Raw genomic sequence first — 57,523 nt, 5'->3', positions numbered from 1 at the left:
AATTCCAGACTTCCTCCGGTCGAGTGCTCAGCTACGAGCAAGCGCTGCAGGAAGTAAGGGACGGCATGATTCAAGGCGTCAATGTGTTCAAAGGAAGAGACGGAGAGTATTACATCAGGGGAGACGCGGACGGCGATCCCAGCAATAATCTCGATAATCTTCCTGGTTTCTAATCAGATGCAGAGCCGCCATAAGGGCGGCTCTAAGTTTTTCGCTGTGAAGGATAGTTTAATGTAAGGCTGCGGCTTGTGAGCAGGCAAAAGAGCTCTCTGTAACAAAGTATTCTGCAATAGGCAGGTTAAGTCTTATAAGGCAGGGTAACGATAGGTCCGGTGCTGTTCAATAAAGGACATGCCCCCCGTTTTGCCCTTATATGCTTCCATATCATCCCCGTAATGCATTAACTGGATTTTGTGCTGGACGTCCTCGGGAAGGGAGAGCAGCTGATCCAATGTCGTATGCACAGCAGGTGTCCCGGTCAGCTGGCACTCGTGCAGAATATGGCGGACTCCCTGCTCGTGGAGCCGGATTAATCGTTCCCGGTCAAAGGTACAGTCGGAACTGTAATAGATGCTTTCGTTGATAAGCAGTGCGAAGCTCGGCTTGCCCACGACATGCACAGTAGGAAGGAGGCGTATAGTGAAGCCCGGAGCTAATTCTGCCGGTGTATCTTCCGCGACGGCTGTGACCTCGAAGTAATCGCTCAGCTTGGTCATTCCGGAGTGGGGATTATCCAGACCGCCCTTCAAGGTGTGCTCCCAAAGGGAGTCTTGTAATGCTGCCGGCACAATAAGCCGCGGTTTTTGCTTATAACGCCCATTCATTTGAAATGCGAATTCCTCCAGCCCTCCAACGTGATCGGCATGCTGATGAGTGATGAATACGGCATCAATGCTAGTAAGAGGAACTTCCAGCTGATGAAGCGCTCTGATCGCAGTCACTCCGCAATCGACCAGTAAAGTAAACGAACCATGGGTGAACAGGGCGTTGTTGTTATTGTATTTCACAGAGAATGCCCCGCCTGTTCCCAGCATGAGCAATTTGGTTTCTTGATTGGTTTGCATTCGACCACCCTCTATTCAATGATATGGATCTTCCCGCTATTCCTATTCACAGTTCCCGCTAATTAAAGCATAACCTTTTCTTGGTGCTTCCGAAACGGAAAATGGATGCAGCATATTGCCCAAGTCCCAGCGGGGGTGTTCATCAAAGCTATTGTTTGACAAATTACTCTTCTACTTGCGACTGAACATTTCCTGCCCTAAGACGCAACTCTTCAAGTAAAAAAGAGTATAAACTAGCAATACGACCACGATGGAGGGAATCTGAGCAGATGAGGATGAAACGAATTGCCCTGTTTGCTGTTCTGATTTTTACGCTCGGAACAGTTACAGCATTTGGCGAGTCGCTCTGGGGGAGCTACGAGGGTTACAGCAAGGCCCGGATTATGGTCAACGATAAGCTGCTGGAGGAATCGGACGTCCCCGCGATTATTGTGAACGGCAGAACGATGCTGCCGCTGAGGCAAATAAGCGAATCACTGCAAGCGACCGTCAATTGGGACAACACAACATTAACCGCTAACATCTATAAACCTAACGTACACATGTTTGTTTCCTTGGATGTGGACAAAGACTACTCCATCAAAAAACCGTTTGGCAAAGTAGCTAGAGGGGAAACGCGAAATTTTGTCGTCTCCACCCAAGTGGATCAGCTGAAAGCGGATGCCCAGGGGTTCCAGATTACGGTAGTAGCGCCCAACGGAGAGATGGCGCATGATCCCGTCACGGTTGATTTGGAAAGCAGCACAGACAGCTTCTGGTATACCTGGCCCTTCAAGGTCCATTTCTCGCAACGAGGAGATTATACCGTTCAGTTCTCCGTGCTGGTTGGCGGCGAGTACACAGTCGTTTCGGAAAAGACTATCGTTTCGGAATAGTGATGGCCTGTCTTTCTCATGTTCATTCGTTCACATTGACCTTGCTGGTGCAATAATGTTACGATACAGGAGAAAGTCATTTTTAAAAGAAACGAGGCGATGTCATGACCGACGCAAAGCATGACAATTGTGGTTGCGGGCATGATCACACCCACGACCATGACCATGATCACGAGGAAGATGTATTTCTCGTGACCGATACCGATGGTGTAGAGCATGAAATGGTAATGGTCTATACTTTCGAAGCCGATACGAACACATATGCTGTACTGCTGGACAGGAATAATCCGGACGCGGAAGGCGTTATTTTCCGAATTGAAGAGGAAAATGACGATGCCTATCTGGTTAGCATAGATAACGATGAGGAATGGGATCGGGTAGTATCGATTTATAATCAGCTGGCTGCAGAAGAATCGCAATAACACAGCTTGATTGAATGGACAGAAGACGCCCTCTAACCCGCTTGGAGAACAACGGTATAGAGGGCGTCTTCTGTTATTATTTGCGCGGATAGAAATACATGACTCTGCCATTAAACATGTGCAGCTCGCCTTGCAGCTTGCGTCCCAGATGGCGGCAGAGCTCATTGGCCTTGCCCTTGTCGCCATGAGTAGCATCATCCGGCAGAACTACCTGGACATAATGAACGTCCCCGTCTTCAGCTGCTTCTTTGCCCAATCCCAAAACGATATAACGATAGCTGCTGTCCTGGCCTTTCAAATAGAACCACCGGTCGCCCCCCTCAGCTTTTTTCTCAATGGAATAGGGGAAACCAGCGTTTTCATAGGACCAGCCGAGTTGTTGGCCCGTGCGTGCAAGCTGTTCTTTATAGGAGAGTAAATGCTGCTCTAGATCTTCCAACGTAAGAGAAGAGACAGCCGAGCCTTTGACAAATTTTATGTAAGCGCTTTGAGCCATGTGTATCCACCTGCCCCCGTTAGAATTCTTCACTCATGATAGCATTCCATTTGTCGATTGACAATAAAGCATTTGTATATTTTCTCTCCAGCAAAGATGGGTGCAAGATGTAGACAAGAACCGCCTTTTTTCCTCTATACCTTGGTTGCTTGGAGTGACTGCAAGGAGAAATAGCAGTATGCAGTCCTATAATTCGGTTTGTTATAGATAAAAGAATTGGACGGAGTGCAGAAAAAAATGTTACAAAATTCCTTTTTTGTGGTATAGTTAATTATAATAATTTTCTGAATATTCAATAAAAGGAGGCGGCTGATTATGTTCGATAAATTATATGAAGAGACTGAGAAAGCCAACATTCAGTTCATTGGCTATGCTTCCGAAAGCAGTCGGTATGATTTTGCTATTATATTTACCGAGCACTTTTTCGGCAAGCCGATTGTTTTATGTATGCAAACCGGCAGATCAGCCCTCTTGTGCCAGGACGATTTAAGCAATCTGGAGCATCTGCAGCGGTGCTTCTCGATCAGACCGGCTGAAGCAGAGGAGCTTTCTCATTTTCTCCGTCAGCGGCTGCCTTTTGTTGCACTCCACGATCAGTATTAATTCGCTATTTAATGTACATTCATTTCAAGGGGGCCGCCGCTCGGGAGCCTGCTGCCCGGGGCATACGCCTTACGAAAACTTAAGTCAAGGCCCGGAAACCATCTTCTCGCTTCCGGGCCTTGGCTTTGCTGAAATCGTGAAGCCGCGATGAAGCCTCTAATAATCAGAAAATCGCCTGCGTTTCTACAATCACTTTTACCTTTTCCACATTGCGGTCTTCCGGTCCTTTGACGGGAAGGCCTACCTGTACGTGCTCACGGATATAGTCGATATTTTCTTGAGAAATGACCTCGCCGGGAAGCAGAATAGGAATTCCTGGCGGATAGACATAAATAAATTCGGCAATAATTCGTCCTGCAGATTCTTTGAACGGAATGACCTCGGTATCCCCGTAGAATGCATCGCGCGGAGGCAGGGACAATTGAGGAATTTCCGGAATTTTGACAACGAGGTCGTTGATTTTACCTTTGTCCCGGTGAACATCGGCCATTTCCCGCAATGCAGTGATCAACGCTTCGGTCGTTTGTCCGGTATCCCCTGGTGTAATAAAACAGAGAATGTTGTACATATCACTTAGCTCAACCTCAAGATTGTAATGCTCCCGCAGCCAGTTTTCCGCATCATACCCCGTAATTCCCAATTTGCGCACGTGAATTGTTAGTTTAGTAGGGTCGTAGTCGTATGTGGCCTCTGAGCCAAGAATGTCTTCGCCGAAGCAGTAGAGCCCCGGGATTTCATTAATCCGCTCTCTGGCGAGCTTGGCATAACGCAGGGTCTGTTCCGCAATGGCATGACCGTTCAGCGCCAGATTGCGGCGCGCGGTATCGAGTGAAGCAAGCAAAAGATAAGAGGTCGATGTCGTTGTCAGCATGCTGATAATGGTTTGCGCCCGCTTGGGATTGATGCGGTTATTCTGCACCTTGACATTTAAGATAGAGCTTTGGGTCAATGAGCCGCCCAGCTTGTGGATGCTGGTTGCGGACATATCCGCCCCGGCCTGCATAGCAGAGAGGGGAAGCTCGTCATGAAAATGGATTAAGGCTCCGTGCGCCTCATCTACAAGGACAGGGATATCGTAGCTGTGCACCAGATTCACGATTTCCTTCAGGTTCGTACAAACGCCGTAATAGGTAGGGTTAATCACTAATACCGCCTTGGCGTCAGGGTGGATTTGCAGCGCCCGCTTGACCGAGCCAATGGTGACTCCGTGATCTATGCCGAGATTGGCGTCTCTCTCCGGGGAAAGAAATACCGGCTTGGCTCCCGAGAAGATGATGGCCGACATGACAGATTTGTGAACATTTCGGGGAACAATGATTTTATCGCCGGGTGAACAGACCGTCATGATCATTGTCATAATTGCGCCACTTGTTCCCTGCACGGAAAAAAAGGTATAATCAGCTTGGAACGCTTCCGCTGCCAGCTTTTGCGCGTCCTCAATGACTCCCAGCGGCTGATGCAGGTCATCGAGCGGCGCAATATTGATTAAGTCGATCGACAGAGCGGAATCTCCCATAAAGGCACGGAATTCGGGGTCCATTCCGACTCCTTTTTTATGTCCGGGTATATGAAATTGCAGCGGATTTCGTGCTGCATGGTTGGTCAAGGCGGTAAAGAGCGGGGTTTGATTTTGATCCATGGCTTTATTAATTCCCCCTTCGGGTAATGTTGGTAGTGATGGACAAGCAATATAACAAACAAAATGAGTATAGCAGATTCGAGACAGGATGCAAGTGGTGGAATTCCGGTAAATTGCATGTTCAATTACCAGGCATAAGTACAGGCATCGTGGTTTTCGGATGGAGAAGGGAAGTAACCGATATGAATAAATCCATGGCAGTTATAATGCTGCTGCTGTTAACTGTTTTTATTGGCTTTGGAATCATTATCCCGGTCCTGCCCGTCATAGTCGGCGAGGATCAAGGATTCCATTTGGCGATGCTGCTGTCCGTTTACTCGGCGGTTTCTTTTTTTATGTCCCCCTGGTGGGGAAGAGTATCAGACAAAACCGGCAGAAAGCCAGTGCTGCTGATTGGACTTGGCGGATTCGCTGTCAGCTTTTTGCTGTTTGGCCTTGCCGGAGACCAGCTGTGGCTCATGTACGTCTCCAGGATTATAGGCGGAGCCTTTTCCGGAGCAGTGACAGCCTGTGCAGTAGCCTACGTTGCGGACATTACTACGGATGAGAACCGTACAAAGGGAATGGGTCTTGTAGGCATGTCCATTGGACTGGGCTTTGTGCTAGGTCCAGCGCTTGGTGGTGTTTTTAGCTTGTGGGGATTGTCCGTACCTTTTTTTGTTTCTTCCCTGCTGTCCTTTCTCTGTTTACTGTTTACGGCAAGCTATCTTACGGAGTCTCTGCCGCCGGAAGCCAGGGGTGGTGCTGTACCCGCGCGTCAGCCTTCCAGATGGGCGGCTTTCCAAGGGCCGCTTAAGTATTTATATATTTTATCTTTTTTTGTCACCTTCACCTTGGCGGGACTCGAAACTACGTTCCAACTGTTTCAGATGGCGAAGATTGGTGTGGACTCCTTTGAGGCTGGGATGATGTTCTTTGCCAGCGGGATCGTAGGAGCCCTCATTCAAGGCGGAGTGGTGCGCCGGCATGTCAAGCCCGGTCAGGAAAAGGTAGCGATAAGCATTGGCCTGGTCCTATCGGCGGCGGGCTTCATCCTCATATTGTTTTCCAGCAGTGTCTGGACGGCTGCTCTGTACCTGTCCGTATTTGGAGCGGGCAATGCGTTAATCCGCCCGTGTGTCATTTCTTTAATTACCCAGAAAACCAAAGTCGGTCAAGGGGTAGCTACCGGACTCAATTCCTCTATGGATAGTCTTGGGCGGATCTTCGGTCCGTTAGGCGCGATGGCTTTGTTTGGCTGGCATATGGCTTCCCCTTATATTGTTGGCGCGGTATTATGCATAGCCGCTATGCTGCTGGTAGCCGGGTTTGTACGGGCTGACAGTGAGCTGGGCGCTGCAACTCAAAAAGAGGCTGTATAATAAGTCCCTAAAGGCCGGGCGTGGAAAACGCAAAGTTTTCCGCCCGGCCTTTTTATGGTTTTTGCAGGAAGGCAGCAAAAGCTATAGAACATAATGAATGAATGTCGGGGCAAGATTTCGCTTGGCAGGAACATTATCTCTTCCATATCCCCCAGTGGTAAGTTGTTGGTTGCATGGTATCTGTTCAGTAGTAGTGGTTTAATTACGCAAAAAAATCGCTCTTTCTTGAGTTGGTGGTGTGGTAACTTCCATTCTACAAGATTTAGCGATTTTTTTTGTTTCGGCAATTTTCATTGCTGCAGTTGGAGTTGTGCCTGAAAATCAATGGCATGCGGTTTTCGCATACAATTCGCCTCCGGTCCGCTGCCACGGGTCCACTGCCTCCAGTCCATTGCCATTGCCACGGGTTCGCTGCCACGGGTTAGCTGCTTATTCTAGTTATCGGGCTGAACGGCCACTTTTCGGACAGCTTCTTTTTTAGTGTTTTGCCCTAACAATCAGGGGTTCAGGTAAATTGCTGCTTCAAGCCCTTACGGACTTTTGCTTTTGTCCTGAGGAATCAGCTTTTTATCCAGCATCCGCTCGATGATCGGATCTGCCTCGCCTTTAATGCGGGAGGTTAATTCCTGGCGGCTAATCCCTTGCTCCTCGGCAATTTCACTTAAGGAATGCCCGCTCTTCAGTTTGCCAACGAGCTCTTGTTCGGATATGCCAATCAGCTCAGCCATTTTGGAAGGAGTGAAATGCCGCAAAGTGTTGTGTCTTAACCATTTATGGGTGTCGATATGCTCCAGCACTTTGCTTCCTTTCTGGTTCAGCAAATAGGCCACATGCTCTTTCATTCGGGATTTTATCTTTTCGGCTTTCTCCGCGGGCAGCTTGCCGGCGATAACCGCTTCATTGATTTTTTGGATGCGCAGAACCATTAATTTGCCGGCAAGCTCTTCACCGCTCATGCCGCGGCTCTTGGCGACTTCATTCAAGCTCTTGTCTTTCTTCAACTCGGCTATTAGATCGTCCTTCGTTATGCCCAGCAGGGACGCGGTCTCCTCGACGATGGGAAGAGCGGAGCGATACAGTTTTTTATGTTCAGGCTCCCTCTGACGCCGTTCCCGCAGCTGCTTAATTAGTTGAATTTTATCCTTGATGAGCTGGCGATTATCTGGCCCGTTCGAGGTGCTTGTATCCGGGGTGGCCGCATATACGGTACTGGTGCTGCCAAAAACGAGCATAAACGTCAGCAAAGTATGAAGAATGGTTTTGGATTTCATCGGAACCTTCCTTTCATAATGAAATAAGCCCGGTCTCTCTCCCTGTCTTTCCATAGATTACCCTAAAAAGCTTAAATCAATATGAAAATGAACCCGAAAACAAAAAGTACTATTTTCCAGCCCCATCCTTGCCGGCTAATGACTAAACGGACAAATGATACAGCGGCACCAGCCGGGTAAAGGTTTGCTCAGCAAGCTCTATAAAAGCTTTGCCATCAGTCAGTATAGGATCATCACGCTCTACTCTCAAACCGCATAGCGCTTCTGCCTTTTTGACTGTTTTCAGGCGGTGAATAAGCTGCGCAAAGCGTTCTTCATCCATCTCGGAACCCGGGATTACTTCAGGCTTCGTATGATCCATCGACCAATAGTAGCTGTCAGGAATAAGGGAGCGAATCTGCTTTTTCTGCTTGTGCAGCTGGTTAGCATAATGCACCTTATGGGGGCATTCATAGATGACACCGAATTGGATAAACAAGTGGGTATTCCATAAGCCAAGCTGAAAATGGGGTAAAGATTTGTATCCCTTTTTGCTGCTGGCCCAGGCTACCCAGGTGTCGTCAGGAGGATTCACGGTTCGCCGTGCGTGACGGGCAACATGAGGAAACAGTTCTGCTCCGCACGCGGCAGACAAATAGCTGGATAAATGGTCACCCAGTTCAGTCAGCTTAGGGCGTACGCGTGCAATTAATGCCTCCATGCGCGGTTCCAGTCCTGGAATTGTAAACACATCAAAATCTTCAGCTGAAAATCCTCGAAAGTCCACTTTGTAGTACCATCCTTTCTGCAATGAGCCCGATTTTTGATTATACCACATATCGGTAGTGTGCCTATAGCCTGAATCGGTCTGCTCGTGAAGAAAACTGCACTGAAAAATATCTCGATTTCGGCTTAAGCTAAATTGAATATATTTGGTTAATAAAGGTTTCTATAGACATATTTTTGTCTAAGCTATAGACAAGTAGTCCTGGACCCTTAACCATTTTTGCTTAAACCGCAAGAATTAATCATTAAACCAAGTTGCTAAATCATAGTATTCATAATAAGATAAAGTAAATCAATCAATTGTCTGAACATTCTGTCATAAGTGCAGCTGGGGGAGGGATTGCCGTGAACAATAGTCATGAAGTAGAGTACTGCAACTTAGAGTTGAGGTTTGACCGCCGGCAAATCCGAGATTTTATTAAAGCCTTGATCCAAGAAGGTTTCTCGCTTTATTGGAATGAGAACGAAACCCAATTTGTTATCTCTGTTCGCACAGGCAGAAAGCTCGTCAAACTAAAGTTTCAGCGAATCGGGGAGCGCTTCAAAATGGTCGGCAGTTACTCCATCAAGGACAGCAAGCTGGCGGAGCTGCTGGAGAAAATGATTGGCGATACACGGGGACACGCGGTTGTCAAAAGATTTAAAGAGCAGCAAATTTTGATCGAAAGCATAATGTTCGGGGAAATCATTCGGATGGTTGAAATTTCAGGAGTCGATCATAAAATAATCTATCAGAGGGATCCTATGATAACTTTTGAGGAAATGACAGAGGCACTCAAATCAACTCGTATTGAAGAGCGGATTCCGGTTTTGCGGCTTGAGCTGGATTATGAACTCGCATCCCTTCATGAAGCTATAGAGGACGGCGATTTCAAACGCGTTGCCGAAACGAAAGCCAAACTGGAAGAGCTGCGCAAAGAGATGCTGGCCACCGAAATGTGAACATGTCAGGCTAAGGGGTTATAAAAAATCTGTACTCTTACCGGGTGCAGATTTTTTATGTTGATTGTTTTGATATTCATTGTTAACGTGTGCAAATCATGATATGCTGAAAAAGAGGTGAAGCCTGTGAGTGTGACGATTAAAGATATCGCCAAATTGGCAGGCGTATCGCACACAACTGTTTCTCGTGCCCTTAATGACAGTCCATTAATTAATGTCAAGACGAAAACTAAAATTAAAGAGATCGCCAAAAGTTTGGATTACAGCCCTAACTTTAGTGCGAGAAGCTTGGTGCTGGATCGTTCGTTTAACTTGGGTCTATTCTTTTCTACAATGAACGAAGGGACATCACCAGGTTTTATGTATGAAACGATAAGAGGGGCAAATGATGTTATTCAGGAACAATATAATTTAGTAGTTCGCGGAATCGACGGTTTTGCGGACTATAAAGCTGTGACGAAAAAGAACTATGACGGTGTTCTGGTCATGAGCCAGAGTGATGAGGACGATGGCTTTATCCGCCATCTGGTTGCCCAGGAAATTCCGGTGGTCGTGCTTAACCGGGAAGTTGAGGGAATGGAAGTAGCCAATATGGTGTCGGATGACCGGCAGGGGTCATACCGGATGGTGGAGCATTTAATCGAGTGCGGCCACCAAAAAATCGCGATTATCGAAGGCAGGGCGGACTTCCGCTCCACCTCAGTAAGAAAGCAAGGGTACCTCGATGCTTTGCAGGCCTATGATATTCCTGTTAAAAAGCAATATCAGGTACAGGGAAATTACGACTTGGCCAGCGGCTACTCCTGCATGCTGAAGCTGCTGCGGCTGGAAGAGGCGCCCACCGCTGTGTTCTGCATGAATGACGATATGGCGGTGGGAGCACTCAGAGCTGCTCTGGAAAAAGGCTTTCAGGTACCCGATCAAATTTCTGTAGCCGGGTTTGACGATAATCTGTTTTCCGGCTATTTGACTCCCGCACTGACGACGGTCAAACGGCCGATTGAACAAATCAGCCGCAGGGGGGCCGAATTGCTGCTGGCAATGCTTAATAAACAGCTTGAACCGCAAAAATCTGCAATGTATTTATCAACGACGGTTATGCTTAGAGAATCGGTCGGACCGCCCCGAGCATAGAACGTTTACTGCTCACGGCTTGCAGGATTTCAATCTGCTCTTCCGGCTGCCCGGCAAAGTCGTGTGGACGGTTAATAGTTGAAGGAGGATTCGCAAGATGGATATTTTAAAATCACTGCTCCAAGACATTCCGATACCTAAAATGGTCAAGGTCCGTCAGAAATTTGATGACAAGACGGTAAAAAACCCTGAGGAAACCCTTAAGAAAGAGCTGGCCAAGCCGGGAGCAATCGATACGATTAAGCCTGGTGACCAAGTAGCTGTAGCCGTCGGCAGCCGGGGAGTGGCCAATATCCAGTTGTTTACGAAGACAACTATTGATGCAATCAAGCAGGCTGGCGGCGAGCCTTTTATCGTACCCTGCATGGGCAGCCACGGAGGAGCAACAGCCGAGGGGCAAAAAGAAGTGCTTCACCATCTCGGAATTACAGAGGAGACGGTGGGTGCTCCTATTCGTTCCTCTATGGAGGTCATAAAGCTCGCTCAATTAGAGAATGGGCTGCCGGTCTATGTGGATAAGTATGCTTCGGAAGCTGACGCCATTGTTGTTATTAATCGGGTGAAACCGCACACCGCCTTCCGCGGGCCCATTGAAAGCGGCATAATGAAAATGATCGCAATTGGGCTTGGCAAGCAAAAGGGAGCAGAAGCCTGCCACCAGCTAGGATTTAAGTATATGGCGGAAAATGTGCCAGCAATGGCCGAGATTATGATTGAAAAGCTGCCGATTCGTTTTGGCGTTGCTCTGGTGGAAAATGCGTATGATGAAACTTGTCTTATCGAGGTCCTTCCGGCCGGTCAAATCCGCAGCCGGGAAGAAGTGCTGCTGGAGGAAGCGAAAAGCCGCCTGCCGCAAATATTGTTTAAGCAGGTAGACGTGCTGCTGATTGATTACATCGGCAAAAACATCAGCGGAGACGGAATGGATCCAAATGTAACCGGCCGCTATCCAACTCCCTATGCCGAGGGAGGACCTGAGGTTTCCAAGATGGTTGTGTTTGATTTAACGCCGGAAACAAAAGGGAATGCAAACGGGGTAGGTACAGCCGACTTCACTACCCAGCGTCTGGTGGACAAGATGGATCGTGCAGCCACCTACGCGAACGGGCTAACTTCGACGGTGTGCGCACCGACCAAAATCGCGACGACTCTGGCGAATCATCAGGATGCCATTAAGGCAGCGATCAAGACATGCAATATTCTCGACTATACAACTTGCCGGATGGTGCGCATTCGCGATACGCTGCATTTGGGCGAGATTGAAATCTCTGAGCCGATGCTGGAGGAGGCCAAAGACCATCCGAATATTGAAATCATTTCGGAGCCATATGAGCTGGTCTTTAACGATGAGGGGGATTTATTTGCATGATTGCTTCAAAGCCATATGTGATAGCGGCGGATATAGGAACGACCAGCACGAAAACTTTAGTCATTGACCGCCAGGGAACAGTACTGGCTTCTCATTCTATAGAGTATCCGCTTTACACCCCGAGACAAGATGTCGCGGAGCAGAATCCGCAAGAAATTTTCCAGGCAGTGCTGGACGGGATCAAGCATGTGCTTATCAAAGCGGCGATCGCTCCTGAAGAAGTGCTGTGCGTATCCTTCAGTTCCGCTATGCACAGCCTGATAGCAGTGGATGAACAGCTAGAGCCGCTGACTGCTTGCATTACATGGGCTGACAACCGCAGTGTCAACCATGCGGAGAAGCTGAAGCGGGAGCATAACGGTCACGAGATTTATTTGCGGACGGGAACGCCCATTCATCCTTTTTCGCCTTTAGCAAAGCTAATGTGGCTTTCCGACACGAACCCGGAGCTGGTTGCCCGTACGCACAAATTTATCGGCATCAAGGAATATGTATTTGCCAAGCTGTTTTCCACCTTTGTGATCGATCACTCCCTTGCCAGTGCTACCGGCTTGTTTAATCTTAAAGAGCTGGACTGGGATCAGGAGGCGCTGCGAATTGTCGGGATAAGTGCGGATAAGCTCTCCCGGCCCGTATCGACAACTTATCGTTTGGAGGGCATGCAGCCCTCATATGCGAAGCATATGGGTCTTCCGGCCGATACTCCATTCATCATAGGAGCTTCAGACGGCGTGTTGGCCAATCTGGGGGCAGGAGCTTATGAACAAGGCTCCTATGCGGTAACGATTGGTACCAGCGGCGCTGTGCGCGGAGTCGTCAAAGAGCCGGTTACCGATCCGCAGGGGCGTCTATTCTGCTACGCGTTGAAAGAAGATTTCTGGGTGATAGGCGGCGCGATCAACAATGGCGGAATCATGTTCCGCTGGGTGCGGGATGAATTGGCCACCCTGGAAGCTGCAGAGGGACGAAACCGCAGCCTGGACCCGTATGATTATTTGACGGAGCTTGCCGCTGAGGTGCCGGCTGGCTCAGATGGACTTATTTTTCTTCCGTTTTTACTGGGGGAAAGGGCTCCCTACTGGAATGCCAACGCCAGAGGAGTATTTTTCGGATTGTCGATGGCTCATCACAAGAAGCATATGATCCGCTCGGTGCTTGAAGGGGTCGTATATCGCATTCACTCGGTTGTCGAAGCGTTGGAGGAACTGGCCGGTCCGGCAAAAGAAATTCGCGCCTCGGGAGGATTTGCCCGTTCCGCCTTTTGGCGGCAGATGATGGCTGATGTGCTCGGCACACCGGTATTGGTTCCAGACTCGATTGAAAGCTCCGGCTTAGGCGCCGCTCAGCTAGGATTGTACGCGATGGGAGAAGTTAGTGATTTCTCCGGCATTCACGACTGGGTCGCGGCCACCTGCAGGCATTCGGCACAAGCCGGCAATCACGATGTCTATAAGCAATTACTGCCAATTTACCGTCAGGTTTATTGGAATCTTAAGGATTCTTTTGACGCAATAGCAGCCTTTCAATCAGCTGGTGACCGATTAACACCATAAACTAACTTGACAGACTAATCCAAGGAGGTACACAATGAACTTATTCGATTTATCGGGAAAAACGGCAGTCGTCATTGGCGGAAACAGTACGCTAGGCGGTGCAATGTGCGTCGCACTTGGCGGACATGGGGCTCAGGTAGCCGTTGTCGGGCGTAACAGCGAAAAGTCGGAAAACGTTGTGAAACAAATTGAGGAAGCCGGCGGCGTTGCTCGCAGCTTCTCAGCAGACGCGACCAGCAAGCAGGACGTCAGCCGAGTGCTTGAGGATGTGCTGGCTTGGACTGGCCGTGTCGATGTGCTGATGAACTGCCCGGGCACCAATAGCGCCACACCTTTCTTCGAGATCACAATGGAGGAGTGGGACCGGATCATTGATGTCAATCTGAAAAGTGTGGTTATTGCTTGTCAGGTATTCGGCAAACATATGGTGGAGAAGGGAGAAGGGGGCAGTATCATTAATATTTCCTCGGTTTCCTCGGGACCTCCGTTATCCCGGGTGTTTACTTACTCCGCTTCCAAAGCCGGTGTTAACAGCGTTACTCAATACTTAGCCCGTGAATTCGCACCAAGCCGGGTTCGCGTCAATGCGATTATTCCGGGATTTTTTCCCGCGGAGCAAAACCGCAAAATCCTGTCCGAGGAACGGATAGAATCGATTATGAAGCACACTCCTATGAATCGCTTCGGAGAGGCGGAAGAGCTGCAGGGTGCGGCTGTATTTTTGGCCTCCGAGAAGGCTTCCAGCTTCGTTACGGGAGCTTTGATTCGCGTGGATGGCGGCTTCGGAGCAATGACGATTTAAGTACAGAAGGGAGAACGAGTTCCATGTCTAAACAGCAAATTGGTGTCGTCGGGCTGGCCGTCATGGGCAAGAACCTGGCACTGAATGTAGAGAGCAGAGGCTTTTCCGTATCGGTCTTTAACCGCTCGCCGCAAAAAACGAAAGAATTGCTTGAGGAACATCCTGACAAACAATTAGTGGGTACTTACAGCATGGAGGAATTTGTGCAGTCTTTGGAAGTTCCCCGTAAAATAATCATTATGGTTAAAGCTGGCGACGCTACTGACGATACGATTAATCAGCTGGTGCCGCTGCTTGATGAAGGGGATATTTTAATAGACGGCGGCAATGCTTATTTTCCGGATACACAAAGAAGAAATAAGGAGCTCGAGGAAAAAGGCATCCGCTTTATCGGTACGGGTGTCTCCGGCGGAGAAGAAGGCGCACTCAAAGGGCCCGCGATTATGCCTGGCGGCCAGGAGGATGCCTATCGCCTCGTAGAGCCGATTTTGACGGCGATTTCTGCCAAGGTTGGAGGAGACCCTTGCTGTACCTATATTGGTCCGGACGGGGCAGGACATTATGTGAAAATGGTGCATAACGGCATTGAATACGGAGATATGCAGCTGATTTGCGAAGCGTACCATCTGTTGAAGGATGTTCTGCAGGTAAGTACAGAGGAGCTCCATGCCATTTTCACCGAGTGGAATCAGGGTGAGCTGGACAGCTATCTGATTGAAATTACGGCTGATATCTTCAGTAAAAAAGATCCGGAAACAGGCAAGCCGATGGTAGACGTCATTTTGGATTCGGCAGGACAGAAAGGAACCGGCAAGTGGACGAGCCAAAGCTCGCTTGATCTTGGCGTCCCTCTCTCGATTATTACCGAGTCTGTGTTCTCCCGCTTTATTTCAGCCATGAAGGAAGAGCGTGTGAAGGCAAGTCAAGTACTGAGCGGACCGGCTGCACCGGGATTTGATGGGGATCGTGAAGCATTCATAGAGGATGTTCGCAGAGCTCTTTACGCAAGTAAAATTTGCTCCTACGCGCAAGGCTTTGCCCAGATGAGAGCGGCATCCGACGAATATAACTGGAATCTCCAGTACGGAAATATCGCGATGATCTTCCGCGGAGGATGCATTATTCGCGCTGCCTTCCTGCAAAATATTAAGGATGCTTATGATCGGGATCCGGATTTGAAAAACCTGCTGTTGGATCCTTACTTTACCGAAGTTGTGCAGAACTACCAGGATTCCTGGAGAAGGGTAGTAGCTGCAGCCGTTCAAAGAGGCGTACCGGTTCCGGCGTTTGCTTCGGCGCTTGCTTATTACGATAGCTACCGTACGGAAAGATTGCCGGCTAATCTGCTGCAGGCACAGAGGGATTATTTTGGCGCTCATACTTTCGAGCGCGTTGACCGGGATGGCACGTTCCACTTTCAATGGATGGACTAATGAGCGATCATGACCGACCGGCACAGGCAGTTAGCGGGCAGGCGGATCGACTAGGCCATAGGACGCTTCGGCGAGCCAGCGTCTTATCTGTTCCATTTCATTCTCGCTGCCCGGACGCCGATTGGTCAAGGCCATCGCCGTTTCGGCAAAATAGTGAAAGTTAATCATCAGACGTGGTTGAGGGAGTTCCCGCAAGGCAGGGTCTCCTTCAGCCACTTTTTTCTTGATCCACATCAACATCCAGACCACATCATTGCGGCATAGGGGAATATCGGTATGAAGAATGTCGTGAATCCGTTTATGTACCGGATCCTTAAAAGACGGGTGGGACATCAGGGCACCTTCCTTCTTTCTCATGAAATGCAAGCTTGGACCTGTTACATTGTATTCCCAATTTCCGGTTAAACATGTTTATTTTTTCAAAAAAAGATGAAAATTGAAAAGATCATCCTCTTCCAGATTCGCATGCTCATTTTGGGAAAACAGCAACTTCCAGGCAATTTTTTGCTAGAATAAAGAAAGAAATCTTTAGATAACAACCAACTAAGATTGAAGCAGGGAAAGATGCAAACTTAAACACTTATTGTCTTATAGACTCATAGGGGGATGCGGTTTGAACAAGAACAATATCGTGCTTGTCGGTTTCATGGGAACCGGAAAGAGTACAGTGGGCAAAGCGTTGGCAGAACGGTTAAACTGGACGTTCGTGGATGTGGACCGGGAAATTGAAGCAGTGGAAGGAAAGTCGATCCCGGTCTTGTTCAGAGAGAAGGGAGAGGAGTATTTCCGGCAGTCCGAACAGGAGCAAATCGCCCGTGTTATGCAGGGCAGCCGGCAAATTGTGTCTATGGGGGGAGGGGCAGTTCTGCGTGAAGCCAATCGCCGTGCGATGGCCGCGAGCGGTCTTGTAGTGGCTTTAACAGCTTCCGCCAGCACGATCCTGGAAAGGGTGAAAAACGATCCCGACAGGCCTCTGCTCGCGGGAAATCCGGAACAAAAAATTGCACAATTGCTGAAAGAACGTAAAAATGCGTACCAGTTTGCCGATATACATATTAATACGGACGAATTGCAGGTGACGGAGGTTGTGGAGGCGATTCTCTCGTTTCCAAGCGGGTAGGCGTATGGTAAACTGGCAGTGGGAATAACAAGCCGTCGAATGGCGCTCATCAAACTTATAAGCACCAACTAGACGGAGCTGATTATATAAACGAGGAGAGAACGCACAAGATGAAGGCAATCGTCCAACCTACCTCATCCCTGCAAGGTGAGATCAATGCATTATCGTCTAAAAATTATACTACTCGCTACCTGCTAGCTGCCGCATTGGCGGAAGGGACAAGCACAATCTATTATCCGGCTCATAGTGAAGACAGTGACGCCATGAGACGGTGTATTCAAGATCTGGGAGCCGTAGTTGCGGAAGACGAGGAAAAAATAACCGTAACCGGCTTCGGGCGCCGTCCGCGGGAAGCCGGAGAATTGGATGTAGGCAACGCGGGGGCAGTGCTTCGGTTCCTGATGTCTACCGTTGCCTTTACTTCCAATACTACGTTTATTAACCGTTATCCGCAATCTCTCGGAAAGCGGCCGCATGATGATTTAATTGCAGCCCTTCAGCAAATGGGAGTCGAGGTGCAGCATAACGACGGCAAGCTGCCCATCACGATCAGGGGAGGAAGCCCCCGCGGGGGAAGACTGACTGTGTCCGGCAATGTCAGCTCACAATTTTTAAGTTCATTGTTATTCCTGGCACCTCTGCTTGAGGAGGACAGCGAAATTGAAGTGCTGCATGACCTCAAGTCCAAAATCATTGTCGGACAGACGCTGGAGGTGCTTCGCCAGGCCGGAATTACCGTAGAAGCCTCCGAGGATTTAATGCATTACAAGATTCCTGGAAAGCAGAAATATGAAGCCAAGAAGTATGTAGTGGAAGGAGATTACCCCGGGTCGGCGGCCATATTGGCTGCGGCAGCTGTCACCTCCTCCGATGTTACCGTTCACCGCCTGCAGGAAACAAGCAAGCAAGGTGAGAGGGCGGTTATAGACGTACTGAAAGCGATGGGCACACCGCTTAGTCATAAGGACGGTGTCGTCCATGTGCAAGGCAGCGGCGAATTAACGGCCGGCGAGTTTGACGGGGACCATTTTACCGATGCTGTTCTGGCTATGGTAGCGGCTGCCGTGTTTGCCAACGGCACGTCCCGTTTTTACAACGTAGAAAATTTACGGTATAAGGAATGTGACCGGATCACTGATTTCGTAACCGAGTTGAATAAAGCGGGGGCAAATGTGGAGGAAAGGCAAAGCGAAATCATTGTCCATGGCAAGCCGGAAGGGGTAGAAGGCGGTGTAGAGATCGATGCGCACTTTGACCATAGAGTCATTATGGCGCTTTCGATTGTCGGCCTGCGCTCCCGTCAGGGATTGACGATCCGTGATGCCCACCATGTAGCCAAATCGTACCCCCATTATTTTGAACACCTGATTTCTTTAGGCGCCCATATTCAGCTGCAGGATTAATCCGTTAACAAGATACAAACAAAGAGCTGCCTGGATGTTTGGCACAGCCTGCCGCAAAATTAGAACGGGAGGAGGATACTAGTGGGAATGCTGAGCGGCTTGTTTAAGTACACCTTCAGTCTTTTGCTTGTCATTTCATTGGCATTATCCAGCGGTATACTCTCCCTGATTCTCTATGCCAAGATATCCGGAAATGCATTGGATCTGGGTCCCTTTTCAGTAGCGGCTGCCGATGACTTGCCGGGTAAGGAAGAAGATCCAGAGCAGTCTGGCGAAGAGGAGGGGAAGGAAGCGGCCGCAGAGGAAGCTGATGAGCCTTTGGAGCCGCTGCCTGCGCAGGCCAAGCTTTCGGCCCCGGCTATTCATCAATATCCTGAGCTTGTTTCCGGCTGCGAAGTGACCAGCCTTACCATGCTATTGCAGTTCTACGGATTGGATGTAGACAAGATGCAAATGGCTGCCGAAATGCCGAAAGACCCGACTCCGCTTCAGCTTAATCCCGACGGCACGATTGCTTATTGGGGGAATCCTAATTTAGGCTTCGTTGGGGAAGTGACTGCCAAGGCCCGCGGGTTTGGTATTTATCATACTGCCTTATTTGAACAGCTGAAGGAACATATTCCAACGGCCATTGATCTAACTGGCGGAGAGTTTAGTGATATTGAAAGACAGATAGCAAACGGCATCCCGGTTGTCGCTTGGACCACAATAAATTTCCTGATACCGGACCGCTGGGTTGTATGGGATACACCAATCGGGCCGATCAAAACAACTTTTATTGAACATGCTGTACTAGTTGTTGGCTATGATGAGCATTATATTTATGTGAACGATCCTTATAGCGGAAAAGCCGATGTTCCCGTTGAGCGGGAGCGTTTCATCGAGACATGGGAGCTGCTTGGAAGGCAATCCATTTCCTACTTAGAATAGGCTTTGTCCCCAATTAAAAGGAAAGGGAGGCGTATACCCATGAGTTTTGAAAATCCATCTCGAGAGCAGATTAAGGGAATCTTGGAGCAAACTAAAACAATTGCCGTTGTTGGTCTGTCTGATAATCCGGAACGCACCTCTCATATGGTTTCCAAGGCGATGCAGCAAAAGGGCTACCGGATTATCCCGGTTAATCCGAATGCTGCGGAAATATTGGGGGAGAAGTGCTACCCCAGCTTAAGCGACATTCCGGAGCCTGTCGATATCGTCAATGTATTCCGCAGAAGCGAGCACACGGTTCCAATAGCCGAGGAAGCAGTTAAGATTAAGGCAAAAGTGCTCTGGCTGCAATTAGGCATTCACAATGATGAAGCGGCACGAATCGCCCAGGCAGGGGAATTGCGGGTTATTACTGACCGCTGCATCAAGGTTGAGGATTCCCTGCTTCTTCCTGACCGCCAATAACCGGGACTAACCAACAGGTTCCAGCGATAAAAATGACCTCCTCGGACGACAATAAAGAAGGCTTCTTAATAAGTGCTGCTGCTGATGGCACTGCATAAGAAGCACGATCTTATATCGCTGAGGAGGTCATACGCGTGTATAACCAATCTTTTCACAAAGCTAACTACCGCGGTAACCAGCAAGGCCACGATGCATACCTTCGTTCTGATTCCCAACAGCCAAGCAGCAGCATGGCCAGAAATCAGATGAGCAATGCACAAAGCCAAAAGTTTCAACCGACCGGATTCGTACAATCTCAATACGGTCAGCAGCAAAACCAGTTCCAAAACGCATTTGCTAATCAAAGCCAAGCAGCATTTTCTTTCCAGAACCAGCAGCAAAATCAGCAATTTAGCAGCGCGCAATCTTTCCACAAAGCCAACTACCGTGGAAACCAAGCAGGACATGACAGCTACTTGCGCTCCGATTCGCAAAGCCCGTCTTTCCGTTCTGCGCAAAGCTTTCAGCCGCAAGCTCAAAGCTTCCAAAGCCAAGCTGGCATAAGCCAGCAAAGCTTCGGCCAAAGCCAGCCGCAATCTTATCATACGGCAAGCTACCGCGGTAATCAGCAAGGCCACGACAGCTACTTGCGTTCGGATTCTCAGCAGCCGAACCAACAAGCTTTCGGTTCCCAGGCAGCGAATCAAGCAAGCTCTTCTTACCACACGGCCAGCTATCGTGGAAATCAACAGGGCCACGACAGCTACTTGCGCTCTGATTCGCAAAATCCCGCACAAGGTGGATTTCGGGGATAACTTAACCTTATACCTGATAGCTGACGGATTTGGCGATAACGCCCAAGCTTTAAGAGCACCAGCGTAAAAGCACAATAGGCAGGAGGCTACTTAGTGGCCTCCTGTCTATTTTGGTACATGGCAGTTCCAAAGATTATATAGTCTAGCGCGAATACAGTCAGATTTAGCATCGGGTGTGAAGAGCGCCAGCGATGTAATTGTAGCGCTTCTCCAATGTTTCCAACGCGCCAGGATCACTGGAACGCAACGCTTCGTGGACTTCTTCAGCAGGAGGCACTGTTCCGGCAGTAAAAACACGGGCAATAATTTCATGGAATGTTGTGCTTGATATCACGCTCGCTATGCCGCCAACGACGGTCACAAAGCCTGTAAACACTAATACTACGACTTGCTCGACCGGCAAGCTTGAAGTTGTGTCCCATAACAGGGTGACGGTTTTTATAGCAACGCCTGTAATAGTGGGAAACATAAACGTATAGGCAATCCAGCCAACCGTGTCCACGGCCCACGTCGTACGTATCAGCCACTGTGAGCGCTTCAGCAAGCTTACCCCGCATATCACATTAAGGCTGAATGCTGCCGTCAATATCAGCAAACAGGGCAGCATCCACCATGGTGAAGCACCGAAGACCATTATCCATGCGATAATAGCCGCTGCGCTTCCCGTCGCAAATAAGATGGCAAAGAACAATTGGAACGCTAATTTTACGGTTGTTGTTGTTCGGTTATGATTCTCCGGTTGAGCCCATTCCGGCTCTGCAGGCCCAAGAGCAGGTCCATCTCCGCCCGCAGCAGGGCGCCGCAAATATTCAATTTCTGAGGCAAAGGTCTGGCCGACAATTTTACGCTCCAGCAGGATATATCTTGGGTCATCCGGTTGATCAGGGTCAAACCATATTTCGAATTCATTGCCAATGACCGGTGCCCATTTCGGATAGTCTACGTAATGAAACTTAATCGTACGCGTCTCATCTGCTGCCTCGTATTCAACGCATAGATTAAAGATCGGCTGCTGATCTAGCCAACTTTTCGCAAACTTTACTTTCGTCACTTTGCCGACGACGTGTTTTCCGTGGGCCAGCACATCACTTGCAATTTGTTCCTGTTTCATTTCGTCGCGCCAACCTGCAATTGTCTTCTTAGTCGTACGGACTGCTGCCGATGCGAGCAAGCCGACCAATCCAGCCAAACCCGCGCAAAATGGCATTAACAGGCTGCTTTCATACACAAGACCGGAGCTTATAGCAGCCTGTACAAACGCCACTGCCGTGCCTAACACGATGCCAAGCGAAGCTCCGCCGCATGCTATGGCTGAAGTGAGATGTGCGAGGGATTCCGATGGCTTGGAGTGTCGTCCTGATACCGTATTTATCCCGGCACGTCCATAGCCTAAAGTCCGGATCAATGGAGTTTTTACGGAATCACCAGATATCCTCAACAAGAATAACGCAACTGCAATAAACAGAAGCAAAGCCCAGCCTGCTGTAGGAACTGTTTCCATAATCCATGAAGGCAGCAGAGCCAGAACCCACGCGGCACAGAACCATGTGAAGACTCCGATGACTGCGACCCATCGAACCAGTAAGGCGCCAATTCTAGAAATTAAGACAGAGCGATACTTGCGCCGGATTTGTGGAGCCCAGGGAAGGGGATACGATTTTCCTGTTGCTTGTGATAACGAGAAGGCCATACCGACACCTCCTATTTTTGCATTCTGGGTAGTGTAGGTTTGTTTAGTATAGGCTAATGTTTTTGTCAACAGCAATAGTTCATTGGTCCATTTTTCATGATGAAAAGGATTCACCTGAACTCATCGAAGATTCAAACCGGCTAAGTGATATTACAAGGAGTATGTCCTCTAGCTGAGATAAAGAATGTCAGAGTCTTGCTATCTTGGGAAAACGAATTCAATTCGAGCAAAACTCCGTTTTGTCTCCTTTGTACCGATTATAGCCTAGATCTCGTCACCATCTGATGCTATTATCATGTACGTTGGAACATCGAAACTGGATATCGCTATGCTCGTCCTCACATGTTCAGACACTAATCCAAACCCTGTGGAAAGATATATGAATAATAGTGGTAGAATTCAATTATCCGAGATTGAGGTAGATCCATTCAAGCTATCAGTACTGGCTCCGGAAGTTGCGAAAGAATGGGAGGAAATCGAAATAATAGGATCGCTTTTTGCATAGTGATTGTGACATGAACTCTTCCGGTGGGCATAATTAAACGCTATAATAAAACAATATGCCGGACTTGGCCTGCATTTGATCTGTACCAAAGGCATGAAGGGAAGGAGGTGGGAAGCTTGAACGTGATGGGAAACCTTCAGCAATTTGGACGGTCCTTAATGATCCCGACGATTGCTTTGCCGGTAGCAGCTGTCTTTTTGTTTCTGGGAGCGTTGCCATGGCATTTTATCGGCCTCGAAGCCGTAGGCGAACTGTTCGTATACTGCGGTGAGCTTGTATTTTTGCTGCTCCCGTATTTATTTGCTGTAGGCGTAGCTCTCGGCTTGACAGAAAGCGCCGGAATAGCCGGCTTATCCTCCTTGCTGGGCTATTTTATGCTGACCCAGATAACTTCGCAGTATATGGACCCAGTCCTGGAAATGGGTGTCAGCGGAGGAATTCTGATAGGCATACTGACTGCCTTGGCGTATCACCGGTTTAAAAATATTCAGCTGCCCGAGTATATTCAATATTTGGGCGGGCCGCGGTTCGTCCCTTTTTTCATGAGTGTGGCTACTATTGGCTTGTCACTGGTCATCATCGCCGTTGGCCCGGTTTTACAGCAGCTTTTCAGTATGCTAGGGGAAATGCTGCTCAATTTGGGCGGGTTCGGTGCATTTATTTATGGGGCCGCCTATCGTTTGCTTGTTCCGTCAGGCTTGCATCATATTCTAAACAACGTGTACTGGTTCCAACTGGGCTCTTATGAAAGGCCGGATGGCAGCCTCGTGTTCGGCGATTTGCCGCGATTTTTCGCAGGCGATCCGGAAGCGGGCATTTTTATGGCCGGCCTGTATCCTATTATTATGTTCGCGCTGCCGGCTATCGCTTTAGTTATCATTCGCGAAGCGCGCGAAGATTTGAAGCCCAAGGTGCGGATTACGTTTCTTACGGCTGCGCTGGCCTGTTTTTTAACAGGTGTAACCGAGCCTATTGAGTTCGCCTTTTTATTTGTGGCGCCGGCCTTGTTTTTTATACATGCGATTCTGTCGGGGATATCCATGTGGATTGCTTATGAGCTGGAAATTCGCCATGGATTTTCTTTTTCGCCCGGTTTATTGGAGTTTGTCGTCAACGGCCATTTGGCCACCAAAGGGCTGTGGTTAATTCCCATTGGGCTGGTTTATGGTCTGATCTACTATTTCTTGTTCCGGTGGGCCATCCGCAAGTTTCAGCTTCCTACCCCCGGCCGCGAGGAAGGCTCGCCACTAGAGGAGTGGGCGGGAGACGTCCGCTATCGGGCGCCTTTAATTTTACAGGCGCTGGGCGGCAAAAATAATATTAAAACGATGGAAGCCTGTATTACAAGGCTGCGTTTGACGCTGGAAGATGACAAACGAATCGATCCGATCGCGCTTAAGCATCTTGGAGCAGCAGGTGTTATTCATCTGGGAGGCGGCAATGTCCAGGTAGTATTCGGCACTTTCTCAGAGCTGATCCGGGAAGAAATCATGAAAGTGATGAGGACCGACAAGAAGCAGGTATTGTTTAACTCGCCTGTGCAAGGTGTGATGATTCCGCTCGAAGATGTGCCGGACGAGGTGTTCTCCAAGAAGCTCGTCGGCAACGGAGTGGCGTTTATCCCTGACCGGGGAGAGCTGGTTTCCCCAGTGAGCGGCAAAGTCGTGCATATTCACCCGGCCATGCATGCGATAGGCATCGAAACACCGGATGGACTTGAAATCTTAATGCATATCGGGATTGATACCGTCCATTTGGAGGAGATGTGGTTTACTTCTATGGTCGATTTGGGCGAGGACGTCGTACCCGGCCAGCTATTGATCAGATTCAACCTGCCTAAAGTGAAGCAGCAGGCTAAATCACTGGCAACACCAATGCTTATCACGAATATTGACAAGGTCAAGTCATGGAGTTTTGCACCTTTCAAAGCGGTTAAAAAAGGTCAGGGGGCCGTTATGTCTGTAGTATTAAAAGAAGATGCAGCATCGTTTGGAGGTCAGTCAGATGATTAAAGGGATAGGAGCATCTGCGGGAGTGGCTATTGGCCGGGCAATGGTCATGCCAAGCTGGGAATGGAATCTGCCCGACCGCATGGTGGACGTAGGCGAGCTGGCTTACGAATTTGAAAAATTGTTTGACGGTATTCAAACGTCCAAGCTGGAGCTCGAAACGATCAAGCAGGATATTTCCGAGCTGATTGGAGAAGAGGAATCTAAAATTTTTAATGCTCATCTGGCGATTCTCGAGGATCCGGTTTTTATCGAAGAAGTGCAGGAGATAATGCAGCGTCAATATAAAGCGGCAGAGGTAGCCGTCAAGGAGACGATGGAAAAGTTTATCGGCATGTTTGATCTGCTCGATGACGATTACATGAAAGAGAGAGCTGCCGACATCCGCGATGTAGGCAACCGGCTGCTCAAGCATCTGCTGGGCGATTTTCAGCATACCTTGCCAACGCAGGATGAGCCTTATATTCTCGTTGCCAAAGAGCTTACGCCTTCGCATTGGGCGAATCTTGATCCGAACCAGGTTCTTGGCGTCGCCACCATGCTTGGAGGGCTGCATTCGCATGCAGCCATCATGGCCAGGGCGATGGGCATCCCGCTAGTGCTTGGTTTGGAAGGAAAGCTGAAGAAAGCTGTGCAGAATGGAGATTTGATCATCCTCGATGGCGAAGAAGGATCGTTCCACCTTAATCCGGATGAAGCAACGGTAGAAAAATATAGGCAGCGCAAGCAAAGCCTGCTCTTGCAGGAACAGGTGCTGCAAAAGCTCGTTGACCTTCCGGCCGTCTCGCTCGACGGGCAAACCGTAGGGCTGAAAGCCAACATTAGCTCGGTCAAGGAGCTGGAGCAGGCTTTGCAAGCGGGGGCTGAAGGTGTAGGATTATTCCGTACAGAGTTCTTATATATGGACCGGGGCTCTTTGCCGCCGGAAGAGGAACAGTTTGAGGTATACCGTCAGGCTGCTCAAATGCTTGGGGAAAAGCCGCTCGTTATTCGTACTCTGGATATCGGCGGAGACAAGAACATCAATTACATTTCGCTTCCCGATGAAGATAACCCGTTTCTTGGCTATCGGGCTATCCGCATTTCTCTTGACCGCCATGAATTGTTCAAAGCCCAGCTTCGTGCGATTCTGCGGGCAAGCCATTACGGAAACGTTAAGATTATGTATCCGTTCATATCGTCACTGCAGGAGTTTAGAGAGGCGAACCGTCTTCTCGAGCAGGTGAAGCGGGAGCTGGACGAAAAAGGCGTGCCTTTTAACCGGCAGATCGAGACGGGAATTATGATTGAAGTCCCGGCTGCGGCGATGATCGCCGATTGCTTGGCGGCAGAGGCTGATTTCTTCAGCATCGGAACGAATGATTTGGTCCAATATGTACTCGCCGTTGACCGGATGAATGAGCAGATTGCCCATTTGTATGATCCCTTTCATCCAGCTGTCATAAGGCTGATCAAACAGACTGTAGAGGCAGCGCAAAAGCACGGCATTGCCGTCAGTGTATGCGGTGAAATGGCAGGGGATGCGCGTGTGCTTCCATTTTGGCTGGCCCTAAAGATCAAGGAGCTCAGCATGTCGGTCAAAACATTGCTGCCTCTGAAGCAGAAGCTGCTTAATAGCCGCAGCGCGGAAGGGGAGGACCTGCTCGCTAAGTTAGCGCAGTGCGGCAGCAGTGAAGAAATTCAGCTGCGGCTGGAGGAATATCATATAACGGATCGTCTGGTAACTTCCAGTAACAACCAGAACCTGGCGGACACGGATGCAGATGCAGACGCAGATGATTCAAACTTTTCAGGAGGGGAATAAGCATGGAATTAAATGGACAACAAATACTTGCTTTTGTAGATGAGGAATTTGAAGATCTGGAAATGTGGTATCCGGTTCTGCGATTGAGAGAAACAGGAGCAGAGGTCATTATTGCCGGCCCCGAGGCCAAGACGACCTATTACGGCAAATACGGAGTTCCTTTGCAGTCTGATGTTTCGTTTGACGAGGTAGACAGCTCCAAATTTATCGGACTGTATGTCCCTGGCGGCTGGGCGCCGGACAAGCTTCGCCGCTACCCTGATGTGCTGCGCTTGACTAGAGAATTTCATGAAGCCAACAAGCCGATTGCTCAAATTTGCCATGCCGGCTGGGTGCTGATATCTGCTAAAATTGTGGATGGCTATACGATGACGTCAACACCGGGAATCAAGGACGATCTCGAAAATGCCGGAGCGACCTGGGTGGATGAAGAAGTTGTTGTAGACCGGAACATCGTCTCGGGAAGACGTCCTCCTGACCTGCCTAATTTTGTGAAGGAGTACATTCGCGTACTTGGCGAGTTTATCCGTTAGAACAGGAGGGGATTATTTTCTTGAAACCGATGCTGATTCGCTGGCTACCGAGCTTGGCTTGCATGGCTGCCATTTTTTATTTTTCTTCCCGAACGGGTGAAGCGCTTGGCAGTATTCTTCCATGGTTTCAGAAGTGGTTACCAGGGATGGAGAGCTTTGATTGGGGTCATTTTGTCGCCTATTTTGTTCTGTGTTCCACCTTTGTCTGGGCTTTAGGGGACGGCGTTCCTTCCTGGGGAGTGAAGCTAGCTGCAGTTGGGCTGAGTGTTGCCTATGGGATAACCGATGAATTTCACCAGCTTTTCGTGGATGGGCGGCAGGCGGATTGGAAGGATGTTCGCAATGATGGCATCGGCGCATTGATCGCCGTTCTCTTTTTGTCCATTAAGCCGGTCGGACAGCTGTACAGAAAGCTTCCCCATGCCAAAAAATACTAGGCGCTTCAGAAAAGGATTCGCGATCCCTTTTATAGAATACCCAAGAAAGACATAATGCCCTTGGCTTTTTGAATGAGGAGTGAGCTGTTGTGGAGAAAACTTGCCCTTGCGGCGAGACAATGAGAATTCAATTGAGAACTATTGTGTATCAAGATCAAGTGGAGCTTGAGGATGTGCCTGTCTACACATGCGGAAGCTGCGGGCGAAACGAATTGTATTCAGAAGTTAAAACCTCTCTAACCGGGCTTTTGGAGAAGCTTGAAATGGACAATAAGCAAAAGCAGCCTAAGGTCAAAATTTCGTTCAGCGAGCATAATGAGCTGGCTTTATTAATCAGCAAGGCAAGCGACCCGGAGCACTGGAATGAGCCGGTGCAAGCCTTGCTTGAAAACCGCATTAATGAGCTATTGGATCTTCTGCTTGTAGCCCAGTCCTTGAACGATGACGCCTGGTCTGCCGAGCTAAGAGACAAGCTTTCGCAGATTGCCGATTATTCCCGATCGGCGCTTACATAGGTTCCTTTTGCTATGGAATGGGGGAAGCCCCCGATTCTTTGAAAACAATTATGAAAAGACTTGGAAAAAAGCCGGTGAAAATTGGCTTTTTTCTGTTTTTTTTGATAGTATAAGTCCATCGAATCATTTTCATAAAACAGGACGGAAACGCTGTATAGATTCACTTGAATGGTATGGGTCTATATATTGATAATGGAACATTTACAGTCGGAATTATGAATTTGATTCCACCAGTAATCTTTTCGCATGAGGAGAGGATTGAACCTTGAATAAAGTCAAACAGCTCAATTCTGTAGATGAATGGAACAAAGCTCTGGAGCTATCGGATGAGCAGCCCGTGTTCATCTTCAAGCACAGTACACGCTGTCCTGTGAGTGCTGATGCGTATGATCAATATGGGGCTTACCTGAACCGGTCTGCGAATGAAGATGTGGCCTATTTCCTCGTGCTTGTTGTCGAATATCGTCCGGTGTCGAATGCAATTGCCGAATCGCTGGAGCTGAAGCACGAATCACCGCAGGCCATTTTGATCCATAAACGCAAACCGGTCTGGCATACATCCCATTGGCGTATAACCGAGTCCAATCTGAAGGATAATCTTGCAAGATCCGTTTAACGTACAGGTATAGTTTTTACCCATTTGTTCCAAGCTGGTAATAGAGTAGAACCATAAATTTTAATATAGATGGAGCGAGATAAATTGACCGTTACAATTTATGATGTAGCTAGAGAAGCCGGAGTTTCTATGGCCACCGTATCCCGAGTTGTCAACAATAACCCTAACGTCAAACCCCAAACCCGCAAAAAGGTGTTTGAGGCGATTGAAAGACTCGGATACCGTCCGAATGCTGTTGCCAGAGGTTTGGCAAGTAAGAAAACAACAACCGTCGGCGTAGTGATTCCCGATATTTCCAACATGAACTTTGCCGAGGTAGCCCGGGGTATTGAAGATATTGCTACGATGTACCACTACAATATTATTCTCTGTAACGCCGACAAGAAGAAGGAGAAGGAAATTCGCGTCATCAATACGCTGCTGGAAAAGCAGGTTGATGGTTTGCTGTTCATGGGAGGGACCGTTACGGAGGAGCATGTTCAAGCTTTCCGCACTTCGTCTATTCCAATCGTTCTTTGTGCAACCACCGACGAAAACGAGAATATTCCTGCCGTCGATATCGATCATGAGCTGGCTGCCAAAGATGCTGTCACGAAATTAATTGAACAAGGTCATCGCAAAATCGGCATGATCAGCGGCACCCTGCAGGATTTGTCGTTAGGTTATGCCCGGTTCCAAGGGTACAAGCTTGCTCTGCAGGAAGCAGGAATCACTTACGATGAGAATTATGTTCGAGCAGGCAATTACAAGTATGAATCCGGAATCGAGGCAATGAATCATTTCTTGACGCTGGAAGACCGCCCGACGGCTATTTTTGCTGCAACAGATGAAATGGCTATCGGAGCGATTCATGCGGTGCAGGATGCCGGGCTTTCCGTGCCGGATGATTTCTCGGTTATTAGTGTGGATAACAGCAGAATTGCAACGATGGTACGGCCTCAGCTTTCTGCAGTTGCGCAGCCGATGTATGATATCGGGGCGGTATCGATGAGGCTGTTGACGAAGCTCATGAACAAGGAAGAGATTGAGCAGAACAAATTCGTGCTGCCGCACGACATCGTCATGCGGAAATCTGTAAAAACGATCCAATAAATCGTCAGGATGGCGTAGGTCAGAAATACATGGCTGGCCTGAAACCGGCATGTAGTTAAGTGCGGGTTAAGGGCCGGAGAGGATTATGGGGAAAGTAGGTTAAATACACAATGCTGGTTAAGAAGCTTGGATTAATAGGAGCGATGACAGAGGAAGTGGAGCGCTTCCTGCAAAGCATGGAGCAGACATCTACCCGTCCATATGCAGGCATCGAGTTTATCGAAGGGCAGTTTATGGGAATGCAGACAGTCGTGTGCAAGTCGGGAGTAGGGAAGGTCAATGCGGCGGTTTGCTCTCAATTGTTGATTGACCGCTTTCAGGTGGACGCGGTCGTCTTTACAGGAGTTGCCGGGGCGCTGGACCCTTCCTTGACGATCGGGGACTTGGTCATTTCTACCGAATGTATGCAGCACGATATGGACGTAACAGCTTTAGGCTTTGAGAGGGGCATTATTCCTTATCAAGACCAGTCCGTCTTTCCTGCAGATGCAACGCTCAGAGAGCTGGCGCTGGCCTGTGGTGAGGAGCTGCAAGGCAGAAAGGTCATAGGCGGGCGTATTCTGTCGGGTGATCAGTTTATCGCCGATCGCGATCAGGTTATCGAGCTGCATGAGCAGCTGCAGGGGGCATGTACGGAGATGGAAGGAGCGGCTGTAGCTCAAGTCTGCGCCATGAACCGTGTGCCTTATGTAGTGATTCGCTCAATGTCTGACAAAGCCGATGGCTCCGCGCATATGAACTTCGCTGAATTTACCCGGCTTGCGGCCGACAATTCCTACACCATGGTGGAAAAGCTGGTTGCCCGGCTCCAGAACGCTGAGTAATCCTTTTAAGGTACAAAATAAAAAGCAGTAGGAGCAGGGACAGGTCATTTCCCTTACGATGCTCTCACTGCTTTTTTAAATGGTCATCCTCGTTGGTTTAATCAGCTATTGGCGGGATTATTCCGGATTTTGCGATGCTTTCGGATCGGATACATAGAGTAGAGCAATCTCCTGCGTTCTCCGATTTTTCGCTGTAATTTCCGCCCGGCGTGGAATCGCTTCCCATTCCTCAATTGGATCGAGCCAAGTGGCAGGCAGGGGAAGCTGGGACGCTTTCTGCCACTGCTTCACCCAGGATGGCGGCAGTGAGGTTAATGGCTGCTGCTCCAGAGTTTGGATCAGAGGATGGTCGATCATCGTTAGCCACAGCAAGCTCCAAGCTCGGGGAACAACTCTCCAGATATCATAGCCGCCTCCGCCCAAGGCAATCCAGCGGGCGCCGCAATATTGGTGGGCCAGCTTATGAATCAGCTTCGGCATTTGCAAATAAATGTTCATGCTGCAGTGGGCATGTGCTTGAGGATCAAAGGCATGGGCGTCACACCCGTGCTGGGAGAGGATCACATCCGGGCGAAAGCTGCGGACGACTTCGCCAAGCACGTGATTAAACGATTCCATCCATGACTCGTCCTCCGTATAGGGCTCTACCGGAAGATTTATAGTTGTGCCGAATCCTAAGCCCTCTCCGCGCTCCTCCACGGCGCCTGTGCCAGGGAATAAATATTTGCCTGTTTCATGAATCGAGAACGTGCACACATCCGGGTCGGTATAGAATGTCCATTGAACACCGTCCCCATGGTGAACATCAGTGTCGATATAAAGCACTCTTGCATTATAATTGCGGCGGATCCATTCAATCGTAATGGAAGCGTCGTTATAAACGCAAAAGCCGGCTCCTTTATTAGGCAGTGCATGATGAAGGCCGCCTCCGAGATGAAGGGCATGCTCGGCTTGACCGGACATGACTACTTCTGCAGCTTTTAAGGAACCGCCTACGAGAAGCGAGGTTTTCTCATGCATGCCGGTAAAAAACGGGGTATCCTCGTCCTGCAACCCCCATTTAGCGGCTGCTCGAACCGCTTCATCCGTTGGATTGGGCGCACTCAACGCTTTTACCGCGTTCACATATTCCGGCAGGTGAACCGCTTTAATTTCGCTCTCAGAAGCGATCCGGGGCTTAAGTATAGCATCCTCAGTAAGCGCTCCCACTTGTTTCAACAGATCTATGGTGACTTCCAAACGGGTCTGGTTAAAGGGATGCTCGTCACTGAAGCGGTAATTCAGTTCATCTGGATCATATATAAATTTAGCATTACTGCTCACGGTAGTTCCCCCTAGTCTAGTACATAAATCTTTGACGGAATCGAAGCTGGTCAAATCGCTCCACCGAACTTTGAGGTACACGCTTGCCGATGCGCACCATCAAACAGTTGGCAGGATGCGAACAAATTTCCGGATCATCCGTAGCATACCAGACCATATCTACCGATTTCATTAACTCCTCCATCATTTTCCGGTACTGCCATACATTCAGTCCGCTGTTTACGAGGTCCCAATGCCAGTAATATTCCGTTGTAAAAACAATAATATCTTCCATCTGCTCATCGGAAAAAGCCAGCTTCAGCAAGCATTTGCCTATGCCCAGACCCCGATATTCATCCGCGACTTCTATCGCTCCGAGCTCTACCAGGTCATCCATCTGGCCTTCGGACCAGCGTTCCATTTCGTCCGGATAATGAAACGTAACATAGCCGACGATTTGCGTGCTATCACGAGCGAGAATGATTCTTCCTTCCGGTAATGCGGCAATCTCCACTAACGCTTCATGCTGATCCTTTGGTTTGCGGAACGCGTCAAGGGCGGAGTGCATTTCATATCCGGCCAGCGTATCAGAAGGAACAGGACCTTCTATCACGATATGCTTATCCTGTCGGGTAATCGTAACGGAGTTATAAATTTTAGTATGCTTCATGGAGTTGCAGCTCCTTTTTAATAACCTATACTTACTTATAACAAATTTTATAGTTTGTGAAAAGCAATACACGGGTGTAACATGTTATGTTATAATGAACTGGGAATGAAGTTTTCAAATTGTTCATATTGTAAGCGTTACAATTTGTCAAGGAGGCAAGAACTTTATGGAAGAACGTCAAGAAAACGAAGTGATACCAGCAATTTCGGACTCATCCAACTTAGGAGATTATGAGCAGGCTAGGGCAAGCTTTTCCTGGGAGGAAGTAGAGAAGAATTTCTCCTGGGCCCAAACAGGAAAAGTGAACGCGGCTTATGAGGCTATCGATCGTCACGCAGAATCTTCCAGAAAAGATAAAGTGGCGCTTTATTACAGTGATAATAATCGTGATGAAAAATATACCTACGCCGAAATGAAAAGCAAATCCAACCAGTTTGGAAACTTGCTGCGCAAATATGGGATTGGCAAAGGTGACCGGGTATTTATTTTTATGCCGAGAACCCCTGAATTGTATTTTGCCCTGTTGGGATCGATAAAAATCGGCGCAATTGTAGGTCCGCTGTTCGAAGCCTTTATGGAAACTGCGGTGAAGGACCGACTCGAAGACAGCGGAGCTGTAGCGATTGTTACGACTCCGTCTCAGCTTCCAAGAGTACCGGTTAACGACCTGCCGGAACTGAAGCATATCATTCTGGTCGGTGAGGATCTTTCCTTGCAAGAAGGGCAAATCGATTATTACAAGGAAATGAGCGAAGCCTCCGATCAATTGGATATTGAGTGGGTAGACCGCGAAGATGGAATGCTGATCCATTATACTTCAGGCTCGACCGGCAAGCCCAAGGGCGTGTTTCACGTACACAACGCGATGATTCAGCATCTCTATACCGGGCGAATTGTGCTGGATTTGAAGGAGGATGACGTGTACTGGTGTACGGCTGACCCGGGTTGGGTAACCGGGACATCTTACGGTATATTTGCTCCTTGGCTGAACGGGGTAACCAATGTAATTCGCGGCGGCCGCTTCAGTCCTCAAGACTGGTACGGAACCATTGAAAAGTATAAAATCACAGTCTGGTACAGTGCTCCGACTGCATTCAGAATGCTGATGGGAGCAGGTGACGAAGTCGTTTCCCAATTTGATCTTTCCTCCTTGCGGCATGTGCTGAGTGTAGGGGAGCCGCTTAATCCGGAAGTGGTGCGCTGGGGCGTGAAGGTGTATAATCATCGCATTCATGATACGTGGTGGATGACGGAAACGGGAGCGCAGCTGATCTGCAACTACCCGTCCATGGCTATCAAGCCGGGCTCTATGGGCAAACCGATTCCTGGTGTTGAAGCCGCTATCTTGGATGATGCTGGTAATGTGCTGCCGCCTATGCGGATGGGGAATTTGGCGATCAAAACGCCTTGGCCATCGATGATGCGCAAGATCTGGAACAACCCTGCGAAATATGAAGAATACTTCCGTATTAACGGCTGGTACATTTCAGGCGACTCCGCCTATCAGGACGAAGAGGGCTACTTCTGGTTCCAGGGCCGTGTTGACGATGTCATCATGACAGCGGGCGAGCGTGTTGGACCATTCGAGGTGGAAAGCAAGCTGGTGGAGCATCCGGCTGTTGCCGAGGCGGGTGTAATTGGCAAGCCGGATCCGGTTCGGGGCGAAATCATTAAAGCGTTTATCGCTCTGCGTGACGGCTATACGCCTTCAGATGAGCTGAAAACGGAGATTTCACAATTTGTTAAGGTCGGACTATCCGCCCATGCAGCACCTCGGGAGATTGAATTTAAGGATAAGCTGCCTAAGACGAGAAGCGGTAAAATTATGCGGCGTGTCCTCAAGGCATGGGAGCTGAATCTGCCAACCGGTGACCTGTCCACCATCGAAGATTAGGGCTCTCCTTGCTCCTTAAGTTAATAATACTTAATCGGATTTCTTGATGATTTGTTATAAAAGCATGAACTCCCCTCACTGATTTAGCGGAATGAACATGCCGCTTTGTCCAGGAGGGGAGTTTCTAGTTTTATAATACGTAATGTTTTAAAATATAAACTTACTCGTTTAAATAATTAAAGCCAGAACAGCAAAAAGAAGCAGTTCCCCGCACCGAAATCGGTAAATGCCGAAGAGCGGATGGAACTGCTTCTTTCTCATTTTCTTGCCATGTTAGCTTAATTAGCTTACGGCTCGTAGCGCACTGCCGGTGAGGCAGGAGACTCTTCACTGTTTTTTACTGCGGTCACGCGATAGTAGCCTTCTAATTCCGTGCCATAGTATACAAACTCCTGTTCATCCGAGGACCCGATGCGCTGATACGGGCCTTGCTCAGATGTGCTGTAATATACGTGATACTGGTCTGAATTCCCCTGGCCATTCCAAGTGAATCGCAATGCCTGCCCTTTTTCTTCAACTTTCAGTCCGCGCGGAGCTGCAGGCTTGGAGCCGTTCTCGCTGGACCCATTCCCGTTGCCATTTCCGTTTCCGCTCTCATTTCCGTTCCCGGCACCATTGCCATCTTCGTCTTCACTATTACTCCCGTTTCCGCCGTTGCCAGGGAGGATTAAATCAGGATTGATACTGTCATTAAAGACGATTCGGCTTGGAGAAGACTCGTTGCCGGCGACATCCACTGCGGTAACATAATATCCGCTGCCAAATGAATACGGTACGCCGGAGAATACATTTTCCTCACCTACTCTGACCACTTGTCCCTGCACCCGTTGGAAATTGTTTAAGCCATCGGAACGATATAGCCGGTAGCCTACAACGTCGCTGCTTGGGCTGGGTGAGAAAGATATTGTATTTGTGTCCCCGCTCCGCGTCATCACGAGATCGGCAGGCGGCTGTGGAGGCTGGCCGTCATCGGTTCGCGGATCTGTTACACTAGGGGCATCCATATCCGCATCTCTAGGCACATAGGCGCTAAGGGCGCGCTGCCGGTTTGGAGGGATACTGCCCATCACTTCTTGAATTTGCTGTAAAATCGAACCGATTGATTCGGGACGGTTGATTACCGTTTTTTCCCACAGCATATCTGCCGGGGTGGACTCATGCGGAAGATAGTTAACGCCGTTATAAATAACATATTTCATTTTAACCAGCACATCGTCTTCCTCAGTAGGAACGTATTTGCGGTTAAACAAATCACTAACTAACCGGCCCTGCTGTCTGACCAAATCATTTGGCAGCTTGCCGGACAAATTCGAAACCGTCATTTCTACGATATCCGCAGGACGTTCAAACTCGGTTGTCGTGAACAGTTCCGGTTTCTTTTCAATCGCGCTATCCATAACTAGAGACCAAACCTTCATAGCATGTTTGGTGCTTCCGTTGCGTGCACTCAGCTTATACTTCTGGTCGCTGTAGCCCACCCATACGCCTACGGTAATATCCGGGGAATAGCCAACGAACCAGGCATCCGTATCTTCCTGAGTCGAACCGGTTTTGCCGACTACCGGGATTTTTCCGTAATTTTTAAAGAGGGAACGGATATCTGAACCGGTACCGGAAGTAATAACCGTACGCATCATGTCGGTCATTAAATAGGCGGTTTCAGCAGAGAAAACTTGCTTGGATAACGGCTCGTTCTCATAGATCAGCTCGCCCTCCGTCGTTTCTATCTTGCGAATCAGGTGAGCATCATTGAACTTGCCCTGATTGGCAATAGCGGTGTATGCATTCGTGAGCTCTTCTACGGAAACCCCTTTGGTCAGCCCGCCAATTACACCTGTCTGTGCGTGATAATCTTCCTGAGTAAAAGAATTGATGCCTAGCTCCTGGGCGAAGGCCCATGCTTCTTCAATGCCAACCTCATTGAGAAACAGCTTAATCGCCGGAATGTTATAAGACTGATTCAGCGCTTCTCTGGCTGTAATAAGCCCATGAAAACGGCGATTCCAGTTCTCAGGAATATGATATCCGGAGTTGCCGTGCTTCAGTATGATCGGCGTGTCATCAATGACACCCGCCGGCTGAATGGCGCCTTTCTCCATTGCTGGAAGGAAGGCGGCGATCGGCTTCATGGCCGATCCCGGCTGACGATAAGCTTGTGTCGCATGGTTAAAGGAGGTTCTGCGGCCTTCAATCATACCGATAATCGCGCCGGTTTTGTTGTCAAGCATAATGGCTCCAACTTGTTCAATTCCGGCTTCAGGATCGTCAGGAAGGAAATGAGAATCTTCGTTAGCAATTTCCTGCATGGCGTCATAAATCGTTTGGTCGATCGTGGTATACACCTTGTAGCCGCCTCTGGAAAGCTCCTGCAAAGCATCCTTATAGGCCTCTGAATAGGCTTCCGGATTGGCCGAACGATTCTCGTAAATCTCGGGCTCGAATACAGAAACCAGCACTTCCGCTGCTCTCTTTTCAACTTCAATCATCAGATTGGGGTAAGTAGTGTAGGCCTTTACCTCAGGCTCGGCCATACTGCTGCGGATGTCGAAAGCCAAAGCCTGCTGATATTCGGCTTCGGTTATTTTCTCTACTTCCAGCATGCGTCTAAGTACACGTTCTTTCCGGTCTTCCGCCCGCTTAAAACCGGTCTCGTCAAAATCGCCGTTGCTTTTGAAAGCGGAATAGGCGCTCGGCAATTGAGGCAAACCGGCTAAGTATGCAGATTGCGCAATGTTCAGCTCAGCGAGATTTTCAATGCCAAAAATTCCTTTGGCCGCAGCTTTAATACCAAAAACGTTATAGCCATTAGCCCCAGTGCCAAATGGAACTTTATTCAAATAAGCGGTTAAAATTTGCTCCTTGGACAGCATTCGTTCCATACGAACGGATAAAAATATTTCTTTCGCCTTGCGGTCCAGCTCTTTCTCAGGGCTTAAAAAAACGATTTTGGCGAGCTGCTGAGTCAAGGTGCTTCCGCCGGTTTGACGCTCTTCATTGAGCAACCGTTCCTTGACGGCCCGGAATAAGCCGTTTACGTCTACGCCGATATGATTAAAAAAGTTCGCATCCTCTACTGCAAGCACGGCATCGAGAACAGATTGCGGAATTTCATGGTATTCCACCAGACGCCGGTCTTCATCGGACCTTAGTTGCCCGATCTGGGTATCGTTATTAAAATACACGAAACCTGTAATGGCATTCTCCTCAATTTTGGCTAAAATTTCTTCCTTGCTTCTTACTGGCTCGTCTTTAACCAGCGAGGTAGTGAATCCGAAGGCGATCCCGGCTGCGCCAAACCCAGCGACAATAATTAAAATTAACGTCCACTTGATTGTCTTCCAAGTGTAATAGAACGTATTTCTGACTGCGGGATGAGTAAATACTGATCGCATAAAACCACAACAACCCCGTTCTTCAAAGTAAGATAAGCACACTTATTATATCACAAAAGAACGAAAGGTGGCATAAAAGAGCGAAATCTGCCAGTTGACAGGGGATAATAGTTGTGCTATAACGAATACTAATCTTGAAATAATTAAATCATGACTTTTGCTAAATGCAGTGAAGGACAGGCAATGATTTTGCTAGTAGAATGGGGAGTTCTGACCCTTCAGAGAGCCGGTGGCGGGTGCAAACCGGCGGGCAGCTTCATTCGAATTACCGTCCGGAGCAGCGGAAGGGAAGGCGTACAGTAATATTCTTGCTGGCGTTGAGTAGCTTCCTGCCGGGGCAAGCCCGTTATCTCTTGAGAGTGAAAGCTTGGATAATCGTAAAATTCCGATGGCCATCGGTCCGGGCTTTAACAAGGGTGGTACCGCGAGAAGAACCTTTTCGTCCCTTAGGGGAGAAAAGGTTTTTTTGTGTTTAAATTGGCTCATACCAGGAATAAGTGTTTGCCATCATAACTGTGCAGAAGTGGAGGGGAAGAGGGGGACAGGTGAAGCGAAGCGCTCGCCTTTGTCCCCGGATTTCAACCGTTGAAGTACCGGGATGAGCCTTTTTCTGTAAGTGGAGCCTGGATGGATGTCCAAGCGCTATGTTGACCTATAAATTATTTAATTACGGAGGAAACGCGATGATGGATAGCAGCAAGCTTAGCAAAGTGCAGCAGGAGGAAGTACAGCATCAATGGGAAGTGCTGTCACGCGGGACGGTTGAGATTGTCCCTGAAGATACGTTTCGCACTAAAATTACCGAGTCAGTCGTTACCGACCGTCCCCTTAAAGTGAAGCTGGGGCTCGATCCTTCAGCGCCGGACATTCATATTGGGCATACGGTAGTGCTGCACAAGCTGCGGCAGTTTCAGCAGTTTGGCCACCATGTCCAGCTAGTGATCGGCGATTTTACCGGAAGGATTGGCGATCCGTCCGGACGTTCCGAGACCCGCAAGCCTTTATCGGAAGAAGATGTGAAGAGGAATGCCGAAACGTATCGCAAGCAAATTATGAAGATTCTTCATCCGGAGAAGACAGAGATTGTGTTTAACTCTGAATGGCTGGCTGGCCTTGCGTTTGCGGAAGTCGTTCAATTAGCTTCTAAAATGACAGTGGCCCGCATGCTTGAGCGCGACGATTTTCATAAGCGTTATACGGCGGAGCAGCCGATTCATATTCATGAGTTTTTTTATCCGCTGATGCAGGGATACGATTCGATTGCTTTAAAGACCGATATTGAGCTTGGCGGAACGGATCAAAAATTTAATTTGCTGATGGGCCGCACATTGCAGAGAGAGTACGGCCTGGATACCCAGGCAGCTGTTATGATGCCGCTGCTGGAAGGTCTCGACGGTGTGAACAAGATGAGCAAAAGCCTCGGCAACTATATTGGTATTGACGAACCGCCGCAAGAGATATACGGCAAAGCGATGTCGATTCCCGATGAGCTGATGATTAAATATTTTGAGCTGGCGACCGATATAGAATGGTCCGAGCTGCGGGAGCTGGAGCACGGACTGGCGAATGGAACGGTTCATCCGAGAGATGCGAAGATGAAGCTGGCTTCGTCGCTTGTACGGATGTACCATAGCCCGGAAGCCGCCCAAGCTGCGGAACAGCATTTTGTTACGGTATTCCAGCAAGGAGCGATTCCGGAGGACATCTCAGACGCAGTGCTGCCCGCGGACAGTCTGGATGCAGGTAGCATCAAGCTGGGCAAGCTTCTAGTCGCTCTGAAGCTGCAGGCTTCCAATGGCGAGGCGCGCAGAAGCGTTGAGCAGGGAGCGGTGCGTATAAACGGGGAGAAATGGACCGATCCTCAGGCCGATATTACACCTGCTAACGGGGATATTGTGCAGGTCGGGAAACGCAGGTTTGCGCGTATCGTACTGGAATGAGCCGAGGATAAGTGAAGAAGAGGAGAGGAATCCCCGATCAAAGAAAGAGGGAACCCGCATAGAAAAAACACCGGAAGCTGCCAGATCTTAGGCGCTTTCGGTGTTTGTTTGTAAGAGATGCTGCCGCTCGCGGCAATCACTCTATTAACGGCTGTAAAACTCGACGATTTGCTTCTCGTCAATGTCATCGCTAAGCTCGGAACGTTCTGGAAGACGGAGGTATTTACCTTCCAATGCGCTCTCGTCAAACTCCAGATATGCTGCGATATGGTTGCGGTTAGCAAGAGCTTCTTTAACAGAAGAAAGACCGCGGCTTCTTTCACGAAGACCGATTACATCGCCAGGAGTTACAAGGTAAGAAGCGATATCGACTTTCTTGCCGTTAACTGTAACATGCCCATGGGAAACCAGCTGGCGGGCACCTGGACGGGAGTTGGCAAAGCCAAGACGGTAGACCAGGTTATCCAGACGGCTCTCTAGCAGGAACATGAAGTTCTCACCAGAGATCCCTTTCATTTTGGAAGCTTTATCGAACAGATTACGGAACTGCTTTTCACTTAAGCCGTACATGTGGCGAAGCTTTTGCTTCTCAAGCAATTGAGCTCCATAGCCACTGATTTTTCTCCGTTGTCCAGGACCATGCTGTCCGGGAGGGAAAGGGCGTTTGCTTAATTCTTTACCAGTTCCGCTAAGAGAGATGCCAACGCGGCGGCTTAATTTAAATTTAGGGCCTGTGTAACGTGCCATGTATAAATTACTCCTTCTAATGGTTAATTTGGATTGTCTGTTATTCCATGATTGGATCAAAGTGTTCATCTGCTGGACAACGCCTGACTTTGTTTATAACGTGCGGGTGTACCCGGCGTTCTGACAGGAGTAGTTCAGCCGCTGTCCTATCAGCAACAAAATCAGTGAGGGTGACGTGTGTGCACGATGAACAAGAGTGAAAGTTTTCCACCCAAGTTCTAATTTTATCCGATCAGGGTGGGAACTGTCAAGGAAAATACCATTTCTTCTAAGTGAAAGCATAATGCAGAAATGAGGGGACAATCTAAACCTAAGTTATAAGATGGCTGGGGGTTAAATTATGAACAGGTTAAGACAAAGGCTTATTGGGATCATTATGCTTGGGCTTCTTGTGCCGGCTTGGGGGTGCGGGGACGCTATTCCTCAACTGACAGCAGAGGAATGGCTGGAGCAAGCTGTGGCCTATGTTAATGAGAATGCGTTAACCTATGCGGCAAGCCGCGAGGTGGTAGTTTCCGGTCTTCAGACGGCCGTCTATCCTGAGCTTCACGGGGGCAAACAAGAACTGGGGACGAGAGCGCAGCTGAAATCACAAGCTGATCGGGAAGTGATTGATCCTGTCAAATGGCTGAATCGAATTGCCAGGGTCAAGTCCGGTGCCGCAATCAGCTCGGCGGCGAATGGGCTGCTTCTCGAAGTAGAGCTTCCGCCTGAAGCGTGGAAGGAGCTCCTTCAGAAGGAATGGCAGGAGGGCTTACAGGCGTTATCCGATGAGCAGGAGAAAAAGAAGGAAAGTTACTATTTGATGCTCCCTCAGGAGAAGGCGGGCAGACTGGAAGCGGAGATTGAAACCAGTCTGTCGGATGCCAGACAATATTTGCTCCAAATTGAACAAACCTTAAGTGCAGATGGAATCTGTAAGCTGCTTATTGATCCTCATGAACAAAAGGTCAAACTGCTCAATTTGGAGCTTATGCTGCATTATGGTCAGGACGACGATGCGAAGGATGAAAAGTGGTTAGCGGAATACAGCTTCCCTGCTTAAGGAATACTTAAGTCGGTACTTCATTGCTTTTGCAATGCATTAGTGAATGCTTAGGGGGCAATGCATTAGTCAATGCTGAGTGGACGCTTGAGCCAATGCATGAGTAAATGCTTGGGCAATGCATGAGGGCAATACTACAGTACTTAAGCCGGCCTAAATGGTCAGCGTTCTTCCCGCGTTCAACTTGGCTCCAGAACATGGTAAACTACAGTTGGGCTGCGTTTTCTGCCATACAGGGGATGGGCCATTAGAAAGCGAGAATAGGAGGGCAAACTTATTTATGAGAGACCCTAGATTACAGACGTTAGCTCACAATCTAGTCACTTATTCGATGAAGGTAGAGCATGGCCAAAACGTACTTATTGATATGCAGGGAAGCGAGCATGAAATTGTCAAGTGCCTGGTAGAAGAGATCTACAAGCAGGGGGGACGGCCATTTGTAGAGCTTACCAATCATCAAATCCTGCGCTCCCTCCTCACCTCCTGCACCAAGGAACAGATTGAACTATGGGCTGAGCTCGACATGCAAAGAATGAAGCAGATGGACGCATATGTCGGAATCCGTTCCGGCAGCAACGTATACGAGCTGGCTGATGTCCCGGAGGAGCAGATGCGGCTTTATGATTTATATTATCGCAAGCCAGTCCATCTTGAGCAAAGGGTTAAGCACACGCGCTGGGTTATTCTTCGTTATCCGAATTCCTCAATGGCTCAGCTGGCTAATAAAAGCACGGATGCCTTTGAAGATTTTTATTTCAATGTATGCAATCTGGATTATGCGAAAATGGCCAAGGCGATGGATCCCCTGAAGCAATATATGGATCGAACAGAACGAGTCAGAATTGTTTCTCCGGGTACTGATTTGACATTTTCTATTAAAGGAATTTCTTCAGTCAAGTGCTGCGGGGAACGAAATATTCCGGATGGCGAGCTGTATACCGCGCCTGTCCGCGACTCGGTTAACGGAGTGATTACTTACAATACGCCTTCCGTCTATCAGGGCACAACCTTTGAACAGATCCGCTTCGTATTTGAAAATGGCAAAATAGTAGAGGCAACGAGCAGCGATACGGACAAGCTGAACAAAATTCTCGATACCGATGAGGGAGCACGTTATATAGGGGAATTTAGCCTAGGCTTTAACCCTCATATACTCCACCCGATGAAAGACACATTGTTCGATGAAAAAATTGCCGGGAGCCTTCATTTCACCCCGGGGCAGGCCTATAAGGAGGCGGATAATGGCAACCGTTCCTCCATACATTGGGACATCGTGTTGATTCAGCGCGAGGAATACGGCGGCGGTGAGATTTACTTTGACGATGTGCTCATCCGCAAAAACGGCCGCTTTGTCGTAAGCGAGCTGGAAGGGCTGAATCCTGAGCAATTGATATAGAGCTTCAGCGGAAATTCTACCATTCATGTGAAAATAGACCTTGCAGCACCAACCTTTCCCATGTATCATAACGTTATAATTAAGTAGATTTTTATACAAAAACGGAGGGATAGTGTATGCCAAGCTCGAGTAATGCTGCTGTTGTGGAAATTTCTCAGACAGCCAATAAATTCCGTTCTTCAATCGTTCTTCAATATGAAAACAAATATATCGATGTTAAAAGTATTCTCGGTCTGTTCACAACCCTGACTTCTGCCGGCAATTATTCTTTGCATGTCCATGGACCTGACGAGGAAGAGGCTAAAGAAAGCATGAAGGAAGTATTTGCCAAGCACAACCTTGCGGTCAACGTTGTGTCGGAATAATCAGCGCAATGATTTCGCTGAGGGTTTAAAGATGTACGTGCAAAAGCGGAAGAGAAATGGGGTAACCTCCACTTTCTTCCGCTTTTTTCTGTGCAGCAAGAAGCAACGCTCTCCACCCCGCCGCCCCAACAGTTACCCCGCATACTTTTAGCGTCCCGGAAGAAAGATTTTGCCTGGCTGGACTGCATGCTTGATTTTAACAGTGCCCGCTGCCATTTGCTGCAGGGTTGCCTATCGAGTGCATCGAGCCTGCTGTCGCCAAGCTCTAGAATCCTATAATCTCCTTGTATATTGGTCAGATTTCGTCTAATATATTGCTTAGGAAGGTTTTTTTCAATACAAGGGGGAAGTGCCATGTCTTCGTCGGAAATGATGTTGAGCTTGAACCAGCGGGCCTTTCAACTGCTACAGGAAGATGCTGTTAAAATACAGAAGCTAATAGAAGTTCAAATGGAGAACCTGACCACACGTAAATGTCCTCTATACGAGGAAGTGCTGGATACTCAAATGTATGGTTTGTCCAGAGAAGTTGACTTTGCCATTCGCGCCGGTCTGATTGATGAGTCCGCGGGCAAGCAGCTGCTTAGCGAATTAGAGCGCAACCTGGCGCAGTTGTACGAAGCGATGGATATTAGAGGGTAACCCGTACAGCGGTTACTCTTTTTGTTTATTAGGCCTCTTTTGTGGCAATAACGGATTCTAACACGGTCTTGCTCCGGAATCATTGAACGCAGACGAAAGGGACGGGCCTGGCTTATTGATCATGATTCGAAATATACTCGAACATATATACGGGTTTAGGAGGAGAAGCGCTTGGATTTGAAGCTGACTGGAAAGCGTGCGGTCATTACCGCCGCCAGCAAGGGAATTGGCCTGGCTATTGCAGAGAAGCTCGCTGAAGAAGGAGCTCATGTCATTCTTTGCAGCCGCAGGGAAGAGGCCATCAAGAAGGCCGCCGAACGAATTGCTGATCGTTATCAGGTAAATGCTGAAGGTTATGCGGTTGATCTTGCGGATGTGCAAAGTGTTATGCGATTTGCTGAACAGGTGGGGCGCGAACATGGGCAAGTTGACGCGCTTGTGTGTAACAGCGGAGGTCCGCCGGGAGGGAGCTTTCTGTCCATGAAGGAAGAGGACTGGGACAAAGCCTTCCAAACTAATTTAATGAGTGTGGTTAGGCTTGTCCGCGAGTTCTACCCCTGGATGAAAGCAAACGGCGGCCGGATCGTCACTATTGCTTCCACCTCGGTTAAAGTTCCGATTGAAGGTCTTGTGCTATCCAATACGATGAGAACCGGGGTTGCAGGCTTAATGAAGACGCTCTCGATGGAGCTGGCCGCGGATGGCATTCTCGTTAACACGGTATGTCCCGGCAGAATTGCAACCGATCGTTTGGCTGAATTGGACGGGGCTAGGGCGGAAAAGGAGGGGCGCAGCCTGCAAGAAATCGAAAGCCAGATCAAGCAGGAGATTCCGCTTCGCCGTTACGGTGAGCCGGAGGAGCTGGCTGATCTTGCGGCCTTTTTGCTGTCTCCGAGGAATCGTTATTTAACCGGCTCAACCTACTTCGTTGACGGTGGAATGATGAAATCCTTATAATGGGTGTAGGGTGGTCTAAACGACGATTAGAGCGATAAATTGTAGGGATGATAATATTTTGAAGGAGTGAGGATATGGCCGAGGAAATTCAAACGGGAAATATACGGATATCAGATGATGTGGTGGCGACCATTGCCGGTCTGGCCGCATTGGATGTGGATGGAATAGCAGCGATGTCCGGAGGAATGTCGGAAGGGCTGGCGAAGCGGCTGAGCGGTAAAAATGCGCAAAAAGGTGTTTCCGTTGAGGTAGGCTCCACGGAGGCAGCTATTGATTTGCGTATTATTGTCCATTACGGGACTCAAATTCATACCGTTTGTCAGGAGCTTCAGCAGGCGGTTAAAGATTCTGTGGAGTCGATGACAGGCTTGCATGTAGTGGAAGTAAATGTCAAGGTAGAGGGTGTGGCGTTCCGCGAAAAGGAAGCGGAGATCGAGGAAGTCCCCCGTCTGAAATAGTTCGATAGCAGAAACCAATCCCCTGGGATCAAAGACTCGCAGAGCTTTGAGCACCCAGGGGATTATTTGTAAAGACCATTATACAATTTGTGCAAAATAATGAAAGAACCTGTCAGATACTTCTGCTCGACCAGTAACGACAACGAGACGAGCCTTCATGCGGCAGACAAAAATCCTATCCGGCTGACCAGGCACGAAACTTCAACGCCATTTCCTAAATTTTAGCGTGCCGCCGATTAGAAGAAGAAACCGGAGCGGGTTTGTTCGTCTCGCGTGAAATGCCAAGCACAAAGCCCATCCCAATTAAAGTAGCCAAAATAGATGAGCCTCCGTAGCTGATAAACGGCAGCGTTACGCCGGTCATCGGAATGCTGTTGGTTACGCCCCCGATGTTAATCAGCGCTTGGACGCCAATCATACTCATAATACCGATGCCTACCAGCATGCCGAAGGTGTCCGGACAGCGCAATGAAATGATGATCCCTCTCCAGATGAAGAGCAAGTAGATTAACAAAAAGATCGAAGTGCCGATAAAGCCGAATTCTTCGCCGATGATTGCAAAAATAAAATCGTTGTGAGCTTCAGGCAGATAATGAAGCTTTTGAATGCTTTGCCCGAAGCCGGCACCTCCAAAGCCGCCGTGGCCAAAGGCAAAGAGGGACTGAATGATTTGAAAGCCGGTATCGAGCGGATCACTCCAAGGATCGCGGTAGGTCCGCAAGCGATCGAAGCGGTAGCTGGTAAAGCCTTTGCCGGCGAGCGCCCTGACAGCTAAAGCGAGCACGCCGACTACCAGGCCGCTGATGCCAACCAGAATCATTTGTTTGATATTGGCGCCGCCGGCCAAAATGACAACAACCGCTCCCAATACTAGAATGGCGCAAGATCCGAGGTCAGGCTGCAGAATAATCAGTCCGGCTACCATACCGACAATGATCAGGGCAGGCAGAAGACCATTTTTAAAATCTTGAATCCGTTCACCCTTCTTGCTGATTAAATTAGCCAAATAAATAACGACAGCCAGCTTGGCAAACTCGGAAGGCTGGAGACTTAGAGGGCCAAAGCGGAACCAGCTTTTCACCCCGGATCCTTCAGGGCCTTTACCAAAGAACAGAACCAGCACCAGCAGGGCGAGCACAGCGAGAAAAATCGGGATGGTCCATTTGCGCAGCGTCTTATAATGGACATTCATCACGAAAATCATTGCAAAAAGCCCCAATATAATGGCTGTAGCATGCCGTTTCGCGTAGTAAAAGGAGTCGCCGCCTGTAAACTCTGAAGAAACAGCGATTGCGGAGCTGGAGCTGTACACCATTAGCAATCCGAAGGCTGTGAGCGCGATCGTAAGGAACAGCAGCAAAAAATCGGGTGTTCCTCTGCGAGGGGTAGTCATACCCTAATCCTATTGCAGCGCAAGCTCGATTTTCGATTTGAAATCATTTAGTCTTCGGGTTGCTTCATCGAGAATTGGTTTGGGCACCGGTGCGGTATAATCCAGTCCATGAGGGAATGTTGCCCGGCCTATGTAAGCACTCTCCACGTACAGAATCGTATCGGGCTTCTCCAGCTTGCCAAGTTCTACACGGGTGTTAACCCGGACGTAATATTCATCCCTTGTCTGCTCATCAATAAGCTTAAGATCATAAGTTGCCCGGTAATATTCCCACTGAGAGCGGAAAAACCCTGTTTCGCTGGCAGCCTCATCCAAATGGGCCAGGTCGGTTTTCAAACCATTGATTCCTGTATTTTCAATTATCATGGTAAGTGTCCTCCATTTCATTTAAGCAAGAGTACGAAAATTTACACAGTCCATTTTCATGATAGTATGTTTCCCAGACTTGTGCAAGCCTCAGCACCCGGAGCGTCTATTGATAATTGTGGATATTTTGTGGCAAGCCTAAACCTGCATTTTGCAAAAACTAGGCAAGCCGCCAGTCCATTTGCTAAAATAAATGGCAGTACATTGCTGAAACGGAGGGCGGGCATGGAGGTACGGATGATCATAAATGAACAGCTGGAACGAATTTACCCCGAGATGGTCAGCTGGAGAAGATATTTGCACGAGCATCCGGAACTGTCTTTCCAGGAGGTTAATACAGCCCGCTTTATTGCAGAGAAGCTTGAGCAAATGGGGATAGAGATTACGCGGAATGTAGGCGGTCACGGGATTGTAGGACGGCTCAAAGGAGAAAAGGCAGGTCCTGTTGTCGCTTTGCGCGCTGACATGGACGCCTTGCCGATTCAAGACGAAAAGGACTGCGCCTATGCTTCCAAAATCTCCGGGCGGATGCATGCTTGCGGCCACGATGGACACATAGCCGGACTGCTCGGTGCGGCCTATGTACTGAGCCGGATGAAGGAGCATCTGCACGGCTCTATCCTGTTTCTGTTTCAACCTGCAGAGGAAGTCAACCCGGGAGGGGCCGAGAGGATGGTGGCCGAGGGTGCTCTTGATGGCGTGGACGTTATATATGGCGTCCATTTGTGGAGCCAGTTTCCGGTAGGAAAGGTGTATAGTGTTACCGGGCCGATGATGGCCGCCGCTGATGAGTTTCTTATTGAAATTAGCGGTAAGGGCGGACATGGAGGTGTTCCACAAGAAAGCATCGATAGCATATTGGTCGGCTCCCAGCTGGTAGTCAATTTGCAGACCATAGTCAGCCGCAATGTGGACCCCACTTCTGCCGCGGTAGTGTCGGTAGGCTCTTTTCATTCCGGCAGCAGCTTCAACGTCATCGCAGACCGCTGTAAGCTAAGCGGAACGGTGCGCACCTTCGATGAACAAATTCGCCGCAGAATCGAGGAGCGGATTCATGAAATAACCGCCCATACCTGTGCTATGCATGGCGCGCAATATGAGTGGAACTACATTCGCGGATACCCGGCAGTCGTCAATGATGCTACGGAAACCCAGCGGTTCTTTAGAGTAGCCGCTGATTTATTCGGGAATGAACAGGTGGAGAGGAGCCCATTAAGTATGGCGGGCGAGGATTTTTCCTATTATTTACAGAGTATACCCGGCTGCTATATGTTTGTGGGAGCGGGCAATCCGGACAAAGGCATTGTTGCTCCGCATCATCATCCAGAATTTGATATCGATGAGCGGTCTATTCTCCATGCCGCGAGGCTGATGATTCATCTAAGCTTGGATTACATGAATGAAGCCTGGCAAACCAGAAGCCTGGCACAGGAATAAACTTGCAACACAGGTTCATGATTAGCTTGAAAGCTGCGGCAGTCTAAGGGGTACCCCTGTCGGGGAAGCCTGGAGCCGGCGGCTTTTTTTTAACCATATAGAAATTTATTCGGGACGCATGCCAGCGGAGGGAAGAAAGTGTTGGGCATCGCTGGTTAATCCTTGCAAGCGGGCTTTGGGGGCAGAGGCTGAGGCAAGAAGGACGTTTAAAACGAGATGGTTCCCTTCATACTAGAAATATCTAGGTTAGGGAGGTACACCCACTTGAGAACGAAGCGATACGAGCCGCCTTTGTTTATTTTAAACGATTTTACAATACTGCTGGAAGTCGATCATCCGGATTTTGAAGCTGTCAGAGATCAGTTAAGCCGCTTTGCCGATTTAGTAAAAAGCCCTGCCAACATTCATACTTACAAACTCACCCCGCTTTCTTTGTGGAATGCAATGGCTTGTGGAATGAGGCCGGGTGAAATGATTGATTTTTTGGCCGAGGAAAGCAAATTCGGAATTCCTACATCGATCCGTTCGGAAATTTTGGACATTACAGACAGGTATGGTCTATTGAAGCTGGAAACCGACGGGGATCAGCTAACACTTGTATGCAAAAGGCCGGCCCTTCTTAATGAATTGATCTCGTACCGTTCCTTAAAGGGATGGTTCGGAGAGCGGCTGGATGCTCATTCGGTTCTGATTGAAGAACAAGCACGGGGGTTCTTGAAGCAGGAACTGATGAGCCTCGGCTATCCGGTGGAGGATGAGGCAGGATTTCATGAAGGAGAGAAGCTGCCCTGTCAGCTGCTGGAGGAGACTCGCAGCGGGCTGCCGTTTGCGCTTAGGCCTTATCAGGAGCAAGCGGTAGAAGCATTTTACAGAGAAGGCAGCCGGCATGGAGGCAGCGGGGTGCTGATTTTGCCCTGTGGGGCGGGGAAAACCGTTATCGGCATCGGCGCAATGTGCAGACTGCAGTGCGCTACTTTGATTCTCACTCCTAATGTCTCCTCGGTCAAGCAGTGGAAGCGCGAGCTTCTGAACATCACGGATTTGCCTGAAGAATGGATAGGAGAATACGACGGGGACCGTAAAGAAGTGAGGCCCGTAACGATTGCGACTTATCAGATTTTGACACATCGGAAAAGTAAGGATGCCCCATTCAAACATATGCATCTGTTCAATAAAAGAGATTGGGGATTAATCATTTATGACGAGGTGCATTTGCTTCCTGCGCCTATTTTCCGGGTGACCGCGGAAATCCAGGCGACCCGCCGCCTGGGGCTTACCGCCACCTTGGTTCGTGAAGACGGGTGCGAGAAAGAGGTCTATTCCTTAATTGGCCCGAAACGTATAGACGTCCCCTGGAAGTCGCTGGAAGGCGACGGCTATTTAGCCACGGTGGAATGCCGTGAGGTTCATGTGGCACTGGATCCGGAGGCCAAGCAGGAGTATGAACGGCTTTCGGCACGGCATAAAACGAGAGCAGCGGCCGAAAACAAACGAAAATTCGCCGTGGTTCAGGCGCTGCTCCAAAAGCATGCCGGCATGCCGACCCTGCTCATTGGTCAATATTTGGATCAACTGCGCCAGTTGGCCGAATTGACAGGGGCGCCATTCATTAGCGGACAGATGCCTCATGAGGAACGGGAGGAGCTGTACAAGCAGTTTCGTGAAGGCAGGGTGAATCCGCTCGTCGTCTCCAAAGTAGCCAATTTTGCCATTGATTTACCTGATGCCGCAGTTGCGATCCAGATTTCCGGAAGCTTTGGCTCGCGTCAGGAGGAAGCACAGCGGCTGGGAAGGATTTTACGGCCTAAGGCCGGAGCGAACGAAGCGATTTTCTATTCTATAGTCAGTGCAAATACCAAGGAACAGGAATTTGCCTTAAACCGCCAGCTGTTTTTGGTTGAGCAAGGCTACAAATATCAGCTGCTGGATGAACAAGAAGTGCTTCAGGAGGCTTTCTTATCATGATGCTAAGCATAGATGATTTTGCGCAGCGGATTCCTTCACGTCTCGAACGCATCATTGCCGATAGCTGGGGCAGAGGAAGCGATGTTAGGTTAAGCGGCTCCATCCCATTCTTCCGGCAGGTTTGGCACGGTACCGAAGCCGGAGAAGAAGCTCCTCCCAATCAGGTGCTGCTAGCGCTCGATCCTGAGGAGAAGCTGACGCTGCGAACGATTTTCCGCTTCTTCGGTTTAAAACCGTTTATGCAGTCTTCCTTGGAAAAAGAGGGTCTGTCCGGCGGCATAGCCGGTGCGGAACTGGCCAGGGGCCTGGCCGGCTTGCGTAAAAGAGGCATTGTTTTCGGATTTGCCCGCACCTGGGGAGAACCGGTGTTTGCTGTACCGATGGAGTCAGCGGCCGGATGGCATCAGCAGCTTTTTGTTGACAGTGGTGCGTCTGTCATTTGGCAGGACGAACCGCAGCGGGGAGGTTTTGTTCCGCTGCAGCCAAAATCGCAAGCGAAGATACATGCCCAGGGCTGTCGGGATTTGCTGTTTGAGGTGTTGTTTTCCTTGCGATATTTCGCAGCAAATGAGGTTAAGCTGACCCGCAGCGGAGTAGTCTCCAAACGGCATTTGAGCAAATGGGCCCAGCAGCTTGAACTGGAGGCGGAAACGCTTCGCCCGCTCTCGCTGGAATATGTCAGCTGCGAGGCGTATCCGGATCACTTGGCGCTAATTCTCGATATATTGTTAAAGCTGCGTCTGATTGAAATCCAGAATGATTGCCTAAAGCCGCGTCCTCTGCGCGTGCAAGGCTGGTTAAGCTTGTCCGCGGACGAAATGCGCCAGGTGCTCTACAGAGTCTGGAAAAAAATCAGCTTGCTGCGCCTTCCGGTATGGCTGCAACATTTCGTTATGTGGCTGGAAAGGCAGCCGGCGGGCGGGCCGGTATTCTGGACGGATGCTCTGCAGTGGCTGAGCGCTCACGACCTGCTGCCGAACAGACATGTTGAAGAAAGCATGATAAAGACAGATGGTGACAGGGCTGGCAAGCTGACGGAAGAGCAGCAGCTATGGAAGGAAGCGGCAAAATTGTGGATAATGCCTATGCGGGCATTTGGCTGGCTGGAGATGAGCGGTGAAGATGCTCATTCCATCGTACTGCAGCCTGTCTTTTCTCCTCTATCGTTGAACAATGCTTCAAGCCGGCAGCAGCATCTTCCGGAAGCGGAGGCTGCCTGCTTCGTTCAGCCGGATTATGAGGTTATTGTGCCGCCGGATGTTTCCTTCTCCATTCACTGGCATTTGGACGCGATGGCCGAAAGGGCGGTTTCCGATACAGTGGCTATTTACCGCTTGTCTCGCAAAAGCGTCCAGCAGGCGTTCGCCGAAGGGTATACGGCCAACGATTGTCTTGCTTTTCTGCGAGCAATTGCCAAAACCGGAATACCGGAGCATGTGGAGCAGACGATCAGCCAGTGGGGCTGCGCTGCGGAAGGACAGGTGTCCAACACCAAAAGCATGACTGCGGTAAAGGCTGATCGCTTATTCCGCACATGGCCTGCTGAGAGTTTGCCTGCGGAGGAGGCGGAGATGCGGTTCGCCAACGAGGGCGAAGCTCAGGGCATCATGCTTACCGATTACTATTGGAGCTCTTGGCCGGTCGATAGTCAAATTCCCGGCGATGACGAGCTGTTTCCCGGATGGAGAGACAATCCGCTCAAATGGTACAGACAGCTGCAAAGCTACCACAGCTCCACCTACAAGGAAATGGTACGTCAAGCTATAGCCTGGAAAGCTCATCTTAAGCTTCTTGCGAATGATAAGGAATTCCGCCTGCTGCCTCTATCCGTACAGGAGAGGGATGGCGGCTGGTTCGTTAAAGGCTTGGAAAATGGCAGGGAGGCTGTGCACGATCCTGCCAATTGGCAGGCTATCCAAATCTTGCTGCCGGGCATCAGCTGAAAAAACTGCATAACAACTGCCGAATTCATGGTATGATGGAGAAGAACATGGTTCTGCAAAAAAAGTTATGCAAAAGGAGTGACATGGGAGAGATGAGTCTCTTGGAAGCCGATACATTGGACATGTCGGCCCTGCTAATACAAGCCTATGAGCTTGGTGACTGGATTAACAGCTCTGCTGACATGGCAGATTATTTATACTGGAAGGAACAGCTCGCTCAAGATGAGGAAGCGGGCAGACTCATTAGGGAGTTTGCCAAGAAGAAGGAACTGTTTGAGGAATGCGAGCGCTTCGGGCATTTTCATCCCGATTATCATGAGGCGATGCAGGCCGTCCGCGATTTTCAGCAGAAGATGGACGATCATCCGATCATCCGGAACTTCAAGCGGGCGGAAGAGCGGCTGGATGAGCTGCTGCATGCCATCTCACAAACCATCGCTCATTCCGTATCCGAAACGATCAAGGTACCCGGCAATCAGCTCGTACCGAGTGGCGGCTGCGGGTCAGGAGGCTGCGGCTCCGGAGGGGCCTGCAGCGGCGGCTGCGGATAATGGGACTGCCGCTACCGGGCAGAGAACAGATCTACGCAGACCTCGCGGATGGGGGCTTGAGCCTCGATCCGGCCGACTACCGTCCCCGCCTTGTTCTTAATAAGTGGCTGATGATAGGCGCTTAATTCACGGCACTGATCTTCATTCAAAGCTCCCAGCTGGCGCAGGACTTCCGTTACAGCCGGATAGAGTGCCCGTTCGCTGCCGTCGGTTATCTTCAGTGCCAGCCCCCAGCCTTTGTCCGGCAGTGTTAGCGCGAACACTCCTTCGGCTCCCATCTTGCCGATGACTTTGCCTTGGGTCACTTCCACAAGGCGGGTGTCATAGCGTTCGCTGCCTGCCAGATAGTAAGGCTCTGCGGTGATGGCGGCGATGAGTGAACGGCAGGCTTGGGCCCGTGTCGAGCTGAGCCGCTCGGGTCTGCCCCAGCGGGCATAGGCATAAGCCAGATGAGTAAGATGCAGGCCGAATACAGGCACACCGCAGCCATCCACGCCTAGCGGAATCGAGGCTGGATCGGTGCCGCTCATTTCAGCGACCGTTTTAAGCATAATTTGCTGAACCGGATGCTCAATATTCGTGTAATGCTGATGATCTGCGCCGAGCAACTGGCTTAGCGCCAGCATTCCTCCATGCTTTCCGGAGCAAGTGTTGTGCAGCGCTCCCGGCGATTGCGAGCTGCGGTAGAGCTCGTCGGCCGCCGGCTTATATGCCGGCTTCTGGACACCGCATTGAAGTGCGGCGGCAGACAGGCCGATACGGGCCAGCATCTCTTCGACCAGCTGCACCTGGGCAGGTTCGCCATTATGCGAGGAGCAGATCAGCGCCAGCTCGCGGTCGCCGAAGCGATATCGGCTGGCGGCGCCGGTTTCGACAACAGGCAATGCCTGCAAAGGCTTGGCGCTCGAACGAATAAACGTAAGCAGATGCGGATCACCGCATTCATACAATAACCGCCCGGCCTCGTTAACGATGGCTAAATGAGCGGTATGCCGGCTTTCTACCAGCTGCCCGCGCAGCACTTGAATTAGAATAGAGGATGGATTCATAGATTAGGTCACCTCATGCATAATATTGGGATGGAGGAAGTGTATCATGCTTATAGAAAGAAGCGGACTTATTGTTTGGATAACTGATCTCAAGCCCGCCAGAAACCTGGAACGGTACGGTACCGTCCATTATACTTCTCGCAAGCTGCTTTATGTCGTTATGTATGTACATAAAGAACGTCTGGAGGATACGATCCGGACCCTGCAAAAGCTGCCTTACGTTAAAAAAGTGGAAAGATCATACCGCAACGAGATTAAAACAGAGTATGATAGTAATATACCAGATAAAACACGCTTTTACTCTTTATAACATGATGAAAACGATTTAATTTTTGCTAAATTTCCGTTGGAATGTTATCGCAAATAGAGTAAAATGGGCTCATAGGCTGACGGTGAAATCATTTTCTGGTTTAGTAGGGGGGAGCCGCAGAGGTCATGAGGGATAAGATGATGGAGCGTTGGAGCACGTATGAACCTTTTTATGTATTGCTGTCCGACAAGAAAATCGCCGACATCGTGATTACCCACCATGCCCAAGATCGCTGGAGTTCCCGTGTGGAAAGCGAGAAGACTGGATTCGAAGACATTTGCTCCTTTTTATGGAAGAAGTTGAAGGACGGCAAGGTGGAATCTTACTATCGCAATGAAGAAGATGTCTATTTAATAGACGAGGATCTCGTTATGGTTGCCGAGTTTGCTTTGCTTGATAATGAAACCGATATTGCCGGTAATCCGCTCTACAAGATGATCGTGGTTACGTTTTTGGGAAGAATGTCAGAAACGATTGAACTGCGTGATCTGAAGTCATACTACTCATGGCTGCGCCATTCCCGCAGAATGACCTTGATTAAAAACAGCCGCAAGCGAAAATAGCTTAAGGATAGATGTGCTAGTAGACCAGAATAGGACAACAGCCGGAAGGGTTTGCACCCATGACCCGGCTGTTTATTTATGACAAGCGGTGATCAGGGTAAGGACAGGAAACCCGGAGATAGCGAGAAAGGTTTGAGAATAGTGGCGTTTAATTTCCATCAATTGCACACGTTCTATACAGTAGCCGAAAAAGGCAGCTTCTCCAGTGCGGCCCAAGCGCTGCATATGACACAGCCGGCCGTTACGATGCAGATCCAGGCATTGGAGGACTATTTCGGTACAAAAATGTTTAACCGGACAACGAAAAAGATAGACTTGACCGAGGCCGGCAAGGCGCTGCTGCCTTATGCGAAACGCAGTAAGGAATTAATGGAGCAGACGGAGAAGGAAATGTCACGCTTCGCGCATATGCTGGAGGGACGGCTTCATCTTGGCGCCAGCCTGACGATTGGCGAATACATTTTGCCGCGGCTGCTCGGACCCTTTGGCCAGGAATACCCGCATGTTTCGGTAAGTCTGAAGGTAATGAATACGACTCAGATATTGGGCGATATTTTGCAGCATCAGCTTAATTTCGGCTTGGTGGAAGCACCGGTCGATCATCCCGATGTACAGTTGGAGCCCGTTTTGAACGATGAGCTTAAACTGGTATTGTCCTCATCGCATCCGCTTGCCGCAAAAGACAAGATTACAGTGGAGGATGTGCTCGATTACCCGTTTATATTACGGGAGCAGGGGTCGGGCACGCGCAAAGTGATGGAAGAAGCGTTCAGGGAGCAGGGCATTGACCCTGAGCGAATTCGCATCGTTATGGAATTGGGAAGCACGGGAGCTGTTAAATCTGCGGTAGAATCGAATCTTGGCATTTCTATTATTTCTGCGGCTTCCGTTAAGCACGAGGCGGCGCTGGGGCTTTTGCATACGCGGTCTATTGAAGGTCTCCGCTTTCACCGGAAGTTTTATAGCATTCATTTAAAATCCGCATTGCTGCCAATTTCGGCGGTAGCTTTTCTCACGTTTATACGGGAACGCGATTTGAACCAGTATCTGTAAGCTTGGATGTGGAGGATTCGGCTCGAAGGTTTGCCGTTTGCTTCGGTTTGAACATTGCAGCGGGTGCAGAATTTTATGGGAGCGTGAAGGTGAGATGCATGATGCGGCGGTCGGCTGGACGGCAGGGACAGGGATTGAGGATCCAGAACAGTTTCAACAAAGAAAGGGACGATAGCGATGGGAAAAGTACGCAAAGCCATTATTCCTGCTGCCGGACTAGGTACGCGATTTTTACCGGCAACCAAAGCCCAGCCCAAGGAAATGCTGCCCATCGTGGATAAACCGGCGATTCAATATATTGTTGAAGAGGCGATTGCCTCGGGAATAGAGGATGTCATCATTGTTACCGGACGCAGCAAGCGGGCGATTGAGGATCATTTTGATAAATCGGTAGAGCTGGAGCTGTTGCTGGAGGAAAAGGGCAGTGAGGAGCTTCTGTCGCTTGTTCAAGAAGTGTCGAATCTGGTGGATGTTCATTATATCCGCCAGAAGCAGCCTTTAGGGCTGGGGCATGCGGTGCTGTGTGCGCGTAAATTTATAGGTGAGGAGCCTTTTGCTCTACTGCTGGGTGATGACATTATGGATGCTGACCCTCCTTGCATTAAACAAATGATGGATGTATATGATGACACAGGGCAGTCGGTTATTGCTGTTCAGGAGGTAGCGTGGGAGGATGTGGAGCGTTACGGGATCGTTTCGCCCAAGCTGCAATCGTCGGGCCCGCGTATTCCAATCCATGATCTCGTGGAGAAGCCGGGGCAGGAACAGGCGCCTTCGAACTTAGCGGTAATAGGCCGATATATTTTACAGCCGGAAATTTTTTCCGTGCTGGAGACGTGTCAGCCGGGCCGGGGAGGCGAGATTCAGCTAACGGATGGACTGAGAGTTTTGAACCGCACCCAACCGATGCTGGCTTTTCAATATTCAGGCAAACGGTTTGACGTAGGAGATAAGCTGGGCTACATGCAGGCTTCTATTGAATACGCATTGAAAAGAAACGATTTGGGACCCGCTCTTAAGCAGTATTTGCGCAAGCTGAATCAAGATTTGTAAGCAGCTGGACTCCCGCCTGTAGGCATACACCTTTTTCCTGTCCCGCTAGGCAGCTATCCAATCCGCTTCTTACCCATGACATACAATACAGTGTGTCATGAGTCTAATAAAGGAGTTGGGTTATTCATGGGAGCTAATGTAGGTCCGAATATGGCCAATGTGGGGCCGATGTATGTACACAGTGCAAATATGAATCCGGCATCCGTTCTGTCTGCTGGAGGCGGGTATCCTTGTGGTTCGAATGTTGGCGGCTATTCATGTGGTGCTGCCGTTGGCGGTGCCGGCACCTCCGCGGGGATCATCCTCGTGCTGTTTATTCTGTTGGTTATCATTCTAAGAGCTATTCACTGCTAGTCAGTACGGCAATTTCGTTAAAAGGCAGCTTCCCATTATGTCAGCAACTGGGGCTGTCCAATAAGTCCCCAAAATAAATGGACGGAAAACCGTAATGTTTTCCGTCCATTTTTTTGGTTTGTCTGTTTTCCCGGAAAGTAGTCAGGCGGATACCTGCCACTTTCAATAGATTGTGGGCTAATGCCACAATCCCAAACTCGACGTGAACCTTG

The 57,523-nt window shown here is 49.3% G+C and carries 55 protein-coding genes and 1 other annotated feature (1 of these 56 running past the window's edge); of the genes, 41 read left to right on the top strand and 14 right to left on the bottom strand.

Annotated features, from left to right (window positions below; all coding sequences use genetic code 11):
* Positions 1-173: the 3' portion of a DUF3892 domain-containing protein gene (locus tag PSHG_RS04390; RefSeq protein WP_010269981.1), read on the top strand. 61 nt of this gene lie to the left of the window's left edge; 173 of the gene's 234 nt are visible here — the last part of the coding sequence; its start codon lies off the left edge, out of view; its stop codon occupies positions 171-173.
* A gap of 132 nt (positions 174-305) precedes the next feature.
* On the opposite strand, the gene PSHG_RS04385 is transcribed toward PSHG_RS04390, so the two are convergent.
* Positions 306-1,064 carry an MBL fold metallo-hydrolase gene (locus tag PSHG_RS04385; RefSeq protein WP_010269979.1) on the bottom strand — a complete coding sequence of 253 codons (759 nt, stop codon included), beginning with the start codon at positions 1,062-1,064 and terminating at the stop codon, positions 306-308.
* Between the two features lie 269 nt (positions 1,065-1,333).
* Here PSHG_RS04385 and PSHG_RS04380 point away from each other — a divergent pair, with 269 nt between their 5' ends.
* Entirely contained in the window at positions 1,334-1,939 is a 606-nt protein-coding gene (locus tag PSHG_RS04380) for a stalk domain-containing protein (protein WP_010269977.1), read from the top strand.
* Positions 1,940-2,043: 104 nt separating this feature from the next.
* On the top strand, positions 2,044-2,361 hold the full coding sequence (locus tag PSHG_RS04375) for a DUF1292 domain-containing protein (protein WP_026021187.1): 318 nt from the start codon (positions 2,044-2,046) through the stop codon (positions 2,359-2,361).
* A gap of 76 nt (positions 2,362-2,437) precedes the next feature.
* Here PSHG_RS04375 and PSHG_RS04370 read toward each other — a convergent pair whose 3' ends face one another.
* Entirely contained in the window at positions 2,438-2,857 is a 420-nt protein-coding gene (locus tag PSHG_RS04370) for a DUF1885 family protein (RefSeq protein WP_010269970.1), read from the bottom strand.
* 315 nt (positions 2,858-3,172) lie between these two features.
* Between PSHG_RS04370 and PSHG_RS04365 the strand changes: the two genes are divergently transcribed.
* Positions 3,173-3,460, top strand: a complete 288-nt coding sequence (locus PSHG_RS04365) for a DUF3055 domain-containing protein (protein WP_010269967.1) — start codon at positions 3,173-3,175, stop codon at positions 3,458-3,460.
* 163 nt (positions 3,461-3,623) lie between these two features.
* On the opposite strand, the gene PSHG_RS04360 is transcribed toward PSHG_RS04365, so the two are convergent.
* On the bottom strand, positions 3,624-5,099 hold the full coding sequence (locus tag PSHG_RS04360) for an aminotransferase class I/II-fold pyridoxal phosphate-dependent enzyme (protein ID WP_010269965.1): 1,476 nt from the start codon (positions 5,097-5,099) through the stop codon (positions 3,624-3,626).
* A 182-nt stretch (positions 5,100-5,281) separates the two neighbouring features.
* Here PSHG_RS04360 and PSHG_RS04355 point away from each other — a divergent pair, with 182 nt between their 5' ends.
* Positions 5,282-6,460: an MFS transporter gene (locus tag PSHG_RS04355; protein ID WP_010269962.1), complete on the top strand. Its 1,179-nt coding sequence runs from the start codon at positions 5,282-5,284 to the stop codon at positions 6,458-6,460.
* Between the two features lie 530 nt (positions 6,461-6,990).
* Here PSHG_RS04355 and PSHG_RS26555 read toward each other — a convergent pair.
* Together PSHG_RS26555 and PSHG_RS04345 are read right to left on the bottom strand one after the other, a co-directional pair.
* A complete protein-coding gene (locus PSHG_RS26555; protein ID WP_010269961.1) occupies positions 6,991-7,731 on the bottom strand; it encodes a hypothetical protein in 741 nt (246 codons plus the stop codon).
* A gap of 142 nt (positions 7,732-7,873) precedes the next feature.
* The gene (locus PSHG_RS04345) at positions 7,874-8,497 is read right to left on the bottom strand and encodes a YktB family protein (protein WP_010269959.1); all 624 of its coding nucleotides are present in this window, start codon (positions 8,495-8,497) and stop codon (positions 7,874-7,876) included.
* Between the two features lie 344 nt (positions 8,498-8,841).
* On the opposite strand from PSHG_RS04345, the gene PSHG_RS04340 reads away from it, so the two are divergent.
* From PSHG_RS04340 to gndA, 6 genes are all read left to right on the top strand, one after another.
* Positions 8,842-9,438, top strand: a complete 597-nt coding sequence (locus PSHG_RS04340) for a hypothetical protein (RefSeq protein ID WP_010269957.1) — start codon at positions 8,842-8,844, stop codon at positions 9,436-9,438.
* Between the two features lie 126 nt (positions 9,439-9,564).
* Positions 9,565-10,572 carry a LacI family DNA-binding transcriptional regulator gene (locus PSHG_RS04335; protein ID WP_010269955.1) on the top strand — a complete coding sequence of 336 codons (1,008 nt, stop codon included), beginning with the start codon at positions 9,565-9,567 and terminating at the stop codon, positions 10,570-10,572.
* A gap of 97 nt (positions 10,573-10,669) precedes the next feature.
* On the top strand, positions 10,670-11,941 hold the full coding sequence (locus tag PSHG_RS04330; RefSeq protein WP_010269953.1) for a nickel pincer cofactor-dependent isomerase, group 22: 1,272 nt from the start codon (positions 10,670-10,672) through the stop codon (positions 11,939-11,941).
* A complete protein-coding gene (gntK, locus tag PSHG_RS04325) occupies positions 11,938-13,494 on the top strand; it encodes a gluconokinase (RefSeq protein ID WP_010269948.1) in 1,557 nt (518 codons plus the stop codon). The genes PSHG_RS04330 and gntK overlap by 4 nt, the downstream gene beginning before the upstream one ends.
* A gap of 34 nt (positions 13,495-13,528) precedes the next feature.
* Complete coding sequence (locus tag PSHG_RS04320) at positions 13,529-14,296, top strand: SDR family oxidoreductase (protein ID WP_010269947.1); 768 nt, start codon at positions 13,529-13,531, stop codon at positions 14,294-14,296.
* 23 nt (positions 14,297-14,319) lie between these two features.
* Complete coding sequence (gene gndA / locus PSHG_RS04315) at positions 14,320-15,729, top strand: NADP-dependent phosphogluconate dehydrogenase (RefSeq protein ID WP_010269944.1); 1,410 nt, start codon at positions 14,320-14,322, stop codon at positions 15,727-15,729.
* Positions 15,730-15,759: 30 nt separating this feature from the next.
* Here gndA and PSHG_RS04310 read toward each other — a convergent pair whose 3' ends face one another.
* On the bottom strand, positions 15,760-16,062 hold the full coding sequence (locus PSHG_RS04310; protein ID WP_010269941.1) for a hypothetical protein: 303 nt from the start codon (positions 16,060-16,062) through the stop codon (positions 15,760-15,762).
* 280 nt (positions 16,063-16,342) lie between these two features.
* On the opposite strand from PSHG_RS04310, the gene PSHG_RS04305 reads away from it, so the two are divergent.
* The 5 genes from PSHG_RS04305 to PSHG_RS31005 all read left to right on the top strand — a co-directional run bounded on the left by PSHG_RS04305 (position 16,343) and on the right by PSHG_RS31005 (position 20,441).
* Complete coding sequence (locus tag PSHG_RS04305) at positions 16,343-16,849, top strand: shikimate kinase (RefSeq protein WP_010269940.1); 507 nt, start codon at positions 16,343-16,345, stop codon at positions 16,847-16,849.
* 110 nt (positions 16,850-16,959) lie between these two features.
* Positions 16,960-18,252 carry a 3-phosphoshikimate 1-carboxyvinyltransferase gene (gene aroA / locus PSHG_RS04300; protein WP_010269938.1) on the top strand — a complete coding sequence of 431 codons (1,293 nt, stop codon included), beginning with the start codon at positions 16,960-16,962 and terminating at the stop codon, positions 18,250-18,252.
* 87 nt (positions 18,253-18,339) lie between these two features.
* Entirely contained in the window at positions 18,340-19,182 is an 843-nt protein-coding gene (locus tag PSHG_RS04295; RefSeq protein ID WP_010269937.1) for a C39 family peptidase, read from the top strand.
* Positions 19,183-19,221: 39 nt separating this feature from the next.
* Positions 19,222-19,647 carry a CoA-binding protein gene (locus PSHG_RS04290; RefSeq protein WP_010269935.1) on the top strand — a complete coding sequence of 142 codons (426 nt, stop codon included), beginning with the start codon at positions 19,222-19,224 and terminating at the stop codon, positions 19,645-19,647.
* A 134-nt stretch (positions 19,648-19,781) separates the two neighbouring features.
* Positions 19,782-20,441, top strand: coding sequence for a hypothetical protein (locus tag PSHG_RS31005; protein ID WP_210436461.1), 660 nt, complete (start codon positions 19,782-19,784; stop codon positions 20,439-20,441).
* A 163-nt stretch (positions 20,442-20,604) separates the two neighbouring features.
* Here the strand turns inward: PSHG_RS31005 and PSHG_RS04280 are convergent, their stop codons facing one another.
* Positions 20,605-22,131, bottom strand: a complete 1,527-nt coding sequence (locus PSHG_RS04280; protein ID WP_010269931.1) for a hypothetical protein — start codon at positions 22,129-22,131, stop codon at positions 20,605-20,607.
* Positions 22,132-22,752: 621 nt separating this feature from the next.
* Here PSHG_RS04280 and PSHG_RS04275 point away from each other — a divergent pair.
* The 8 genes from PSHG_RS04275 to PSHG_RS04240 all read left to right on the top strand — a co-directional run bounded on the left by PSHG_RS04275 (position 22,753) and on the right by PSHG_RS04240 (position 30,466).
* Positions 22,753-24,648: a glucose PTS transporter subunit IIA gene (locus PSHG_RS04275; protein ID WP_010269929.1), complete on the top strand. Its 1,896-nt coding sequence runs from the start codon at positions 22,753-22,755 to the stop codon at positions 24,646-24,648.
* Positions 24,641-26,449, top strand: a complete 1,809-nt coding sequence (ptsP, locus tag PSHG_RS04270; protein ID WP_010269928.1) for a phosphoenolpyruvate--protein phosphotransferase — start codon at positions 24,641-24,643, stop codon at positions 26,447-26,449. Before PSHG_RS04275 ends, ptsP begins: the two co-directional genes overlap by 8 nt.
* Positions 26,450-26,451: 2 nt before the next feature.
* On the top strand, positions 26,452-26,982 hold the full coding sequence (locus PSHG_RS04265) for a type 1 glutamine amidotransferase domain-containing protein (RefSeq protein ID WP_010269926.1): 531 nt from the start codon (positions 26,452-26,454) through the stop codon (positions 26,980-26,982).
* 29 nt (positions 26,983-27,011) lie between these two features.
* On the top strand, positions 27,012-27,419 hold the full coding sequence (locus PSHG_RS04260) for a VanZ family protein (RefSeq protein ID WP_042121380.1): 408 nt from the start codon (positions 27,012-27,014) through the stop codon (positions 27,417-27,419).
* Positions 27,420-27,508: 89 nt separating this feature from the next.
* Complete coding sequence (locus PSHG_RS04255; RefSeq protein ID WP_010269921.1) at positions 27,509-27,934, top strand: hypothetical protein; 426 nt, start codon at positions 27,509-27,511, stop codon at positions 27,932-27,934.
* Positions 27,935-28,199: 265 nt separating this feature from the next.
* On the top strand, positions 28,200-28,550 hold the full coding sequence (gene ytxJ, locus PSHG_RS04250; RefSeq protein ID WP_010269919.1) for a bacillithiol system redox-active protein YtxJ: 351 nt from the start codon (positions 28,200-28,202) through the stop codon (positions 28,548-28,550).
* Positions 28,551-28,634: 84 nt separating this feature from the next.
* Entirely contained in the window at positions 28,635-29,642 is a 1,008-nt protein-coding gene (gene ccpA / locus PSHG_RS04245; RefSeq protein WP_010269915.1) for a catabolite control protein A, read from the top strand.
* A gap of 110 nt (positions 29,643-29,752) precedes the next feature.
* A complete protein-coding gene (locus tag PSHG_RS04240; protein ID WP_010269913.1) occupies positions 29,753-30,466 on the top strand; it encodes a 5'-methylthioadenosine/adenosylhomocysteine nucleosidase in 714 nt (237 codons plus the stop codon).
* Between the two features lie 117 nt (positions 30,467-30,583).
* On the opposite strand, the gene PSHG_RS04235 is transcribed toward PSHG_RS04240, so the two are convergent.
* Positions 30,584-31,789 carry an acetoin utilization protein AcuC gene (locus PSHG_RS04235; protein ID WP_010269910.1) on the bottom strand — a complete coding sequence of 402 codons (1,206 nt, stop codon included), beginning with the start codon at positions 31,787-31,789 and terminating at the stop codon, positions 30,584-30,586.
* A 16-nt stretch (positions 31,790-31,805) separates the two neighbouring features.
* A complete protein-coding gene (locus PSHG_RS04230; RefSeq protein WP_010269907.1) occupies positions 31,806-32,438 on the bottom strand; it encodes a GNAT family N-acetyltransferase in 633 nt (210 codons plus the stop codon).
* 166 nt (positions 32,439-32,604) lie between these two features.
* Between PSHG_RS04230 and acsA the strand changes: the two genes are divergently transcribed.
* A complete protein-coding gene (gene acsA / locus PSHG_RS04225; protein ID WP_010269904.1) occupies positions 32,605-34,332 on the top strand; it encodes an acetate--CoA ligase in 1,728 nt (575 codons plus the stop codon).
* Between the two features lie 287 nt (positions 34,333-34,619).
* Here acsA and PSHG_RS04220 read toward each other — a convergent pair whose 3' ends face one another.
* A complete protein-coding gene (locus PSHG_RS04220) occupies positions 34,620-37,724 on the bottom strand; it encodes a transglycosylase domain-containing protein (protein ID WP_010269901.1) in 3,105 nt (1,034 codons plus the stop codon).
* Between the two features lie 160 nt (positions 37,725-37,884).
* Positions 37,885-38,174, top strand: a binding site (T-box leader).
* A 236-nt stretch (positions 38,175-38,410) separates the two neighbouring features.
* On the opposite strand from PSHG_RS04220, the gene tyrS reads away from it, so the two are divergent.
* Positions 38,411-39,664, top strand: a complete 1,254-nt coding sequence (tyrS, locus tag PSHG_RS04210; RefSeq protein WP_026021185.1) for a tyrosine--tRNA ligase — start codon at positions 38,411-38,413, stop codon at positions 39,662-39,664.
* 144 nt (positions 39,665-39,808) lie between these two features.
* Here tyrS and rpsD read toward each other — a convergent pair whose 3' ends face one another.
* Positions 39,809-40,411: a 30S ribosomal protein S4 gene (rpsD, locus tag PSHG_RS04205; protein ID WP_010269895.1), complete on the bottom strand. Its 603-nt coding sequence runs from the start codon at positions 40,409-40,411 to the stop codon at positions 39,809-39,811.
* A gap of 340 nt (positions 40,412-40,751) precedes the next feature.
* Here rpsD and PSHG_RS04200 point away from each other — a divergent pair, with 340 nt between their 5' ends.
* The 6 genes from PSHG_RS04200 (at position 40,752) to PSHG_RS04175 (ending at position 45,274) form a co-directional block, all read left to right on the top strand.
* Positions 40,752-41,456 (top strand): hypothetical protein, encoded by a 705-nt coding sequence (locus tag PSHG_RS04200; protein WP_010269893.1) that lies wholly within the window; start codon positions 40,752-40,754, stop codon positions 41,454-41,456.
* 280 nt (positions 41,457-41,736) lie between these two features.
* A complete protein-coding gene (locus PSHG_RS04195) occupies positions 41,737-42,852 on the top strand; it encodes an aminopeptidase (protein WP_010269890.1) in 1,116 nt (371 codons plus the stop codon).
* Between the two features lie 116 nt (positions 42,853-42,968).
* A complete protein-coding gene (locus PSHG_RS04190; protein ID WP_010269887.1) occupies positions 42,969-43,217 on the top strand; it encodes an HPr family phosphocarrier protein in 249 nt (82 codons plus the stop codon).
* A 354-nt stretch (positions 43,218-43,571) separates the two neighbouring features.
* Positions 43,572-43,859 carry a YlaN family protein gene (locus tag PSHG_RS04185; protein ID WP_010269882.1) on the top strand — a complete coding sequence of 96 codons (288 nt, stop codon included), beginning with the start codon at positions 43,572-43,574 and terminating at the stop codon, positions 43,857-43,859.
* Positions 43,860-44,030: 171 nt separating this feature from the next.
* Positions 44,031-44,816: an SDR family oxidoreductase gene (locus tag PSHG_RS04180; protein WP_010269880.1), complete on the top strand. Its 786-nt coding sequence runs from the start codon at positions 44,031-44,033 to the stop codon at positions 44,814-44,816.
* A gap of 74 nt (positions 44,817-44,890) precedes the next feature.
* A complete protein-coding gene (locus PSHG_RS04175) occupies positions 44,891-45,274 on the top strand; it encodes an Asp23/Gls24 family envelope stress response protein (RefSeq protein ID WP_010269877.1) in 384 nt (127 codons plus the stop codon).
* A 214-nt stretch (positions 45,275-45,488) separates the two neighbouring features.
* Here PSHG_RS04175 and ftsW read toward each other — a convergent pair whose 3' ends face one another.
* Positions 45,489-46,667 (bottom strand): putative lipid II flippase FtsW, encoded by a 1,179-nt coding sequence (gene ftsW / locus PSHG_RS04170; protein WP_010269875.1) that lies wholly within the window; start codon positions 46,665-46,667, stop codon positions 45,489-45,491.
* Between the two features lie 9 nt (positions 46,668-46,676).
* Positions 46,677-47,033: a YugN family protein gene (locus tag PSHG_RS04165; RefSeq protein WP_010269874.1), complete on the bottom strand. Its 357-nt coding sequence runs from the start codon at positions 47,031-47,033 to the stop codon at positions 46,677-46,679.
* A gap of 237 nt (positions 47,034-47,270) precedes the next feature.
* Here PSHG_RS04165 and PSHG_RS04160 point away from each other — a divergent pair, with 237 nt between their 5' ends.
* The 4 genes from PSHG_RS04160 to PSHG_RS04145 all read left to right on the top strand — a co-directional run bounded on the left by PSHG_RS04160 (position 47,271) and on the right by PSHG_RS04145 (position 52,929).
* Positions 47,271-48,470: a M20 metallopeptidase family protein gene (locus tag PSHG_RS04160; protein WP_148497631.1), complete on the top strand. Its 1,200-nt coding sequence runs from the start codon at positions 47,271-47,273 to the stop codon at positions 48,468-48,470.
* 264 nt (positions 48,471-48,734) lie between these two features.
* Positions 48,735-50,435, top strand: coding sequence for a DNA repair helicase XPB (locus tag PSHG_RS04155; protein WP_010269869.1), 1,701 nt, complete (start codon positions 48,735-48,737; stop codon positions 50,433-50,435).
* On the top strand, positions 50,432-52,378 hold the full coding sequence (locus PSHG_RS04150; RefSeq protein ID WP_010269868.1) for a helicase-associated domain-containing protein: 1,947 nt from the start codon (positions 50,432-50,434) through the stop codon (positions 52,376-52,378). The genes PSHG_RS04155 and PSHG_RS04150 overlap by 4 nt, the downstream gene beginning before the upstream one ends.
* Positions 52,379-52,470: 92 nt before the next feature.
* Entirely contained in the window at positions 52,471-52,929 is a 459-nt protein-coding gene (locus PSHG_RS04145) for a YlbF family regulator (RefSeq protein ID WP_026021184.1), read from the top strand.
* Positions 52,930-52,940: 11 nt separating this feature from the next.
* On the opposite strand, the gene PSHG_RS04140 is transcribed toward PSHG_RS04145, so the two are convergent.
* Complete coding sequence (locus PSHG_RS04140; RefSeq protein ID WP_010269864.1) at positions 52,941-53,978, bottom strand: asparaginase; 1,038 nt, start codon at positions 53,976-53,978, stop codon at positions 52,941-52,943.
* 46 nt (positions 53,979-54,024) lie between these two features.
* Between PSHG_RS04140 and PSHG_RS04135 the strand changes: the two genes are divergently transcribed.
* The 5 genes from PSHG_RS04135 (at position 54,025) to PSHG_RS26550 (ending at position 57,311) form a co-directional block, all read left to right on the top strand.
* Positions 54,025-54,288 (top strand): YlbG family protein, encoded by a 264-nt coding sequence (locus PSHG_RS04135; protein WP_010269861.1) that lies wholly within the window; start codon positions 54,025-54,027, stop codon positions 54,286-54,288.
* Positions 54,289-54,413: 125 nt separating this feature from the next.
* On the top strand, positions 54,414-54,851 hold the full coding sequence (locus tag PSHG_RS04130; protein WP_010269857.1) for a hypothetical protein: 438 nt from the start codon (positions 54,414-54,416) through the stop codon (positions 54,849-54,851).
* 141 nt (positions 54,852-54,992) lie between these two features.
* Positions 54,993-55,904, top strand: a complete 912-nt coding sequence (locus PSHG_RS04125; RefSeq protein ID WP_010269851.1) for a selenium metabolism-associated LysR family transcriptional regulator — start codon at positions 54,993-54,995, stop codon at positions 55,902-55,904.
* 177 nt (positions 55,905-56,081) lie between these two features.
* On the top strand, positions 56,082-56,957 hold the full coding sequence (gene galU, locus PSHG_RS04115) for a UTP--glucose-1-phosphate uridylyltransferase GalU (protein ID WP_010269847.1): 876 nt from the start codon (positions 56,082-56,084) through the stop codon (positions 56,955-56,957).
* A 126-nt stretch (positions 56,958-57,083) separates the two neighbouring features.
* The gene (locus PSHG_RS26550; protein WP_010269843.1) at positions 57,084-57,311 is read left to right on the top strand and encodes a hypothetical protein; all 228 of its coding nucleotides are present in this window, start codon (positions 57,084-57,086) and stop codon (positions 57,309-57,311) included.
* Positions 57,312-57,523 lie beyond the last annotated feature (212 nt).

Origin of the sequence: Paenibacillus senegalensis JC66, from assembly GCF_000285515.1 — a bacterium.
GTDB classification, from domain to species: Bacteria; Bacillota; Bacilli; order Paenibacillales; family NBRC-103111; genus Paenibacillus_L; species Paenibacillus_L senegalensis.
Note: the sequence above shows the minus strand (reverse complement) of the source record. Positions and strands in the feature narration are given on the sequence as shown.

Bases quoted from the DNA above. Each gene is read 5' to 3' on its own strand.
- PSHG_RS04240 (WP_010269913.1), top strand. From the start codon at position 29,753: ATGCTGGTTAAGAAGCTTGGATTAATAGGAGCGATGACAGAGGAAGTG.
- PSHG_RS04365 (WP_010269967.1), top strand. From the start codon at position 3,173: ATGTTCGATAAATTATATGAAGAGACTGAGAAAGCCAACATTCAGTTC.
- PSHG_RS26550 (WP_010269843.1), top strand. From the start codon at position 57,084: ATGGGAGCTAATGTAGGTCCGAATATGGCCAATGTGGGGCCGATGTAT.
- PSHG_RS26555 (WP_010269961.1), bottom strand. From the start codon at position 7,731: ATGAAATCCAAAACCATTCTTCATACTTTGCTGACGTTTATGCTCGTT.
- PSHG_RS04130 (WP_010269857.1), top strand. From the start codon at position 54,414: ATGAGGGATAAGATGATGGAGCGTTGGAGCACGTATGAACCTTTTTAT.
- PSHG_RS04355 (WP_010269962.1), top strand. From the start codon at position 5,282: ATGAATAAATCCATGGCAGTTATAATGCTGCTGCTGTTAACTGTTTTT.
- PSHG_RS04190 (WP_010269887.1), top strand. From the start codon at position 42,969: ATGCCAAGCTCGAGTAATGCTGCTGTTGTGGAAATTTCTCAGACAGCC.
- tyrS (WP_026021185.1), top strand. From the start codon at position 38,411: ATGGATAGCAGCAAGCTTAGCAAAGTGCAGCAGGAGGAAGTACAGCAT.
- PSHG_RS04195 (WP_010269890.1), top strand. From the start codon at position 41,737: ATGAGAGACCCTAGATTACAGACGTTAGCTCACAATCTAGTCACTTAT.
- PSHG_RS04385 (WP_010269979.1), bottom strand. From the start codon at position 1,064: ATGCAAACCAATCAAGAAACCAAATTGCTCATGCTGGGAACAGGCGGG.
- PSHG_RS04200 (WP_010269893.1), top strand. From the start codon at position 40,752: ATGAACAGGTTAAGACAAAGGCTTATTGGGATCATTATGCTTGGGCTT.
- PSHG_RS04260 (WP_042121380.1), top strand. From the start codon at position 27,012: ATGCTGATTCGCTGGCTACCGAGCTTGGCTTGCATGGCTGCCATTTTT.
- PSHG_RS04160 (WP_148497631.1), top strand. From the start codon at position 47,271: ATGATCATAAATGAACAGCTGGAACGAATTTACCCCGAGATGGTCAGC.
- PSHG_RS04370 (WP_010269970.1), bottom strand. From the start codon at position 2,857: ATGGCTCAAAGCGCTTACATAAAATTTGTCAAAGGCTCGGCTGTCTCT.
- gntK (WP_010269948.1), top strand. From the start codon at position 11,938: ATGATTGCTTCAAAGCCATATGTGATAGCGGCGGATATAGGAACGACC.
- PSHG_RS04230 (WP_010269907.1), bottom strand. From the start codon at position 32,438: ATGAAGCATACTAAAATTTATAACTCCGTTACGATTACCCGACAGGAT.
- PSHG_RS04310 (WP_010269941.1), bottom strand. From the start codon at position 16,062: ATGTCCCACCCGTCTTTTAAGGATCCGGTACATAAACGGATTCACGAC.
- gndA (WP_010269944.1), top strand. From the start codon at position 14,320: ATGTCTAAACAGCAAATTGGTGTCGTCGGGCTGGCCGTCATGGGCAAG.
- PSHG_RS04165 (WP_010269874.1), bottom strand. From the start codon at position 47,033: ATGATAATTGAAAATACAGGAATCAATGGTTTGAAAACCGACCTGGCC.
- PSHG_RS04135 (WP_010269861.1), top strand. From the start codon at position 54,025: ATGCTTATAGAAAGAAGCGGACTTATTGTTTGGATAACTGATCTCAAG.
- PSHG_RS04280 (WP_010269931.1), bottom strand. From the start codon at position 22,131: ATGGCCTTCTCGTTATCACAAGCAACAGGAAAATCGTATCCCCTTCCC.
- PSHG_RS04140 (WP_010269864.1), bottom strand. From the start codon at position 53,978: ATGAATCCATCCTCTATTCTAATTCAAGTGCTGCGCGGGCAGCTGGTA.
- PSHG_RS04220 (WP_010269901.1), bottom strand. From the start codon at position 37,724: ATGCGATCAGTATTTACTCATCCCGCAGTCAGAAATACGTTCTATTAC.
- rpsD (WP_010269895.1), bottom strand. From the start codon at position 40,411: ATGGCACGTTACACAGGCCCTAAATTTAAATTAAGCCGCCGCGTTGGC.
- galU (WP_010269847.1), top strand. From the start codon at position 56,082: ATGGGAAAAGTACGCAAAGCCATTATTCCTGCTGCCGGACTAGGTACG.
- ftsW (WP_010269875.1), bottom strand. From the start codon at position 46,667: ATGACTACCCCTCGCAGAGGAACACCCGATTTTTTGCTGCTGTTCCTT.
- aroA (WP_010269938.1), top strand. From the start codon at position 16,960: ATGAAGGCAATCGTCCAACCTACCTCATCCCTGCAAGGTGAGATCAAT.
- PSHG_RS04175 (WP_010269877.1), top strand. From the start codon at position 44,891: ATGGCCGAGGAAATTCAAACGGGAAATATACGGATATCAGATGATGTG.
- PSHG_RS04360 (WP_010269965.1), bottom strand. From the start codon at position 5,099: ATGGATCAAAATCAAACCCCGCTCTTTACCGCCTTGACCAACCATGCA.
- PSHG_RS04330 (WP_010269953.1), top strand. From the start codon at position 10,670: ATGGATATTTTAAAATCACTGCTCCAAGACATTCCGATACCTAAAATG.
- PSHG_RS04375 (WP_026021187.1), top strand. From the start codon at position 2,044: ATGACCGACGCAAAGCATGACAATTGTGGTTGCGGGCATGATCACACC.
- PSHG_RS04295 (WP_010269937.1), top strand. From the start codon at position 18,340: ATGCTGAGCGGCTTGTTTAAGTACACCTTCAGTCTTTTGCTTGTCATT.
- PSHG_RS04265 (WP_010269926.1), top strand. From the start codon at position 26,452: ATGGAATTAAATGGACAACAAATACTTGCTTTTGTAGATGAGGAATTT.
- PSHG_RS04320 (WP_010269947.1), top strand. From the start codon at position 13,529: ATGAACTTATTCGATTTATCGGGAAAAACGGCAGTCGTCATTGGCGGA.
- PSHG_RS04185 (WP_010269882.1), top strand. From the start codon at position 43,572: ATGTCTTCGTCGGAAATGATGTTGAGCTTGAACCAGCGGGCCTTTCAA.
- acsA (WP_010269904.1), top strand. From the start codon at position 32,605: ATGGAAGAACGTCAAGAAAACGAAGTGATACCAGCAATTTCGGACTCA.
- PSHG_RS04380 (WP_010269977.1), top strand. From the start codon at position 1,334: ATGAGGATGAAACGAATTGCCCTGTTTGCTGTTCTGATTTTTACGCTC.
- PSHG_RS04290 (WP_010269935.1), top strand. From the start codon at position 19,222: ATGAGTTTTGAAAATCCATCTCGAGAGCAGATTAAGGGAATCTTGGAG.
- ptsP (WP_010269928.1), top strand. From the start codon at position 24,641: ATGATTAAAGGGATAGGAGCATCTGCGGGAGTGGCTATTGGCCGGGCA.
- PSHG_RS04150 (WP_010269868.1), top strand. From the start codon at position 50,432: ATGATGCTAAGCATAGATGATTTTGCGCAGCGGATTCCTTCACGTCTC.
- PSHG_RS04145 (WP_026021184.1), top strand. From the start codon at position 52,471: ATGAGTCTCTTGGAAGCCGATACATTGGACATGTCGGCCCTGCTAATA.